This is a genomic window from Enterococcus sp. AZ177 (assembly GCF_050544585.1).
Taxonomy (GTDB): Bacteria; Bacillota; Bacilli; order Lactobacillales; family Enterococcaceae; genus Enterococcus_L; species Enterococcus_L plantarum.
This window is the reverse complement of sequence record NZ_CP172944.1, coordinates 2,132,647-2,190,317: the sequence shown is the minus strand read 5'-3', so window position 1 is coordinate 2,190,317 and position 57,671 is coordinate 2,132,647. Positions and strand designations below refer to the sequence as shown.

The window sequence follows — 57,671 nt, the reverse complement described above, 5'->3', positions numbered from 1 at the left end:
AAAACAATAAAAAGGCACCAATCAATGTTGTGACCATAGTTAATTTTGCTCGTCTTGTTTCACTACCATCCTTAATTAGTTTTTCTGTCATATTATTCACGTTACTTCCTCCTAAAATCAATTCATCAAGTGAGATATGAAAAATACTAGAAATTAGGATCAACATTTCAAGGTCTGGAAGGTTTCGATTATTCTCCCAGTTTGATACGGCTTGTCTTGTTACATTTAAACGAATCGCAAATTTTTCCTGTGTCAGTTGATTTTTTGTTCGTAGCTCTTTTATTTTTTCTCCAAATTCCATCGTATAATGTCCTTTCATTAATGTATCTCAATCATAAAGAGATATCTTAGTTTATTCAAGAAAGCAATGCTTGCAGATGTACAAAATAAAGGAAAGCACGTCTTGCTTCGTCATTTTTCCTCTATAAATATTGTTTTTTCACAGTCAGAACATTTGTATAATTAAATTATAGCATTCATTATTTATATAGCGAACGATCACTCTCAGTTTTAAATTAGTAAACAAAAAAGTGATTGTTGCTTCATCCAGATGAAAATCTACCTAGTGTTAGATTATAAATGAATACTGTTCAACGCATATGCTTTTTTTTATGAAGAGTTATTTGATATACTAAATGTATTGAAACGAAAGGAGGAAAATTTTATGAAAACAAGAGCTGAATTAAAAAGTGAAGCTAAAGGCGTTTTGCGTGGACGTTGGAAAGACAGTGTATTGATGTGCTTAGTTCCAACATTAGTCTCAATTGCAATTGTACTATTGTTATTCTTTTTACTAATCATTCCTATCATTACATTTGCGCAAAACAATCCAGATTTTATGAGTGGTAATGCAAATTATGACGGAAATTCAGGTGGAGGTGGAGGTAGCTTTTTAGGTGGTATTATTGGTGCTATCTTTAGCGCTGGTATCTCTTGGACATTCCTTGATCTTTATAGAGGGAAAAGACAAGATATTCGCCCATTTTCAGATGCTTTCCGCGGCTTTGCTGGACCTGTAGTTTTAGGAGTAATCTGTCTATACGTTATTACAACGGTGTTTATTTCTCTTTGGACATTACTATTGATCGTTCCAGGAATTATCAAAGGCTATTCTTACTCACAAACGTATTTTGTTTACTATGATGCTTTTGAAGAAACTGGGGTACGCCCAGGATTTCTAAATTCTATTACGCGCAGTAGGCAACTTATGAATGGGTACAAAGGTCAATTATTCTTATTAGACTTAAGCTTTATTGGTTGGCATATCCTAGCAATTTTAACATTAGGAATCGGCTATCTATGGCTAACACCTTATATCACTGCAACGAAAGCTGCTTTTTATGACAATTTACCGAAAACAGCAACAGTTTAAGACCATTAAAACTGAAAGTGAGGCATGACTCTTAGAGTTAGGCCTCCTTTTTTTGTATATATCGATTGTTTATAGTTTGTTTATTTTCTCGTTAGCACTTGTTTACACCTCCTCTTTATACTAAAGATAAGCAGTAACCATTTATCCAAATACAGGGGGAGAAAATTACCATGAAAAATAAAAAAATTATCGTAGGAATCTCAAGTTTGGTACTATTATTAGCAGGTTGTAGTGTCGGAACACAAGAAACCTCAGGATCAAAAGATAGTAAGCAACAACAGACAGAACAATCCAAAGAAGGACAGAATAAAAATAAAGGGGATCAGTTAAACAAAATTTTAGGTGAAACCAATTGGCAAGGAACAAAGGTTTACGATAAAGACAATAATGATTTAACGAAAGAAAATGCTAATTTCATCGGATTAGCAAAATATGATAGTGAAACTGGCCGCTATGAATTTTTCGATGCGCAAACACGTGAAAGCCGTGGAGATCGTGGCACCTTTTTCATTACAAACGATGGGACAAAACGAATCCTACTTTCAGAAACGATGAACTACCAAGCAGTTGTTGACCTTACGGAACTGACGAATAAACAATTTACCTATAAACGAAAAGGCAAAGACAAATCTGGGAATGAAGTAGATGTATTTGTAGAACATATCCCGTATAATGAAAATGAACTAGCTTTTACTGAAAAAGAAACAGCACTAAATACGACAACCGGTTCTATTAACGCAGAGAAAGACGGCGCTGAAATCTTAGGTCAAACGTTATGGAATGGGACAAAGGTTGTTGATGAATCCGGTAACGATGTAACAGAGTTCAACCAAAACTTTATTAGTTTGGCTAAATTCGCTGCAGATACAAATAAATACGAATTTTTCAACTTAGAAACAGGTGAAAGCCGTGGGGACTTCGGTTACTTTGATGTATTGAATCACAATAAAATCCGAGCGCATGTCTCGATCGGTCAAAATAAATATGGCGCAGCACTAGAATTGACGGAATTAAACAACAAAAAATTTACGTATAAACGAATGGGCAAAGATCAGACTGGCAATGACATCACCGTATTCGTTGAGCATCAACCTTATACGGGAGAATTTAAACCAGAATTTAGTTTTTAAAAGCTTCCAATAACGGTGCAGCTGGTTAAGTTGAAAACATCGATCGCTTTTTCGTAAATAACGCAAAGGAGAATAATATGACCATAAAAAAACGATTTCTCATTTCATATATTGGCGGGATCGCGATTGCTTGTTTATCGCTATTTTCAATCATCTGCATTGTTTTTTATGTTACAACTGGGAAAATACCTAGTCCTGGAACGGTGTACAAAACGTTTACACAGCAACGTTCCTTAAGTCCGGAAGAGGAACTAGCATATATCAAACTTCGTGGCATTGCCAAATCTAATCCAGAGCAGTTGCTTAAACCTAGTGGAGAATTAAAACAAACCATTCAACAATTTGAAGCTGAATCATTGGGTGTCGTTGTTCGTAAACAAGAAGCAATCGACTACTATTCAAAAGACTTAGTCGAAAAATCATTGATCGCCCATTTTCCTAAATTTGATGCCAATAACATTGAAACAAGGGGAACCATCGACAATGCAGGACGATTGTATCGCTATATGAAATTTGATTTTTATTTTAACGATCAAGTGCCTGGCAGTCTATTGGTTTTAATGAAAGAAAGTAGCTTTCTGGAATTTATGACGAAATGGGGAGTCCTGATTATTATTACGATTTTATTGGTGTCAATTGGCGGATTACTTTTTTTAAATCATTTATTGAAGAAAACGATTATTCGACCACTTGAAACACTTGGTTCTGGAATGACTGAAATCCGTAATGGACATTTAGAAACTTCCGTAACCGAACCAGTTAAACAGACAGCGTTGGAAGTCAAACAATTGACGGATGATTTTGAAAAAATGAGAGAAGCGTTGATTTCATCAACAGAAGAGCAAATAAAGCTTGAAAACAACCGCAAAGAGCTTGTTGCTAGTATCTCACACGATTTAAAAACGCCAATCACCTCGATTATTGGTTATGTAGAAGGTTTGTTAGATGGCGTGGCGGATTCTCCTGAAAAGCAAGCCAACTATTTAAAGACGATCCATACAAAAGCCCTCTCATTGAATGAACTAATCGAAGAATTATTTCTTTATTCTAAATTAGATGCTGCAGCAGTACCATTTCATTTTGAGCGGATCGATATCAATGAATTTTTAAAGCATATTATTGAAGAATTCCAGTTACAAGATAATCAAGTTTCTCTTCAATTAACAAATCAAGAAATGACAAACAGTTATGTTTTAGCAGATCGGATGCAATTAAATCGAGTTTTTATCAATTTGATTGAAAACAGTTTGAAATTTAAACATCCAAACCGTTCGCTTTCCATTGCAATCGATGTGTCTAGAAAGGCCGAAAGGATAATGATTCAGTTATCAGACAATGGTCAAGGCATTTCAAAAGAACAATTACCTTATGTTTTTGATCACTTCTATCGAGGAGAAGAAGAACGTCCAACACATACTGGTGGTAGTGGTTTAGGTCTGGCTATTGTAAAACAAATCATTGAGATGCATGAAGGGAAAGTTACGATAGAAAGTGACTTACACCAAGGAACGACCGTTACAATCTACTTAAAAAAAGCCTGAGGAGGACAGCCAAATGTCAAACGAAGTATCACGTGTTTTATTGATTGAAGATGATGCAAGTATTGCAGAATTACAAAAAGATTATTTAGAAATCAACCAGATAAAAGCTGAGATTTCAAGGGATGGATTGGTTGGTCTGAACCGGGCATTGAATGAATCGTTTGATTTGATTGTGGTCGATATTATGTTGCCTTCAATGGATGGTTTTGAAATTTGCCGAAGAATCAGAGAAAAGAAAAATATTCCATTAATGATTGTTTCAGCTAAAAAAGAAGACATCGATAAAGTCAGAGGCTTAGGTTTAGGAGCAGATGACTATATGACGAAACCTTTTAGTCCTAGTGAATTAGTGGCTCGCGTTCAAGCCCATATCAAACGGTATCAATCTTTGACAAAAGCTGAGCCTGTCAATGAAATTATCGAAAGTGGTCAGATCAGGATTGATAAAAGTGCCCGCAGAGTTTTTGTTTTAGGAGAGGAAATCATTTTTCCCACAAAAGAATTTGACCTACTATTATTCTTTATAGAACATCCGAATCGGGTTTGGATGAAAGAGCAGCTGTTCCGTCAAGTGTGGGAAATGGACGAGTTGGATAGTGACATCTATACCGTAGTTGTGCATGTAGGACGCATTAGAGAGAAATTGAAAAAAGGCAAATTATCAGAAATCCCAATAGAAACAATTTGGGGAAGTGGCTATCGCTTCAACAGCTAACGAGTAAACAAAAGGAGAAAATTTATGAAAAAAAACCATCTGTTTGCTGTGTTTATTTTATGCAGTATTGTTGGACTGTCAGGTTGTAAACCAGATCAAAGAAGAGAGACTGAACAATCTAGTGCCACGTCCAGACCCGCCATTTTTAATCCAGCTTCATCGGAGACACAAGCCAAAAGTGAAGAAGTGGAAAAAACTGACGTGAATGATGTAACGTTTGAAAATACTTCGTATAACTATGATGTTGTTACGGGGGCGACTCAGACAACCTTTGGATCGAACCCAAAACCTCTATACACATATGAAGAAAAATTAAAGAAAATGTTTTGGTCAAATCAACCTCCGTTAGGGTTGATGGAGGGAAACTATTTTACAAATGAAGGGTATTTTGATGTGGGAAATAAAGGCATTGTTGAGATTGTTACCGATGAAACGAATAAAATCATTAATGTTGAATTTAATGAATACGGAGCGGAAAATTATTATGCCTCAAAATATGCAGGAGCGAATAAACGCCTTTCTGATTATGCTTTTTTCCAAGCACAAAACCCAAGAACAGATACGACCTTAGTCACGGTGGTCAATGGCATCACGTTTGTAGAAAAACAAATGCGAGAAGAAAATCGGGTTGATGGAAACTTTGAAACAGTCAAAGGCTCTTCAACAACTGCAAGACAAGGATTAATGGCAATTGCAGCTGAACTCAAAGACGAAATCAAACAACCGTCGAAAACGAAGTATATCGGATATGCGGAGGATTTTGGTAATGGATTGATTGGCAGACTTCAATTGACCGTCACGGATGGAAAGATCGATACTGCGCGATATGATGAATATTTTGCTGATCAACCAGAGAAAATTGCGGAAGATCAGTTAAAACAATATTATCGCCAATCGAAATACTTTTCGCTAGATTATAATGAAAAGACGAACAATGATTTCATAACATTTGCTGACGAATTGACACATGCAATTGTTACACAACAGTCACTACTAGTTGAGAATAGTGAAGTGACAAAGCATCCGTCTTTTGCTTCCTATCAAAAATTGATTGAGCATGTTAAACTGTAGTCTATTTCCATTGCTGTTTCAAAGTACTTTTGTCACAAGTTCTATTCAGTAGACATCAAATATAAGCAGAAAAAAGTTGACGATTGTTTCATCGTTAACTTTTTTGTTACTTCAAATTATAGAGTTCAGATTAATTTTAATGCATTAAAATTAAAAATATTCTCATTTTATTCTTCATTTTAGGTGGAGAATAGATTATACTAAAGTAATAGTAGTAAGTATAATGAAGTAGTGGAGCAGATGAGAGTTGTCTTTGACTAGCCACAGGGTTAGTTTTACGCTACGCTTTTATATTAAGGAGGGCATATGGAAAAACGTAAAACAAAGAAAACGGGTTTATTGTTAGTAGCATTATTTTTAGGGTATACTATGGTATATATCGACAAACTTTCAGTAGGGTATTCGCTGATTCCCATCTCAGAGGAATTTGGATTAGACCCAGCAGCGAAGGGTATGATCATGAGTGCTTTTTTCCTTGGTTACGCAATTATGCAGATTCCGATGGGCTTAGTCATCAATAAAGTTGGCTCAAGAGTTGTGTTGATCGGTTCTGTTTTAGGAATGGGTTTATTTTCATTCCTATTTGGTTTTGGAACATCGTTGATCATGTTTATGTCGTTACGCTTCTTAACTGGATTTTTAGCGCATTCAGGTTATGCATCGTCAGCGAGTAAGGAAGTTACGATGAACTTTCCACCAGAGAAGCGAACCTTTGCACAAGGGATCTTATTATCATCCTCTGGTGTAGCAGGTTTTATTGGACCATTAGCGTTATCACCAATTATTACAAATGCGGGTTGGAAAAATGCCTATATGCTTTTAACTGCCTTGGCGGTAGTCATTGCTATTTTTCTAATTATCGCTATTCCTAGAAATGAAAAAGCAAAAGAAAAAGAAGAGGCCATTGTGACCAAAACGGAAAAGATTTCGATTTTAGTCATTTGGTCAGATATTCGAGTATGGATTTTATTTTTAAGCTCATTCTTCATTAACTGCTTGTTATACGGACTCTCAAGTTGGGTACCTAGCTTTTTGACGGGGGAACGTGGTTTGGCACTAAATGGTGCAGCTGTAATCAGTAGTGTGGGTGGTTTGTTCATGCTGATTGGTTCGATTGGCGGTAGTTATGTTGTCGGAAGATTTTTCCAACACAAGGAAAAGGCAGTCGTTGCAATCACGGCTATTTTAGGCACACTTTCAGCATTTGGTTCTTATTATATCGGTAATCTTGTTTTATTATCGATTGTAATGGGCTTGGCAAACTTTTTCTTGATCATCTCATTTGTTACGATGATGAGCATTCCATTAAGAATCTTTGAAGGCGCTAAGTTTGCTCCAAGCTATGGCACACTAGCAACGGGAGGAATTCTCGGTGGATTTGTTTCACCGACTCTTATCGGAAAATTAGTGGAGCTGTCAAACGGTCAGTATATTTCAACATTTATTTTCTTTTTAGTGGTGGGCTTATTAACCGCCGTAACAATTATGTTTATTAAACAAAAATAATACGATAGTTTCGTTCATTCTAATGAAAACTAAATTAAAGGGAGGAACCACCAATGACAAACATTCAAGAACAAATGCCTCAAGCAGATATGATCAAATGGAGAAGACATTTACATCGTCATCCAGAATTATCATTTCATGAAGTTGAAACGGCAAAATATATCCAAAAGGTCTTAGCCGATTTTCCTAACTTAGAAGTTACCTCTTTAACGGAAAATAGTGTGATTGCTACTTTGAAAGGAAGTAAACCTGGCAAAACGATTGCTTTGCGAGCAGATATTGATGCATTGCCGATCATGGAAGAAGCGGATGTTGATTTCCCGTCCGAAAATCCAGGTGTCATGCATGCTTGCGGACACGATACCCATACAGCAATGCTTTTGGGTGCTATTAAAGTTTTAAGCGGAATGCAAGACAAAATTGCAGGAACGGTGAAGTTTATTTTCCAACCGGCCGAAGAAGAACCACCGGGGGGAGCAAAATTACTAGTTGAAGCGGGTGTTATGGATGATGTGGATATGGTGTTCGGTCTACATATCGCGCCGAATATCCCTGTTGGTATGGTGGGGACTAGAAAAGGAGCAGCTAGCGCGGCTTCGGATGTCTTTACATTGAAAATCCAAGGAAAAGGCTCACATGGTTCAACCCCCGACTTATCTGTTGACCCTATCATGATTGGAGTCGAAATCATCAATAATTTAAATAATATCGTCTCAAGAAATATTAGTCCTTTTGACAATGCCGTTATTTCAATCGGTGAATTTAATGCTGGAAAAACAGCCAATGTTATTCCGGATACAGCACAAATCCAAGGAACGGTTCGTACGAATAATAAAGAAGTTCGTCAGTTTATCAAAACACGAATTGAAGGAATTATTGATGGAATTTGTAAGATGTATGGAGCTAGTTATGACTTAGATTATTTACTAGGCTATAGTGAGGTCAATAATGATAGTGATGCAACAGATCTTGTTTTGGCAGCAGCTGAAAAAGTGGTCGGTAAAGAGCGAATATTTGAAGCGCCAAAAATGATGGGCGGTGAAGATTTCTCAGCATACACAGATGTGAAGCCAGGATCATTCTTTATTTTAGGCGGTGGAACGGCGGCAGAAGGATGTGGCTATATGAACCATCATCCGAAATTCAAAATTATGGAGGAGTGCTTCCCAGTGGGTTCTGGGATGCATGCACAGCTTATTTTAGATATTTTGGGACAAGAATAAATTTGATAAAAAGAACTTTAACGTCAGTGTTAAGGTTCTTTTTATCTTCTAATTGTTAAAAGTAGGCATTAAATAAATACAAATAGTTGCGATTTTAATTACTTAAACGAAAAAATCGTATCTATTAAACAATGAAAGAATCATAACGGAAACGTTAAAATGTAATAAATAACAAAAGAACGATACAACAGTAGCAAATACTAAAAAAAGGGTAAAATAAAGCCGAAGTAGATGAAATCATCCGTTGGCTAACTGGCTATGACAAAATTTTATTGCAAAAGCAACTTGATGAAAAAGTCGATTTTGAAATTTTTTTTGAAACGCACCAAAAATGAACCCGAATGTTTCGTTGATCAAAGGTGTTAGTTGTGGCTATCGCGTTGAATATATCGAAGACAAGTTAATGCAGAAAATTCGTTATATGGATAAACGGATTGATGAATTAGCTAAAGGAAAAACAATACAAAATAATAAAAATACAGTCTTATTGTTATCTAGATAGTCGTTCGTATCTAGATAGATGAGGCTGTTTTTTAGCAATTTAGTAGATGAGCTAATACAAGTGTGAATTTAGTGTAATAACCTCAAAACTAAATGGGGATACGTTGGCTTTTGTTCGATTTATTCGTATGGTAATCTACTGATAACCCTTTAACTACAAAAAAGTATGAATATTCTATCAATAAAGAGCAACGTAACATCAAAATTGCTTTTTAAATCAGGCCTAGTATGTGATATTTAAGAGAACACAGACAGGAGGGACTAACATGAAGAAAAAATTTTTTTACGATGGTCGAAGAAATCGCTTCTTTGGTGAAGGAAATGTCTCGACAAACAAAGAAGTAAAGATAAAACTGAGTAGAATGGTCACATAGTTTTTTATGTGAAATCATAAGAACATTTCATACATAAAAAACGTTTTGAAGGTAGGATGACATTTTATGGAGATAGGAAAATTGTTGAAAATCCGCAGAGAGCAAAAAGAGTTAACACAGCAGCAAGTTGCTGCAAAATTTCATGTAACGAGACAAACAGTCTCACGTTGGGAAAATGAAAAATCGTATCCAAATATTGATACCTTGGTTGAACTAAGCTTGTTTTTTGATTTTTCTCTTGATGAAATTTTAAAAGGAACTGAGTAGAATGATTATAAGAAGATTATTTGATTTATAGGCGTGAAATTTATACCTGATCAAAATTCTGTTCAATCAAAAGATTAAGCCTAGATATGAGAGTAAATAACTCTTGTGTGTAGGCTTTTTTGTTTAGAGGATATTTTACTGGTTATTATCATGTTAAACTAGCTGTAAGCAAGAAATAATCGTTTATAAAATAAAATAAGTGAGGAAATAAAATGAACCAAACGTTGTTGGTATTACAAAAAGAACACTCAGAAATTAAAAGTATAGCCATCGCAATAAAATATTGCTATAAAAAAATTATGTTCAATCAAGATAATTGTTGGGTCTATACAACATATCTTGAGCAGTTTTTAGAAAATCAGTCACCAAAGGAATTTTACAATACATTTAAGCAATTACGCACTTTTTCCTATGTTCAAGATAGTTGGAACTGGTTAGACATAAACGAATCATTATTGATTAGCCTAAGCCCAATTAATCCAGTCTCTTTTTGGTCATGGTTAGTTTGCCATCCAAACGGTTACGTCAGAGAGTTTGCATTGAAAAAAATAAGTGCTACGTCGAATTCAAAATCACTGCCTTTTCTATTAGTTTCGTTAAATGATCATATCGGAAATGTAAGAAAATTAGCTGAATACGAAATAATTAGGACGTTTAGACAGGAAAATAAAGCGACGATTCTTTTTTCTTTACCTTTAATCAAACGCTTAAAAGAGTTAGAGCACAAAGAAAATTTAGATGTGTACAATCGACTAAACACCATCTTATTGAATCAGTTTGACTTATTGGAAAAAGCTCAGTAAAGCAAGGATATCTATATTTCAAGGTATGGATTTGAGTTAAGCTTTCGACTCGACGAACAACATAAAGTACAAGTAATAAAAAACGGCTTGAAAAAAACAGACAGAATGATCTTAAGATGGACATTTAATGAAATACTAAAAGAAGAACTGTGGGAAAAAGAGTATCTATCTCAGGTGTTAAGTCATCCGCAAATGATTATTCGAAAACTAGCATGCGAGTGGTGTTATAACAATCGAGTGAAAGAAGAGCAAATGATTCCAAAATTATTGGATCAAACAGCTGTAATTAAGTATTTAGCGCTTGATTATGTGAAAAAGCAATTTCTAGATATAGACTGCAGAGAATATTATCTCCAGCATTTAAAAGATAATCCGATCAATGCAATCCATGGTTTAGCAATTTTACAAGATAAGAGAGACCAAGATCGAATGGTGCCGCTGATTAATTCGAGTAAAAAGAAAATCAGAGTATCCGTGTTGAATTGGTTGAGCTGTTTACCTTTAGAAGAGCAGGTACCGATTTATATTGAATGTTTGTCAGATTCTTCTAGGGACGTGAGAAATAAAGCGATAGATCAATTGAGTACACATTATTCATTGCAGATAAAAGAGCAGTTGACTCCTCTATTTAAAGAGAGAAAAGAAACACGCTTTCAACTGAGTATTATCAAAATTCTTGGCGTGGAAAGTCGTAAGGATTACTTTTTTGATTTGGTTTTATTGTACGTGGATGCGTCAGATCAACTAGTGAAAGATAAGATTGAACATCAGCTTATTGGATGGATGCTTAGCTGGAATCGGCGGTTCTTTTTTAGGTTTAGTTTGAAGGATAAAGTGACGTTGGCTTATTTGATGAATAAGAATTATGAGGAATATTCGGTGGGGGGGTTGGATGTGTTGTGGAAAGTTTTGAGAGAAAAGTAGTGGAGGTATTGATGGACTGGTTAATTGAAGAACAAGTTCTTAAAGAAGTTGAAGGATATAAAGAAGATTCATTTATTTATCTACTTCACGAAGAAAGCTTTATTGATTTAAATGCGTTCAAACACTTGATTACCTTGTGTGATCAATTACCTGATTTCTATAAGGCGAATGGCAAAACAAAAAATTATGTAGAGATTATTCGAATAATCTTAGATCGATTTGAATACATTTTGATGTGTTGGAGTTATCATCTTAATGAGAATGATTTATTTTGTATCAAGAATTTTCAAGAGATGGAAGAAAATGAGTGGATTATGTGGATTAATGATGAGTTAAGAAGAATCACGGAGTTATTGATTTTTTAGAATGACAATGCTTTATATTACGTAAAATAAGTCCATTTCTATCTATAAATTAAAACTTTCTTGCATAAAAGATTCCCTATTTTGAAAATAATTGTTACAATGTGTTTGGGAGAGTGTCGTTTATGAATTATGAAGATGATAGTATAAAAATCCAACTAAAAGAATATGATTTTTGTGAAAAAGAGGTTGAAAACTTAAAAGATCCATTTGAGACAAATTATCCTATTTTGTATATTTTATATAATACGGACAAAAAGAAGATGCCAGAAGCATATGTGGGACAAAGTCGCCGCTTTGATAAACGAATGTCTGAACATCTAAAAAGTAATAAGAAAGCAATGATGAAGAAAATTGTCATGATTGGACATGACACATTGAACGTATCTGCGGCGTTGAATATTGAAACGAATTTAATCAGCTGTTTTATCGCTGATGAAAAATACAAAGTTGAAAATAGAAGCCAAATCAAAGGCAGCGAATCACATAACTATTATGATAAAAGATACTATGATGAAGTATTGTTTCCAAAAATTTGGACTCGTCTTAGAGATGAAAAAATTGTTGAGCACAGTGCTGATTTTTTAAGAAATAAGGACACCTTCAAATTATCACCGTTTCGCGGATTATCACCTGAACAACAAGACTTAAAAGAAAAAGTCATCGATTTTTGTAAACGAAGTTTAGCTGATACGAAAAATGAACATCATGTCTTTTTTATTGCAGGAGAAGCGGGTACAGGGAAAAGTGTTGTTTTGAGTGCTATATTTAAAACGATTCAAGACTTAGCTGAAAAGAAAGAAAATAACGAGTTTTTTGACTTTAATCAGGACAATAATTATCTTTTGGTGAACCATAATGAGATGTTGAAAACGTATAAGAGCATCGCCGAAAGTTTACCTAATTTAAAAAAGAAAAATTTTATGAAACCAACTAGTTTTATCAATGACATCGACAAGGGAAAACGAAAACAAGCAGACATCGTATTAGTAGATGAATCTCATTTACTACTTTCTACAAAAGACAAATATAATAGCTTTGAATATGAGAACCAACTGGAAGAGGTTATCAAAAGAAGTAAAGTCACGATTGTCGTATTCGATGAAAAACAAGTTCTAAAGCTAAAAAGTCATTGGAATGTTGATAGTCTTGTTGAAATAAAAGATAAGTACCCAATTCATGAAGAATATCATTTAACGACACAATTTAGAATGAAAGCTGCTCCTGAAATCGTTCATTGGGTAGATTCATTTGTAGATAGAAAAATTTTGCCATTTCCTAAAGTGACGAAACGAGAAAAAACGGAAGCAGAAAAAAGATTTGGAGATGAAGATTTTGATTTCCGCTTTTTCTCTAGTGCTGAAGCTATGCGGATGGAAATAAACGCAAGAAACCAGAAATTTGGATTAAGCAGAATCGTTTCAACCTTTGACTATACACATAAAAAAGATGGCAAAGATTATCTAGTTGAAGAAGGGAATTTTTCAGCTCCATGGAATCGTACAGATTACAAAAAAAGTTGGGCAGAAGAAGAGGCAACGATTAACGAAGTTGGTTCGATTTATACAATACAAGGATTTGATTTGAATTATGTAGGGGTGATTTTAGGACCTTCGATTGGTTACGATGCCGAAAAGAATGAGTTGAAAATCGACATTGAAAAATACAAAGATTCAGAAGCCTTCAAAAGTCGTGAAGGAATCGAAAATATCGACAAAGTGAAAGAACAAATCATTTTGAATTCGATCAATGTTTTGTTAAAACGAGGAATCAATGGTTTATATATTTACGCAAGTGATGAAAAACTGAGAGAGAAGTTAATGACAATTCAAAAGGAGAAATCAAAATGGACGAATTAATCAAGAAAATCAATCAATTTAGAGATGATCGCGATTGGCGACAATTTCATAATCCGAAAGATTTAGCAATTTCGATTTCTTTGGAAGCTTCGGAACTACTGGAGAATTTTCAGTGGAAAACAAGTGAGGAAGCGAAAGAAAAGAATCAAGAGAATATTGAGCAGGAATTGGCGGATGTGCTGATTTATAGTTTGATGTTGGCATCTGATTTGGAGTTGGATGTTGAGGGGATTATTGAGAAGAAGTTGAAGTTTAATGAGCAGAAGTATCCTATTGAGAAAAGTAAGGGGAATCGGCAAAAATACACAGAATTATAGTATCTTGAAGAAATTATATTTATTAAATAGATAGGAGTGTTTTAAAATATGGAAGAGTTGATTTTTGATCATCAAGAAGAAGAAGAGGAAGGTGAAGATGATAGAATTGAAACACTTAGTGATTTCATTCGATTTATAGAGAATCTACCTACAGGATTTGTGTTATCAAGAGGGCAAGCAGGTGATTATCCGCTATTGCCGGGGGCTCTAAGAGTTAACAAAGGTGTTAGAAAATTTTCAAAATCAGATATATTATATTTTCAAGAAGAATTTCAAACCAATTCTCACAATTATATGAGTAATTCATTAGACTCTATGAAAAAAACTGAATGGATGATTTATGCACAGCATTACGGAATTCCTACAAAATTACTTGATTTTACATACTCTCACATAATATCATTGATGTTTGCAGTTGAAAATGCATTTGAAGATAAGGAGGATTTGGATGCTCAAGTTTGGTTTTTAAATCCTGAAAAACTGAATCTGCATTCATGTAAAAGTTCCAAAATAATAAATATAAGTGAAAGTGATGACAATATTGAAGATTATGCAGGACCAGTTGTAATAAAATCAAGAAAACTTAATGAGAGAATTAATTCTCAAAATGGATTATTTGTTTATTTTCAAGAGGGGGCAGAACCACTAGAAGAGTATGCAGAGGAAAAAATGTTAAGGAAAGTAATCATAAATGGTGCGTACAAGAAGAAAATACTTTCGTCATTATATGATATAGGAATAACTTTTACTTCTCTCTATCCAGAACTACCATACTTGTGCAAAGATATAATAATGAGAAGTAATTTGAAAAATGAACCTAGGGAGGAATAGATATGTCTGAGAAGGAAGTATTTGAAAGTAAGTCAATAAAATCAAAGCAAGAAAACACTTCTATTAATGATTTTGTAAAAAAAATAGAAAATGGGTTTAAAATTCAAAGTGATCTCAATTATGATTTAAGTGATGAAGAAACACTTGAATATACAGGGGCTGTTATTATTGCTCCTGACTATCAAAGAGAGTATCGCTCAACAATTAAAGATGAGAGCTCTTTAATTGAATCAGTCTTAGTTGGTATACCAATCCCGCCAATTTTTATGGCTGCTACAAAAGTAGGAAACAAAGATGATCTACATGTTTATAATGTAGTTGATGGTCAACATCGTTTGAGAGCATTTTATCGATTTAAAAACAACAAATTCAAATTAAAAGGATTGACTTTAGTTCCTGAATATGAAGGCGATGACTTTGAATCATTACCTTTAGATATTAAGCAGAGTATTTTAAACCATAGTCTATCTGCCATAATTTTTGATGGCTTTCCTGGAGTGGATTTTGAATTAGAAATATTTAATAGATATAATAAAGGTACTAAACCACTTACCCCACAAGAGATACGACATGCCGTTTATAATTCACATATCAATAAGTATGTGAATTCATTTGTTAAGGAAATGGCAATAGAAGATCCAAGCCCTAATCCTTTACTATCTAGAGCGTATAATACTACTAGAGATCGTTATCAAAAGAAAAAAGCCCAGGAAAATATATTCGTTGTTTTAAGTATTTTAGAAGACGGAATAGATGAAAAATATGCAAAATCAATTATTTATGCCGAAGAATATATGAAACGAAAGGCAGAGTTCGAGGCAGAAAATCCAGAAGAAAGTGACTTGGACTACAATAACTCTGTAGAGTTATTTGAAGGGTTTAACGGATTTGTTGAGAAACTGGGTGAGAATATTGAATATCCTTTTTCAAAAGAAATCTATGGTTTTTCAAATCGTAATTACAAATTTCAAATTTCTATAGCAATGATTCTTTCTGGAATATATAATAAAATTATTTCTGAATTTAGAATAAATGAAGAACCGTTGAAAAATTTTAATAAAAGGATTAATATCAAGATGTTTATGGACATTTTAGTGGTAAAACTTGGATCATCTTTTCTTGAAGATCCTGATTACAATGCTTCATCAACTAATTCAAAAAAAATGAAAGAACTTGTTGATACTATTGATTTTAGCGCTGCAATTGAATAAAAAGTTATTTTTTCGTATTAATAAGTGGTCTTCTCGATGGAATCGTTTAAATAAATGAGTAAGGATACATTATTTTACACGCCAACTAACAAAAAGTTAAACTAGCTATTACAATCCTTAATGGGCTTTTCAAATTTTAAATAATTAAAAAATTAATAGATTAAACTAGGAACACTCAACGTAGTGAACCTAGTTTATTTTATTTCAACATCACTTCGTCAAAAATTCACCCGCAATTTTCCTCTCCCCATCCAACTTCCTAACCTTCTCCTCCTCAATCTCCATCAACCTTATAAACTCCTCAAAAAAAGCATGAAACAAATGCCCACAAGCATAATACTCCTTCACAACCTGTTTCTTATTAATCGGCCCTTTCCGAAACTGAAAAAAATGATCCAACACAGCAAGCGGCTCCTCCCAAGACTGCAACCTATCCAACGTATGCTGCAAATCCGTAATATCCTGATAAGGAATCACCTTTAAACTCTGACCTTCTTTTTTCATAACCCATTTCCTCCCTTTTTAAAAGTACTCTTAAAACCAGTAACATGAAGCGCTGAACAACATCATCCAACGCCCCAATACGTAACTCATCTATCTGCGCATTGACTCAGGAAACGATTAAACAAACCAGTGATAAAAACGACTTATGGATGATTTTTCTAAGCCTGTCCGTATTCCTATCACTTTCTTCTCAAAGCAAAACAAAAAACGCTATTGTAGTAATCAGTGAGAAAAAGCCAGCTTTTCGACAACTTCCCAAAAATGCCTCAATACGAAAAGCGTATTGCTTCATTTTTAGTCCAGTTGCTCAAACCTTAACGACTTTTTATCATCCTAACGTAACTACCAATACCGTCATCAATCCCCTAGATAAAGCCCAACCCCCCATAAAAATACAAAATCCCAACTAAAAGTTTCCAGACAGACTAGAAAATCCCAGTAAAATTAGGTACAATAAAGAAAGCTAGTGCTTTTGTGCTAGCAATTGGCAACTTGTATAGATAGTTTGCGCTGTCTATGCAAGGCTTCATCATGTGATTGCTGTCAGATGGTGAAGTGCCTTTTTTACTTTGAACCACTATGTTTCACTTCGATCTCATCAATTTCTAAGAGCTAAAGCTCTAAGAATTGAAGGACCACGACTGACCAAAGGGCAGAGTGGATGATGCAAAGTACAAGGTGAACGAAGTGAATGTTGTCTCCTTGTCTTATATCTATCATTGATCATTTGCTTTACTTTGAACGAAACCTCCTTTCACTAAATTTGTAGAATAGAAAAAACGATATCAGGTAACTTCACCCAATATCGTTCACAATAGTCCCAAAGAATCATCTACCACTTTTTCAGAATAACCCAAAGAGAATCCAAGAAACCTATAGAAAAATAGGTGAACTTTAGGTACAATGAAAGAAGCTAGTACATGTTGCTAGCACTATTGGCAACTTGTTTGGGCAGTTTGCGCTGTCTTTACAAGGCTTCAAATGCTTGGTTGCTGCCAGGCTTTGAAGTACCAATTTATTTTTATATTCAGATTTGAACAGTTCATTTTCAAATGAGTTGTTTTTTATTGCACATCACAGCAATTACTTGAAGAGCGGATGATGCGCAATACTTGGCGACCGAAGAGAGAGAAGTGTCCCTCGTTCTATTCTACCTCCTAAGTATATCCGAAAAGAATACGAACACGCAATATATTTTTTCTTACTAAGAGCATTAAATAACACTAAAAATCACTCTCTTATATATAAGAAAAAATAACAAAAAGTTTTTTTAAATGTTGTTTTTAATCGACTGAAATATATTTGATAATAAGAAAAATATTCATTTAAAAAGTTCTTTTGGTATGATATACTTTCCGTTGTAGAGAAGTTATGACGGTGGCGACTTCCGAGAGGTGGTGGTGCTTATGAAAGTGAGTACTGAAATCTATGGAGAGGAGAAGCCTTTTTTCAGCATTGGAAACAATTAAACTGATCCTAAGCTTTGGTATGTTTACCATCGCTTTAATTCGTTTAGTTGTAGAATTGCTTAAAAACGACAAAAAGAAATAACCAGTCATTAACTTTAGCAGGTTAACTGGTTATTTCATTACCTAAAAACTTCGCTACCGTCTTAAACGGCTCTACATAGGAGAGGTATGTTAGCGCATATCTCTCTTATCACTTGCATTATAGCATACAACACACTTTTTTTCCATATCCACTTAAAAGAGTATTTTCTAATTCTTGCTTAGAATCCGTTTATAGATGATCGGTCTATCAAATCCAAACACTCGTTTATCCCCATTAAACATTTCCTCTTTTATGACCAATGCTTCATCAGATAGTTCTTGCTTTAAAATAAACGCTGTTTTCTTCGTAAACATACTGTGTGATTCACCAGTAAACGTCCCCTCATGTTCCTTATAGTGCAATGGAACAAATTTATCAGATACTGAAAGAACCGTAAAATCAATTTCATTTAGTTCATTAAATTTAGTGTTCATTAATTCTTTTGGCACAGTGATCGATTTTAACACAACATCACCAGATTCATCTGTTGAAAATAGAAAAATATCTGATTTGAATTTCTCCTTATTTTTCAACGTATAGTAACTTTCTTCATGCAAAAATACACCATCGAATTCTTTTGGACGATTCACAATCAAGTCATCTAGAATAGTATTATTGTGTATGGCAAAGGGAAATGTCTCTTGTTCTTCTTCCGATAGAGAGTGAAACTGCTCACTATTATCGAAACGTCCACTTAACAGTTGAATAACTTTCTTCAAATTTTCCATACCGCTCACTCCGCTTTCTTTTTAATTGGCAATTAAAGTACAATGGCTTCTATTTTATTTTATCAAAAAAACGAAATAGAAAAAAGAGACTCAGAAATAATCATCAGTAAAATGATCAAGGTACAAGAGATCAATAGGGTGAACGATAATCTATTATTTCGTGATCCGAGTCGATTAAATGAAAAAAATATTTATTTTTTGTGAAAAACGAGATATAATAGATTGTATTTTAAAGAAAGAAGGATGAAAAAATGAAAAGAAAAGCACTCTCTCTATTACTTTTAAGTTTTACAGCCGTTTTAGCTGTTGGCTGTACATCGAACAAAAGTACTAGTGACGCGTCTGATAAGAAAGAGGCTAAAACAGAATCAACAACACATGCAAAAAAATCTGAACATATCGATTATGATGATCAGGAAGAGTGGGAATTCTCTGCTGGAAAGATGCAGTCACCCATTGATATTGTTACAAAAAAAGCAGAAGCGATGACGCCAGATACTGGAACAATTACAATTGATTACGGAAAAGATATTACGAAAGCTGAGAATAATGGTCATAGTATCCAAATCACAGATGGGGGTACATCCGTGATTAATGGACGAAACTTTACCTTAAGTCAGTTTCATTTCCATGCGGAGAGTGAACATACTGTTGACGGTAAACATTATCCGATCGAAGCACATTTTGTCAATACTGCCCAAGATGGACGCATTGCAGTGATTGGAGTATTTTTCAAGGAAGGTACTGAAAATAAAGGCTTCCAAGAAGTTTTAGATGACGTAAACAATGATAAAAACGATCCAATAACTGACCTAAATGATATGATCCCATCTAATAGAAGTTATTATCATTATCTAGGTTCATTGACTACACCACCACTAAATGAAAATGTGGAATGGTATGTGATGAAAGAACCTGTGGAAGTATCTTCAGCTCAAATCGAAGAATTCAAAAAATTGTATTCACATAATAATAGAGAAGTTCAACCGTTGAATGATCGATCAATTTTAGAGCATGATGAATAAGTGAAATGTTGTTTGCAGTAATTAAAAGTTGAATAACGAGCCATGATGGTGTTTATCATCATGGTTTTTTATGTTAGAGTGAATAATCTAATGGAAATTTAACAGTTGTTCTTATTTTTTACAAAGAAGGGATGGCACTAAAAATGAAAAAGAAGGGTTATCTAGTCAGTTTGTTACTACTGTTAATAATCAGTTGTGTAACAGTTACTGCCTGTAACAAAACAAAAGCTCAGACACAAAATAGCGGAGAAACGAAGCTTAAAAATCAGGCGTTAAGCAAAGAAACAATTGAATCATCCAATAAGAAATTAAGCAAAAGGAATGCAGATTCATTCTCGTTAGATCTGAAAAATGCGAGTGCAGAAAGACTTTATGAAACTTTTAATGGTCCGAATGCAGATGAGATTATCGCTCTTTTAGAAATGAATCATGATGATTCAGATAGAATTTTAGTAACGACGGATGGGACGATATTAACGGGGCAACTTGGAGATGAAAATGGTAGGAAAGTTGATTCTAATACGGATAAAAATAGTATAACGGTGAAAGAGCTTAAAGATTTAGTTTTAAAACACAAAGAAAAGATAGATGAATTAGCAGCAAAAGATAGTTCGTTAGAGTAGTTCACTAACGGGCAAATGGGCTCGTTTTTTGTTTACTAGATAAGACGGATGTTTAAGCTTATACAAAAAATGAGTTTTAGGTGTGAACACTAATACCTTGATAGGATGGTGACGAATACATATATGCAAAAGAAACGGTTAAAAAAAGAATTATTTAGTTGCTTACTCTACCTCTTGATTCCATTGATATTGGGTGCAGTAGCAAGCATCTGGATTAAAGTATCAATTCTAACTATCGTAGCGATCCTTTATGGCATCATGCTTGTTTTTATGATCCCGTCAGATGTTTTTTTTAGTAGTACATTGGATTACAACATAAAATCAGTTAATCCAAGTTACAAACATGAAAAACCAGATTATATCGGTGGTACTAAACAACAGTTACTTCATTTTACTTTAGTGGCTTTTGGATTAGTCGTTTGTTTGTTGCTTATGTTGCTCGATTGATTCTGTTCCAAAAAAGATGAGAAAGAAGAAAAATTAACGAGTGAGCTTCAAAATAAACAGTCAGAGTTTTATTTCATTTATTCAGATGATCAACTGGCTGGATATTTAAAAATCAATGTAAATGATGCACAGACTGAAACCATTGAGGAAGATGCGTTGGAGATTGAACGAATTTATATCGATTCAGATTTTAAAAGACTAGGACTTGGAAAAATGCTTTATAATAAAGCGATAGAGCGAGCAAAAGAGTTAAACAAGACCGCTATCTGGTTAGGCGTTTGGGAGCGTAATTTTTCTGCGATGAAATTTTATCGTAAGATGGGATTTACTCAGGTAGGAGCTCATTCTTTTTTCATGGGTGAGGATGAACAGACTGATTTAATCATGAAAAAGAATCTAAAATAATCTTTTCACTGTTGAGAATGATATTCTTTCAAGCAAAATCAACCTAAAAATACCCCAACAACCTGTATAATGATACCATCAGGATTGTAAGGGGGATGATCATGAAAGACGGTTTGTACTACGCAACACAATTTAGAGATAAAAAGCTAAGCGTGACGGAGTGGATCGATGAACGGGAACAGCAAGTTAAAAAGATAAATCCTGAACTCAATGCCTTTGTTGACTGGGATACGGAAGCTGCGAAACAACAATATGAAGCTAGAGGAGCAGAAACTGGTCCTTTTTTTGGCTTACCTATTCCGTTGAAAATGCTTGGACAAGATAAAGCAGGAATGAAATCAACATCTGGGTCTCGTTTATTTCAAGAAAACCGTGCAAATTCAACGGATAATTTTGTGAAAGGTTTAGAACGATTGGGCTTGATTCCATTAGGAAAAACCAATGCGCCAGAGTTCGGCTTTAAAAATATTTCTGATCCGACGATTTACGGACCAGCTAAAAATCCATGGAATCTTGCCTATTCACCTGGAGGTTCAAGTGGTGGCGCTGCGGCAGCCGTTGCTAGTGGGTTATTTCCAATTGCTGGAGCAAGTGATGGCGGTGGTTCGATTCGGATTCCAGCTTCTTTTAGTGGACTGATTGGATTGAAACCTACGCGTGGTAGTATGCCAGTTGGACCTGATGGCTGGCGTGGTTGGCAAGGAGCATCAATCAATTTTGCTTTAACGGTGTCGATGAGAGATACCGAAACGTTATTTTATCATTTACGTGGGACCGAAAAAGCAGCACCGTATCAAGCGTCGAAAGCTGAGTGGAGTCATCAAGAGGCAGCAGAGAAACAAGTTTTGAAAATTGCTTTTTTTACGGAATCACCTGTAGGAACGCCCGTTTCAGTGGAAGCGATAAAAGCAACACACAATGCAGCAACATTTTTAGAACAACAAGGGCATGAAGTCACCGAAATGTCGTATCCAATCAATGGACGTCAATTGATCGACAGCTATTATTTGATGAATGGTGCCGAAACAGCGGCTATGTTTGAAGGGATCCAAGAGGCAATTCAGCGACCGCTGACGAAAAAGGATATGGAGCTAATGACTTGGGGCATCTACCAATATGGAATACAGCTGCCAGCAAGTCAGTATACAAGATCACTTCACCTGTGGGATCAAGCGGCATATAAGATGGAGCAATTATTCGAGGAATACGATGTAGTATTAACGCCTACTACAGCGGATATCGCACCTAAAATCGATGCAGAATTACAGAGTGATCAGATTCGTAAAGACTTGGCTCAAGCGGAGTCTCTTTCCGGTATACAGTTAAAAGACTTAATCTATGATATGTTTGAAAAAAGTCTGACGATCACGCCATATACTCAACTTGCTAATTTAACGGGACAACCAGCAATCAGTTTACCTACTCATGTAGCAGAAACTGGTTTACCGCTAGGCATTCAATTTATGGCATCTAAAGGCCGCGAAGATGTATTATTCCAAGTTGGAAAGTTGTTTGAGCAAGAACAGAAATTCTTATTACCAAAATTTTATCGTGAATCATAGGAGGTTCAAATGAAGAAAGTATTCGCTAGTTTTAGTATTGTTGCATTAAGTTTAGTGTTCGTTGCGTGTGGTGGAACAAAAGAGCAGACTGCTGGAAAAGATAACAGCTGGCAAAAAGTAGAGGATGCAAAAAAGTTAACAGTTGCCACATCAGGAACGTTATTCCCATCATCTTATTATAACGATGAGAACAAATTAACGGGTTATGATGTGGATGTCATCAAAGAAGTTGCCAAACGTTTAGATGTTGAGGTTGAATTTAAAGAATACAATGTAGATGGCCAAATTACGTCAGTGGATAAAGGGGAAGCTGATTTAGCGGCGAACGATTTTGGCTTATCAGGAGATCGCGGGAAAAAATTTATTTTATCTTCTCCAATCAAGTATTCATTTGACAGTATGATCGTTCGAAAAAGTGACGATTCTGGTATTGCTTCTCTTGAAGATTTAAAAGGCAAGAAAGCAGCTGGTGAGCCCAATACCAACTACATGAAGATAGCGGAAAAATACGGAGCAAAATTAGTAACCTACGATAATGCGACAAATGATCAATATTTGACTGATGTGGCGAATGGTCGCACAGATGTTATTTTAAACGATTATTATTTACAAAAAATGTCTGTAGGGGCGTTGCCAGATATTCCAGTGAAAATCTTAGAAGACGTCTACTTTAATGCCAACTTTACTGGCTTTTTGATGAAAAAAGACAGCACCGCTTTAAGTAAAAAAATTGATGAATCACTAAACGCAATGCAAGAGGATGGAACCATGAAAAAAATCTCTGAAACGTATTTCCAAACAGATGTTTCAGTGGAGCCGAAAGAAAAAATCGAAGAAAGTGTTTCAGTAGAGTAGATGTATATACCAAAAATCGATTTTCAGTTAATGATCGACTCAATTCCCTTTTTGTTGACTGGTTTGCCTTATACACTTGGCATCAGTATCGTGACGTTTTTGATGGGAAATGTCCTTGGTATTTTGTTGACTGTCTTGGGGATGTTGCCTTCGAAAGTGATTAAAGGGCTTGTCCGATTTTATATTTCGTTTTTACGGGGAGTGCCTGGTTTGGTCTTGTTGTTTCTGTTGTATTTTGGACTACCGTATCAATTAAGTGCACTGACAGCAGCTTGTATTTGTTTTAGTTTGACGAGCAGTGCGTTTATTGCAGAAATCTATCGTGGTTCTATTGCCGGAGTGGAGGCAGGGCAGTGGGATGCGGCGTATGCGTTAGGGTTGCCGTTTGGGAAAGTGATGCGTAAAATTATCTTACCGCAAGCCTTTCGGATTTCGATTCCAGCTTTAGGGAATGTGGCGATGGATTTGTTAAAAGGCACGTCTTTAGCTGCAATGATCACGATCCCTGATATTTTCCAAAAGGCAAAAATTGTGGGTGGAAGAACATTTGATTATATGACAATGTATATTTTAGTGGCAGTAATGTATTGGCTACTTTGTGTGGCGATAGGCTGGGGGCAAAGTTGGTTGGAGAGACATTATGTCAATCGTTATAAAGGAACATCAGAAGTGAGCTCGTAAAAATAAACTGTGTAAGGGGCTGTGTGAAAGACAGCTGCTTATATAGTTTTTTTGTTAGTGGGATTTATTGTTCTATTCTTCTCAAAAAACGAGTATAATTAAGTCGGATGATAATGATGATTAGAAAGTAGGAATAACAATGGATATGAAAGAAATAAAAGAGACAAGTCAATTTTTAGTAACGGAATATCAGGACAGTCTTAAAAATGGATTTGTTGAAACACCTAGTCAGTTCATGATGCGCATGAACGTAGAGTCAAAAGTTGAAGAATATGTCCGTCCTTTGTTAAGTCAGGTAGAGCAAGAATTTAAAAATCGTGTTAAATAATCGAGTAATCCTATTTTGGGAGCAAAGAGAATGCTTGTTTTGATTGGCTATGTAAGTAAGATGACCTCTAGGATGTCTTGCCAAAAAATCGCGAAGATGATAAGAGAGAGTTTAGATTTTTAGCCAGAAGCTTAGCCTGTTAATGGTAGAATCGAAGGTGCAAATTTATTTAGCTTGCTACAGTGCAAGCTTTTTTTGCGTGATTTTCTACTCATTTTAAGTGATAATAAATGCGAGGTGATCAAAATGACAATTGGTGAAATTTTAAAGGAAAAAAGAGAACAACTTGGCTATACTCAAAAAGAAGTCGCTCAAAAATTATATGTATCTAGACAAACAGTTTCTAATTGGGAAATCGGAAAAACATATCCTGATATAGAAAAATTACTAAATTTAAGTGATTTTTATGGTCTTTCCTTGGACGAGCTGATTAAAGAGGATTACAGAATGGCCGATAAGCTAAAAAGAGACAGCTATGAGCAAAAAATTCGAGTATATGGTTTTTTATCAGAACAATTATCGGCTATGATTTTAGGATCGATCCTAACTTGTGTCTTTTTCGGCGTTCATTTTTCAATGTTGGTTCAAATAATACTTATTGTAGTGACGTTTAGCTGCCTTATTTTTCTTTTATGGCGGAATGGTCTAGTTGAAAAAATAATAAGGTAAGAAGTTGGCTTTTCTAAAATAGTAAAATTTCATGTTTAACATTGACAAAAATAAAAAGATACTCTATATTTATGGTATCGATATCACAAGAGGAGAAAAAGATGGCTACAATCAAAGATGTTGCAAAAAAAGCTGGTTTATCGGTTTCAACCGTTTCACGTTTTTTGAATAATCATCCGTATATTTCAGATGATAAAAAAGAACGAATCCAAAAAGCAATGGATGAACTAAACTACGCACCAAGTGCGATTGCAACGCAACTTCGTTCCAAAAAATGTACGACGATCGGTGTGTTGATTTCAAGAATCACCAATCCATTTTTTTCTTATTTAGTAGATGCGATCGAAAAACAAGCAAAAGAACATGGCTATCAACTGTTGATCATGCAAACCTATGACGATCCAAAAGCAGAGTTGAAAATGCTAGAATATTTAAAACAACAAGTTGTTGCAGGTGTCATCATGACTTCTATTGAAAGCGATTCACACGTAATTGAAAGTTATTCAAAATATGGTCCCATTGTTTTATGTAATGAGAAGCTAGAAGGAACAGGGATTCCAACTATTTCCACTAATCAAGAAGAAATCAGCTACGAGGCAACCAACTATCTTATTCAAAAAGGATATCGTAAAATCGCCTATTGTACTGGTGGGAATCTAACCATTGGTGGACATGGACACCGACGAACCAAAGGGGTTGAACGGGCGCTTGCTGAACATGACTTGTCGATCAAAAGGAATTGGATTTTTAAACAGGTCCATAACATGGAAGATGGTCAAAAAGTAGCGCGAGAAATTTTGGCTTTGCCTGAAAATGATCGTCCAGATGCTGTCTTTAGTGGAAGTGATGAGGTCGCTATTGGGATTATCCAAGAAGTACTTCAGCAAGGATTACGTGTACCAGAAAATTTGGCAGTATTGGGTTTTGATAATCAGCCAAGCACAGGTATTATTGCCGTTCCACTCACAACGATCGATCAGCCAACAACAGCATTGGGAATGGAAGCCACGAAATTAATGGTTGCATTGATTGAAGGGGCAACGTACGAAGTAAATAAAAAAGAACTTATTTTATCACTAATTGAGCGTAAATCCACGTAGGTGGATTTATTCTTGTGAAAATATGATATCGATACCACATGTAATGGAAGGATGAATGACTCGTGAACATAGAAATGAAAGACAAAAAATGGTGGGAAAAAGAAGTGATTTACCAGATTTATCCGAAAAGCTTTAAGGATTCGAATAATGATGGCATAGGAGATCTTCAAGGGATTCGAGAAAAGTTACCGTATTTAAAAGAGTTAGGAATCACTACGATTTGGATCTGTCCAATTTTTACGTCACCGATGGTAGATAATGGCTATGATATTTCTGATTTTGAAGGAATCAATCCTGAATTTGGGACTATGGCTGACTTTGATCAATTGTTAGAAGATGCGAATAAGTTGGGAATCAAAGTGATTTTGGATTTAGTCATCAATCATACTTCTGATGAACATCCGTGGTTCCAGGCAGCATTGAAAGACAAAGAAAGTCCATATCGAGACTATTACATTTTTAAAGAAGGGAAAACAGAACCAAATAACTGGCGCTCGATTTTTGGCGGTTCAGTGTGGGAAAAGTTACCGGATGAAGAGGCCTATTATTTCCATGCCTTCGATAAAAAACAGCCTGATTTAAATTGGGAGAATCCAGTGTTGCGTCAAGAATTATATGCAATGATCAATAGATGGTTAGAAAAAGGAATTGCTGGTTTTCGAATCGACTCGATTACCTTTATCAAGAAGGATCAAGATTTTGCTAGCTTACCTACGGATGGCGTGGATGGTTTAGCGTCATGTAAAAGTAAAACACGAAACCGTCCAGGAATTGAAGTATTTTTAAACGAATTAAAAAAAGAAACATTTGAAAAATATAATTGTGTTACCGTTGGGGAAGCACCTGGTGTTCCTTACGAAGACTATGGTGATTTTATTGGGGATGATGGGTACTTTTCTATGATTTTTGATTTTAATTATTCTGATATCGATGTTGAATCTGGTTCTGATTGGTTTAAACGGACGAATTGGACTACGAAGGAATTCAAAGAAAAATTAAAACGCTCACAAAAAGTTTTACAGAAAAATGGTTGGGGGGCGAATTTCGTTGAAAACCATGATCAGCCTCGTGCTGTTTCTAAATTTATCAAACCTGAGTACCAAACGGATGAAGCAGCGAAAGCCTTAGGTATGCTCTATTTCTTTTTACGAGGAACACCATTCATCTATCAAGCGCAAGAGTTAGGGATGCAAAATGCCAAACGGAACACCATTGATCAATTTAATGACATTTCAAGTATCGATAATTATCACCGTTCAATTCAAGAAGGCTATACGCTAGAAGCAGCGTTGGATTTCGTCAATAAACGAAGTCGAGATAATACACGTACACCTTTTCCTTGGGATGATCGTCAATATGGAGGATTTTCAGCTACTACGCCATGGCTTGCGATGACAGAAGAATACCCCAATCGTAATGCACAGCAGAATCCAGTATTCGCTCACTATAAAAAAATGATTGAGCTCAGACAACAAGGACAAGTAAGTGAAGTCTTGACGCATGGCACAATTGTTTTCTTAGAAAATGTACCAGATAATGTGATTGCCTATAAGCGTGTATTAAATGAGAACGAAGTTTATTCCTATACTAATTTAAGCGATACGGAGGAACTAATTTCCATAAAAGGGGAACCTTTGGATTTACTCTTAAATTCTCATGGGGATCTAGTAAACGAAGAAAATGAATTAAAGCTTTATCCTTATCAAAGTGTTTTGTTTAAAAAATAAATGAGGTGAGTGAAAATGGCAATTAACTACAAACAAATTGGCGAAAAGATCCTAAACGTCGTTGGGGAAGAAAATATTACAGGAATCACCCATTGTGCGACACGATTACGTTTAGAAGTAAAAGACCGCGAAGCAATCGACGATAAAAAGGTCGAAAAAATTGATCAAGTAAAAGGGGTTTTCTTTAATGCCGGTCAATACCAAATTATTTTAGGAACCGGCATCGTGAATAAAGTCTATGACTCTCTAGTTCAAAATAACCATGAACTATTAGAAAAAGAAACGACTCTTGAAGAAATGAAAAAGCCAAGCAATCCGATCAAACACGCAATTCGTACACTTTCTGATATTTTTGTTCCGATCATTCCAGGAATCGTGGCAACGGGATTATTTCTAGGATTAAAAGGAGTCTTTTTAAATGAGAGTGTTTTAGCTTTTTTTGGAACATCAACTGATAACATTCCTGAGTTTGTACTAGTTCTTTTGGGTGTACTGACGGATACTGTTTTTGCTTTTTTACCTGCTCTAATTTGTTGGTCAGCGTTTAAAAAATTTGGCGGTACACCGATTATCGGTTTTGTGATCGGCTTAATGTTGGTATCCCCCATGTTGCCGAATGCTTATTCAGTGGCAGATATCAATAGTGGTGTTGAACCGTTGATGGCCTTTGGCTTTATTCCAATCGTAGGCTATCAAGGAAGTGTCTTAACGGCGTTAGTGATTGGTCTTTTAGGAGCGAAACTTGAAAAAATCCTTCGTAGAAAAATGCCGAACTCTTTAGATTTGATGTTTACTCCTTTTGTCGTTATTTTGGTGATGATGTTAACAGGCTTGTTAGTGTTAGGACCAGTCTTGCACTTCGTAGAAAATGGCTTGGTCTACTTCATTACAGGGTTAATCAAATTGCCATTTGGAATCGGTGGTTTGTTGATAGGGTTCTTATATCCGTTGGCTGTTATGACGGGGATGCATCATCTGTTTATTATGATCGAAACAAGTTTGTTGGCGACAACTGGCTTTAATCCACTGATTACGCTTTGTGCAATGTACGGCTTTGCGAATGCGGCAGTCAGTTTTGCAGTGAGTGTCAAGGCCAAAGATAAGAATGTAAAAGTAATTGGAACCAGTGCGGGTGTGACGCAACTTTTAGGCGTAAGTGAGCCAGCATTGTTTGGGGTCACGATTCGTTACGGGATGAAACCACTAGGTATTATGTTAGCATGTTCTGCTCTAGGGGGAGCTGTTTTGTCATTGTTAAACGTGCAAGCGAATTCATACGGGTTAGCTGTTATTTTATCGCCGTTGATGTACATTTATAGCTCGTATCAATTAGTAACCTATATCGTAGTTGGAATTTGTATCTTTATCTTGTCGTTTGTGTTGACGTATCTGTTTGGGGTACCAAAAGAAGTGATGATGTCAGAAGATGAGTATCTAGGAGAGGAACAATGAACTAGACAAATGAACAACGCTATCGAGCTATCAAATTCAAAAGAAAAAAGGTCAAAAGGTATTTGACGGTAAAGCTATCCTATTCAACCTAATTATGATTTATTAAATGACCCCAACGGTTTTTGTTAGTACAATAAAAAGTATCAATCTAGTGTTTTTATTGGTGAAGTTGACGAGCATGTGGTTACTTTGATAGGCACTCATTTCAAGAGTTAGATCAAAGAGTTGATTTTTTTTTGAAACGCAAACAACTTCGTGAACTAGGGAAGAATCACATGTTGGAAAGGGAAATTATGAAATAGGGATAAAGAACAGCTACATTTAAAGTACATCGTTAAGTTCTAAAAGAATTAAGATTTTGGAAGAAGTTAGAGTACATTTAAGTTCGATCACCTATTTACCTTTTTAAAATATAATGAGATAATAATGTTGAAAAAGTGTTATTTCGGAGGGGAAAAATGGGAGATTCATTCGTTCAAAATCAGTGTTCATCGTGTGGTGGTGCAATCACTGATCCAAACGTAAAAAAATGTCCACATTGTGGAACATCACAAGATCATGTTCAAACAATACTGGATGAAAAAAACAAAAATATTGAACTTTGTCCTAATTGTGGTTCGCCAGTTATATTTAATATTGAAAAGCAGCAGTTTGTTTGTGATTTCTGTCATTCTACGTTTACAACAAAAATTGAAAAAGATTTTGATAACTTGATATATGAGGCAGATAATTTGATTCCATTTCAAATACCAGAAGGGCTGGCAAAAAAGCAGTTTTTCGAATGGTTGATTAAAGGGGAGAACCTTCCCTTAGACATCTTAGGAAGAATCAATAATATCCAGCTAGAACAAGTTTTTATCCCATATATGTGTGCAAATGTTGTTTATGATGGCGCGTGGGGAGCTGATATTGGGTACAATCGTTCTGAGAGCTATACAGAATATGTGACGAAAGAAGATAAGAATGGAAATAAATATTCTGAACCAATCGCGAAGACTCGAACTGTTGTTGATTGGAATCATTCAAGTGATATTTTTTCAGGTACAACATTTAAAAGTTATCTAGTCAATGATGAACTAACGGGTTTGATTGCATCATTTGCTCAACGTTTTAGTCATTTGGCTTTTTTAGAGAATACGAAGCCGTTTGACGAACATTACACAGCTGGGACTCGACAATTGAAAATTTCATCTTATAAAGTTTCTTCAGTTTTACGTTCTATTCGTGTTTTTGCTCAAGAAGAAGCAGAAAAAAAAATGAATAGCATCTTACCAGGAGATGAAAATAAAAATGCGAAAATAACGAAATTCACCTATAATCTAACTTCAAAATATACGTATGTTCCGTTTTGGAAAGTAACATACAAATATGAAGACATGAATTATAGTGCAATTATGACTGCTGCAACTAAAAATAAAATAGAAATAGACGGAAACCGTCCAATCTGTCAAGAAGATTCAACAGTTGAAAAAAAAATGAGGACAAACGGTCGGTTTGGTCTTTTAGGAAGTTTACTCTTTTTCTTGATCAATATATTTAGTAATTTCCCTAGTGAAGTAGGATCAATCCTATCTATACTTTTTTTAGGTGGAATTGGTATCTGGATTTATTTTGCAATCAAGCGACATCTTTTCTTGGATCAAAATAAAAAATATCTTGAAGATAATTTAAATGAGTATCCAGAATATATAAAACTATTAAAACAATATCCAAAATAGTTTTTGAACCCTACTGTATTAATGAATAGAATAAAAAAATGGCTGAAATGTATGTTTCAGTCATTTTTAATGTATCAGTCGAAAATATGTCTACAATAATCAATTTGAAAAAACATAGACTTCAATACGGTTGTTCGATAGTATAACTATATATGCTATTTTATGTATAAAAAACATAATCTATATATGAAGAATTAAATGAAGGAGGCGTTAAAAAATGAAAAAGTCAGTAAAGTCATCAGTGATTGTGTTGGCGTTAGGATTAGGGTTGTCAATCGGAACATCTGAAGAAGCTGAAGCGATGTATGAATCGCCTTATTCATATTTCAATGATTATGGAATAAGAGAAAAGAGCTTTGCTAGTGTAGATAAACTATACACCGATCGTTATCAAATGGAGGTAGAAAAGCTTCATAAAAAGTATAACTTGGGTGTGATCACGGATGAGGAATTTGATATATTCCTTCGGCAATTGGATAAGCGCGATGAGAAGAGTTTACTTGAACGAGAAACACTTTTTAATACGTATGGATTAGTAAAAAAAGACGATTTAAAGCAGATCACCCATTTTGATACAGCGTTTGACGATTATTCTTCTTTGGCGGGAGTTGAGCAAATGCCAGTATTAGAAACAATCCAAGGAGAAGGTGGAAGCTTCAACAGTTTTAGAGAGTTGGGAAAATTAAATAAATTGAAAACAGTGAATTTGGAAGCGAATAATCAACTAACATTAAACAGTTTTAAAAAGCTAACCGACTTGGAAACGCTCGTTTTGTCGTTTAATGGGTTCGAAAATAAGGACGAAAGTACCGCTAGTGAATACACACAAGCGTTAACAACAGATATTTCAGCATTATCTCATCTGGATAAATTAAAGGAATTAAGAATCAATGCAAGAGGAAGAATGGCGACGATTACCTTAAAGAAAGGGACAACCTCTTATCAACTATTTGACCCAATCGTGCCATCAATACAATTCGATGGTGCTGAAATGAACTACGTTTCAACTATTGAAAGCAGTGAAGTGTTGGAATGGAACAATTTATCGGGAAAGGAAAGATATTTAGCATTTAGTTGGAGGATAGAAAAGGGAACAGAACTTTCTTATACAGGAGAGGGGCAAATCCCAATTCGTTGGAAAGAATAAAAGGCAAGAGTGAAGTTTTTCATTCCGAGGTCTAAAAGGATACTTCTCTTCACGAATAGTGTCGATTGGATTCACTAATTTTGGCAATGACCAAAGGAAGTGAGTACTTTTGATAGTAAATTAAGAGGCATATAAAAAAGTGATAAAATACAAAGTGACGACGATAGGAAATTTTCTAAAGGCGTTAAAAGGAGCGGAAAAATGATTCGAAGTGAAGTAAAAAAGAAAGCCCAAGCACATCTACATGGGCGATATGGAAACTGGAGTTTGATTGCAATTCTCCCTTGTGCGGCATTGTTTCTTTATTTTTTTTCTGTGATGTTCCTGTTTCAAGCAGCGACAAGTGTTGGAAATCAATCAAATCATTATCACTCTTGGCAAGAAGATTACGCTGAAAAAGCGAATCGTTCTATGGACGACTATGAAAGAGGCTACGAGGATGGCTATTCAGATGGGTATGACGACGGATTTTATCAAGATGATTCTGATGATGACAGCCAGAATGAAAAAAATCTTCATTCCTTAGCAACTATTCCAGGAACCTCGTTGACACATCAAGGGCGATCCGTTACTTATTCAGAAACAACGACTTTAGAAACAGGAATCGGTGGTCTAGTTGGCTTTTTGGTTTGGCTTGCGTTTTTACTTGTTATGATTTTGTATCGTGGCATGATTCAGTGGGCAGCCGTGGATAATGTAGAAAGGCGTAATTTTAGTCTTAAAACAGTCTTTATCTCTTTTATTAAAGAAAATGGTAAACGAACGGTGAGTGCTAACAGTTTAATGGCCTTGTACACTTTTTTATGGTCTTTGTTGTTTGTTATTCCTGGTGTTATCAAACAATTATCGTATGGTATGACAAATTATTTATTGAAAACTAACGGCAAAAGAAGCAATTGATCTTAGCCGAGTATTGATGAAAGGATATAAGTTAGAATATTTGATATTCTCTTATTCCTTTATTTTATGGCAGTTTGCTGCATTCTTTAGTTTTGGCTTAGTCAGCGTTTATGTTATTCCATATTATAGTGTATCGGAAGTGTTGTTCTTTGATCGAATCGTTGCGGATAAACATCATTTGTTTACTCAAGAAAAAGAAGCAGGATTTGCTGATTTTTAAATCAATCAACTAAAAAAGAAGTGTGAGAACCTTGTTACGGGGTTTCACGCTTCTTTGATTTTTATGAACCTGAACTAACAAAAGGGCTAATTAAACCAGCTAATCCTTCGATGTTTCTCGTTTGGATCATGATTGTACCTGTGCCATGAAATTCATTGACCACACCTTCACCGGTTGTGAAACCAAAGAGGCCAGAAGCTACCTTGATAGTGTAATCCAATGATTCAGACCAAGCGACAACATGCTGATTGTCTACGACAAATGGTTTTGTTCCATCCAAATGAATCTCGACAATGTCTCCGTAGCTGTTGATCAACAAGGAACCTGAACCAGCTGTTTCCATTACGAACAATCCACCTGTACCACCAAAAATAGCGCCACTAAGCTTTTGACGTTTCATATTATACGAGACAGTCTCATCACAAGCTAAAAATGCACCTGTATTTAAACGCCAATGTTCTGAGCCCACTTGAAGTTCTTTGATCGTACCCGGTGTTGCAGGCGCTAAAGCGACTGTTGCTGTATCGGTAAGTCCTGAAGCTTTGGTAATAAAAAAGCCCTCACCACTTGACATTGAACGACCCAAGGCACGGATTGCTCCGCCAAATCCTGCTTTCCCGTTGCTGTTCATTTTTCCTTCAAGATTGATCTCACCATTGTGATAAACCATTGCACCACTTTCTAACTGGATGCTTTCACCTGTTCGTAACGCGACTTCAACTAATGGGAAGACGGTATTCTCTGTCATTGTATACTCCATTAATGTGACCTCCTCTATGATTTTATTTACTAGTATACCTTATAATTGAAAGACTTTCTTGTGAAGGGGTCGATTTTTTGTTTAAGATAGGCGAAAAACTTATTTTATGACAAAATATGTTGCAAATAAACCAAATTTTGATTAAGTAGAGAATAACAGAAACAGTCGGAGGCAGACAATGAGTGTACTTAAAACGACCAGAATCTGAAGAAACGAATCTTTTTAGAGCTTTTATCAATGATGGCATGACGATCGTTTATTCTCATTGGCACAAAGAAACCATATGCTCAATAAGAGGAACAGTCAATATTGGCGTAGGGGATGAAATCGTTTCTGTCTCTGAAGGAGAAATTTACTTTTTTTGCTAGTGGTGAACCGCACTATTTTCTAGCGTTACCGGACAGCGAAAGAATTGTCTATCAAGTTGATTTAAATGTGTTTGACGAGTTCAATTTAAAATCTGTTGATGATGGTTCATTGATTGAATTAGTTGAAAACCGGGGAAAAGCACAGTTTAAAATAGTCGAAATCTCTTGCTTTGGATACAAAAGTGATTTTTACTTTTGTCCCACACCCAGCTTATTATTTCAGCTCGTTGCAACATTTTACAGAAAATTACCTCAAACCAAAACAGACGTCAAAAAAGGTGCTAAACCTTCTATACTAAAGTACAAAGAAAACTTAGAACACTTGGATAAAATCTTCACTTATGGAGAAAATCATTATGAAGAACCGATTGTATTGGAAGAAATTGCAGAATACAGTGGCTTTAGCTCGTATTATTTTACACGTTTTTTAAGGCCAATACGGGTACCACCATTATGCGTTTTCTTATGGAAGATCGACTCAATCAAGCAAAATTTATTTTAGCGAATGAAAAAGTACCTAAGACCGAAGTAGCTGAAAAATCTGGTTTTGCTAATGGTAAGACATGCCATGATGTATTCAAAGAACAAGTAGGAATATCCCTTTTGAACTATCAAAAAACCTTTATAGGAGAGTCCTAACAACATAAGCCTTTAATAAGTTTTTTTTTATAAATAAAACTTGCATTTCTTTATCGATGATGGTATTCTTATCTCTGTTAAATAGTAATGATTACGATTTGCAAAGAGGGTGACAGAATAGATGGCTAAAAAATCAAAAATTGCTAAGGCAAAACGTCAACAAGCATTGATTGAAAAATACGCTGAACAACGCTTGGTCTTAAAAGCAAATAAAGACTACCAAGCTCTAGCAAAACTTCCTAAAGATTCAAACCCAAATCGCTTGAAAAACCGCGATTTGATTGATGGACGACCAAGAGCCTATATGCGCAAATTTGGCATGTCTCGAATTAATTTTAGAACTTTGGCACATCAAGGGAAAATTCCTGGTGTCCGCAAAGCAAGTTGGTAACCGACTAGTAGACGCAAAGAGGTGAGTAGATGGAGAAACAAGATCTTTCAAGTGCACGTAGACGATTGAAGTGTACAAACCGAAAAACAAGAAAGCGAGCATTAAAAATCATACAGCAACATAAAAGGGAGCAAAGACATCGCGTGATGGCTTCTGGGAATGTTGGGTGAGTGGATTATTAGTAAGAACCAAAAATAAAGTTCTTCCTTAAAGAACTAGCAATCAGCGCTTTGAAACCTGGAAAACACATAGTTTGTGAAAAAGCAGTCACGATGAATGTAGAAGAATTAGATGCCATCCTAAAACTGGCCAAAGAAACTGGCAAGACCTTTAGGGTTCAACAAAATCGTCGCTGGACCCCAGATTTTCTAATCACGCGAGAACTTACAAAAATCAATAAATCGGAGAAATATTCCAAATCGAAACGCGCGTGCAAGGGACTAATGGAATTCATGGTGATTGGTGCCATGAATTAAAACATGGTGGTGCATGCTGTTAGACTGGGGTGTTCATTTACTCAATCAGTGATTATTTCTAGTTGATAGTCGCATCGAAACCGTGTCAGCTGACGCAAGCTATATTCTCGGCGATGAAGTGGATAATAGATTTATCACCTATATCATTTTTGAAAATGGTATCCGAGCAATCATAGAAGTTGGAACGACGAATTACACGAAACTGCCACGTTGGTATTTAAAAGAAACACAAGGAACCGCTGTGAGTCATGACTGAGATCTATCTGGGGAGATGGTCATCGAATCTGGAAAGCAAAATATTCAAGCGCCAAAACCAATTCAAGCAGGTGTTGGTTTAACTAAAAAAATGGCGCTACCATCAGAAGAAGCAACTGAGACCTTACCATTACCAAACGCTTCTACTGAATACGATACATTCTATAAGAATTTCTACAAAGTTGTGCGAGAACAAGCAGAATCTGTGGTCCAAAATGAAGAAGTGCGGAAAGTGATGGTTCTGATCGAAGAAATTTTTAAAGCAGCTAAAAGATAATTAAAAAGATTTAATTCTAATGCGATGTAAGGCTTCTCGATGTAGGAGCTTTACTTTTTTTTCGTCTAAGCATAGAATATTAGGGGACGTATTAAGAAAGAGAAAAGGGAGAATGTTGTGAAGAAAAAATTACAGATATTCAAGAAAAAACCAGTCAATTATATACTGATCATGATTGGATTACTGTTGTTCGTTTTGATCAGCAATCTATATTTACAATGGTGCCAAAATGAATTATCGCTAGATCTAGTCTTTAAGTTTGCTTTTTCATGGCATACAGAAAAATTTATTTTAGGCAGTTTCGTCTTACTATTATTCTTACTATTTTTATGCAGTTTAGCAGGATCGTTCGCGTTAGGAAGCTTCCTTTATGCCATTACGATCGGCATCTTAGGATTTGCTAATTATCAAAAAATGTTTTACCGTTCGGAGCCCATTTATCCGGATGATTTAAAAATGATTACTGAATTTGGGTTACTAAGAGAAATGATTGGAACGGTTCCCTTCCTATTTATAATACTGGTTGCAGCAGTTGGGTTGTTTTTCTTTGGAAGAGCAATTTACAAAAGTCGATTGTTATCGAAGAAAATGCAAATTATCCGGATCACAGGTTTTGTTGTGACATTGCTTCTATTGGTATATGTTAGTAATTTTAATAGTCAAAATAATCTTTTAAGAAAAGCCTATGATCGAACGGCATTATGGATTCCCTATAGTCAAAAAATGAATTACTACAACACAGGATTTATGGGTGGATTTTTATATAATTTAAAGGTTGAAGCGATGGACAAGCCAGACAATTATTCTAAAAAAACAATCGAAGAAATCACCACCAAATACACCGATACTATACAAGAGTCAAACGCAGACACACAAGAAGAACAACCGAACATTATTTTTGTGATGAGTGAAAGTTTTTCTGATCCGCAGAACTTAACGGGTGTAACCGTGAATAAAGATCCTTTAAAAGACTATTATGACATTGCGAAAACGACCTATAGCGGTAAAATGTTATCACAAAATTATGGTGGTGGGACAGCCAATATTGAGTTTGAAGCACTAACGAGTTTTTCGATGGAGTTGTTCAATCCTCAAATGACAACACCCTATACCATGTTGATTCCAAAAATGACAGAAATTCCATCGATTGTGTCGCTTTTAAAAGAGCAAGACTATCAAGCAACGGCTATTCATCCATACAATACGACGATGTATAAGCGCAAAGATGTCTATAAAACATTTGGCTTTGATCGATTTATTAGTGAAGATACCATGACCTACAAAGAAAAGAAACAAAAAAATCCTTATATTTCAGATGAATCTGCCTATAAAGAAGTGCTGGATCTGTTAAAAGATGAAAATGAACCACAGTTTGTTCATTTAGTGACCATGCAGACTCATATGCCTTATAGTGATAAGTACCCAACGACTGAGTATTCTTCCCAAAGTCTAGGCAATAAAACGGCAATCGATCGTTATATGCAGGATGTTGCCTATAGTAGTGAAGCCTTGAAACAGTTTACGACTGACTTAAAAGACGTAAAACGCAGGACGCTTGTTGTTTTCTGGGGGGATCATTTACCAAGTATTTATTCAGATAAAATCAAAGCAGACAACGATGAAGTGCGCATGCATGAAACGGAATTTTTGATGTATGACAACCAAGAAAAACTAAGTGGAAGAAATACACATGATGTACTTATTAGCCCATTTTACTTTGCCCCAACATTATTCGAACAAAGTAATATCCAAATGACTGGATTCTACCAATTGTTGAGTGAACTAGAAAAACAAATTCCTGCATTTGAAAAAGGGTTTTATTATAAAGACAAACTATGGAGTAAAACACTATCACTGAATAAAACGCAACAAGATTTATATAACGACTATCGTTTGATCCAATATGACATTGTTTCTGGCGAGAACTATAGTTTGAACACCGATTTCTTTAAAGGAATCCAGTGACTAAAAGAGGAGTGCAGAATGAGTTTTAAAAAGAAAGATAATCAAACCTACTATAATCCGATTCGTCGCGCGATTTTGACTCATCAAATGATTCAGCCAGGTGATAAAGTAGCGATTGGGATGAGTGGTGGGAAAGATAGTACCAGTTTGTTGTATTTTCTAGATAAGATCAGTAAACAAAAGCGTTTAGGCTTTGAATTTGAAATCGTACCAATCACTCTAGCAATGGGCTTTGATATGACTATTACGCCGATGCAGAACTTTGTGGAAGAGTTAGGGTATGAATTAGATATTGTTCCGACAAATATTGCGCAAGTTGTATTTGATATTCGGGAAGAACGCTCTCCATGCTCATTATGTGCTAAGCTTCGTCGAGGAATTTTATACAAACGAGCAAAAGAAGTCGGTTGCACTAAAGTTGCCTTAGGTCATCATCTTGATGATGCAATCGAAACCTATTTTATGAATTTTTTATTTCATGGAAAAATGGCTAGTTTTGACCCAATCAGCTATTTATCAAAAACGGATATTTCATTGATTCGTCCATTACTTTATGTGGAAGAGAAACAAATTATTCAGTTTGTTCAAAGAGAAACATTGCCAGTCATTTTTAATCCATGTCCTGTAGATAAGAAAACAAAACGAGAAGAAATCAAGCATCTTGTAGATGGATTAGCCCAAAGCTACCCCGACATGAGAGAGAAATTTATTATGGGCATGGAACAAGGAGTAGCGGACAATTTTTGGGCGAAATCAATAAAATCAATAGACAAGGAACAGAAGAAGTCAAATTGAAACGAAATAGAATGAACTAGTAGACTGCTGCTTAGGCTCCAACTATTTATTCAGATTCTGCGGAGGCGGAAAATAACTTGTAGAGGGATGTCCCGCCCCTTTTTTAGCTAAAGAAAACAAGAAACGCCCCAAAGTACTGGTAAAAGAAAAGGGTAGAAAATCGCAGAAAGTGTCCTTCATAGTCACAACCAAGTAGACAGCGAGTGTTTTTTCATAGCAAACAGAAATTTTTCTGAAAATCAATACGATTTCATTTGAAAAACACTAAAAGAACAGGTATAATTAATACAGCAATAATTATTGGTGAAGGGCTTGCCCACCACCATTTTATTATTTCATGAGGGAGTAACTGGCGGCGCTAGCTGCGACAACATCACCAACTCCGAAAGAAATTTCTGGTGTTGTCTTAAACGGTGAGACTTATGTATGTTCTATTTAGCATACAGAGGTCTATTTTTTTTCGTTTTTGCTGCGAACGTTAAGTTCAAAAAGGTGTTCGTTTCGCTATAATGAAGTAAAATAGATTTAAGTAGCTGTAAATTATAAGGAGGAAGAACATGTCAGAAGAGAAAAAGGTTCAACTATCTGAAGCATTTTACACGCAGTCAGATGAAGAGGTCTTACAAAAGTTTGATACGACAATCGAAGGACTATCAGATCAAGAAGCAAAAAAAAGGCTAGAAAGTTACGGTGCCAATGCGCTAGATGAAGGGAAGAAGAAATCGATCGTTGTTAAATTCTTTGAACAATTCAAAGATTTTATGATCATCGTCTTGCTCTTTGCTGCAGTGATTTCCGCAGTCTTCTCAGGTGATTTTGTTGATTCCATTATCATTTTGCTGGTTGTGATCTTAAATGCAATCTTTGGTGTCATTCAAGAAGCCAAAGCAGAGCAAGCAATTGAAGCGCTAAAAGAGATGTCTTCACCAAATGCGAATATCCGTCGTGACGGTCATGTGATTACAGTCAAAAGTGATGAATTAGTACCTGGCGATATCGTTTTATTAGAAGCAGGAGACGTTGTGCCAGCTGATTTACGTTTAATAGAAGCAGCGAGTCTTAAAATCGAAGAAGCCGCTTTGACAGGTGAATCTGTACCAGTTGAAAAAGAAGCTATTGTTTTAGAAGGTAAATCTGATGACATCGGTATCGGTGATCGGATCAATATGGCGTATTCTAACAGTAACGTTACTTACGGCCGCGGAATCGGTGTGGTTGTGGGGACAGGAATGAACACCGAAGTCGGTAAGATTGCAGGGATGTTAGCCAATGAAAAAGAAACTGAAACACCATTGAAACAAAACTTAAACCAATTAGGTAAAATGTTGACGATCGCTATTTTAGTGATTGCAGCAGTGATGTTTGTTATTGGTATGATGAACGGCCGTACATGGATCGATATGTTATTAACATCAATTTCATTAGCCGTTGCAGCGATTCCAGAAGGATTGCCAGCTATCGTTACAATTATTTTAGCTTTAGGTACACAAAAAATGGCGAAGAAAAATGCCATCGTCCGCAAATTACCAGCGGTTGAAACATTAGGAAGCACAGATATTATCTGTTCAGATAAAACTGGGACGTTAACATTAAACCAAATGACGGTTGAAGCTCTTTACACAGATAATGAAGTAAAACCTGCAACAGATGCTGTTGCTATGGACAATATGGCCTTAAAAATCATGAACTACACAAACGATACAAAAATTGCACAAGACGGTTCATTGATTGGTGATCCAACTGAAACAGCACTTGTTCAATACGGTTTAGATCACGATTTTAACGTAACGGAAAAAGTTGCTGCTGAACCTCGTGTTGCTGAAATTCCATTTGATTCAGATCGTAAATTGATGACAACTGTTCACCAATTAGCAGATGGTAAATTCTTAGTTGCTGTCAAAGGTGCACCAGACGAATTACTAAAACGTTGTAATCAAGCATTATTAAAGGGTCAAACACCAGCAATGGATGACAAACAACGTCAAGAAATTTTAGCGACTAATACAAAATTAGCCAAACAAGCCTTACGTGTTTTAGGAATGGCCTACAAAATCGTCGATGCAGTTCCAGCGGAAATGGATTCTGATTTAGTTGAAAAAGACTTAGTATTTGCAGGTCTTGTTGGCATGATCGATCCAGAACGTAAAGAAGCGGCAGAAGCCGTGAAAGTGGCAAAAGAAGCGGGTATTCGTCCAATCATGATAACAGGTGACCACAGAGATACAGCTGAAGCAATCGCTGCTCGTCTTGGTATCATTAAAGAAGGCGACGATGATGCAGTGATCACAGGTGCTGAATTAAATGAATTATCGGATGAAGCCTTTGCTAAAGTAGTCGAACATTATTCTGTTTATGCTCGTGTTTCTCCAGAACATAAAGTTCGTATCGTGAAAGCGTGGCAACAAGAAGGTAAAGTCGTTGCTATGACAGGTGACGGTGTGAATGATGCACCAGCCTTGAAAGCAGCTGACATCGGTATTGGGATGGGGATCACTGGTACAGAAGTATCAAAAGGGGCCTCTGATATGGTCTTAGCGGATGATAACTTCTCTACTATTATCGTAGCCGTTGAAGAAGGACGTAAAGTCTTCTCAAATATCCAAAAAACGATTCAATATCTCCTTTCTGCTAACTTAGGGGAAGTATTGACACTCTTTATTGCAACAATGTTAGCGTGGGATACCTTACTACCAGTTCACTTATTGTGGATCAACTTAGTAACCGACACATTCCCAGCAATTGCTTTGGGCGTAGAACCTGCTGAACGTGACGTGATGAGCCATGCGCCTCGTGGGAAGAAATCAAACTTCTTCTCTGGCGGTGTCTTGAGTAGTGTAATTTATCAAGGGATCACACAAGGTGCGTTGACGCTGATCGTGTATAAAATGGCGATCGAATTCCCAGCGCACACAGCAGCGAATATGCCAAACTTATCAGCAGCAGCCTTATATGATTTACAACATGGTGATGCGTTGACAATGGCGTTTGCAACATTAGGATTGATTCAATTGTTCCACGCATTCAACGTGAAATCTATTTACCAATCTGTCTTTAAAGTTGGGTTGTTCAGAAACAAATCATTTAACTGGGCTATTTTAATATCGTTCTTGTTACTAGCAGCAACGATTCTAATTCCAGGTTTCAATGACTTGTTCAGCGTAACGTCATTAGATGCTTACCAATGGGCAATCGTTGCCGGAACGTCATTTGCGATTATCCCAATCGTTGAAATTGTAAAATTTGTTCAACGTAGAATGGGAAAAAGTTAACAAAAAATCGAAAAAAATGAATAGACTTATAAATAAGTTTAAAGTCAACTAAATACGAAGACCAAAAATCATGAAAAAGATTTTTGGTCTTTTTATTTTTTTTAATTAAATCAATGTAAAAAGACTCTCAAACTATTTCGATTTAGTTTTACTGAAAAGAGAAAAAGGGATTAAACTTATTTTAGAGACTTTTATTTTTTTTTCAAAAAAAAACAGCTCTTATTTTTGAATAATAAAAAAAAAGTGACTGCTTTTTTGCTGTATATTATCTACTATCAAAGAGTAAACAGGAAACTTTGATGAACAGTTGTCACTCGCTGAGGTAGGAAAGGAAGAAAAGAATTATGAGCATAAACGTATAAAGAAACGGTGAATTATCTTTAGAGGGACGAAAATCGATAGAGTTCCAAACTTTTACAAAAAAGCAATCATAAGTATATGATTGTCTAAAAATCGATTTTCATGAGACAATCAATACATATTAAATTTAAGGAGTGATTGGATATGTCAGAAGAAAAAAAACTTGAACCTTACAGACACACCGATGGGAAAGGGTGGATTGATCATGGACCTAGAAATACTAGTCGTGATGAAGAAAATCCAGATATTCTAGTGCCACCTGCTACTGACCACGGAACGATGGCGAATTTAAGATTTAGTTATTCTGATTCACATCAACGCTTAGAAGAAGGCGGATGGACAAGAGAAATCACAAACCGTGATTTTCCCATTTCACAAGATGTTGCTGGCGTAGACATGAGCTTAGAACCCGGTGCTTATCGAGAAATGCATTGGCATAAGGAAGCTGAATGGGGCTTGATGCTCTATGGAAATGCTCGTGTGACAGGTATTGATGAATACGGACGCTCCTTCATTGATGACATTAAAGCCGGAGATTTATGGAACTTTGAAGCGGGAGTTCCTCACTCTATTCAAGCGTTAGACGAAGGCTGTGAATTTTTATTAGTTTTCAGTGAAGCTGATTTTTCTGAAAACAATACATTCTTATTATCGGATTGGTTGGCACATACGCCACCTGAAGTGGTTGCGGCAAACTTTAAAAAATCAACAGAGGAAATTGAAAGTTTCCCTGCTAAAGAAAAATATATTTTTAAAGCAAATATTCCTGGTTCTATTGAAGAAGTCGAACGTCCAAATGTGAATGGGAAAGTTCCATCGCCATTTACATTTCATATGGATACAATTAAACCGATTGAATCAGAAGCTGGTCGTGTACGAATCGTCGATCAAAACGTTTTTCCTGTAGCGAAAACTATTTCGGCTGCTTTTGTGGAAGTAGAGCCAGGTGGAATGCGCGAACTTCACTGGCATCCTAAAGCTGCAGAATGGCAATACTACATTCAAGGGAAAGCTCGCATGACAGTTTTTAACTCTGCTGGTGTTTCTAGAACGTTTGATTTCCAAGCAGGTGACGTAGGTGTCGTTCCAATCGTAGCTGGACACTACGTACAAAATATTGGTGATGAACCCTTGATTTTTGTAGAAGTCTTCAAGCATGGTGAGTATTCTGATATTTCATTAAATAAATGGTTAGGCTCTTCCCCATCGCAAATGGTAGCGGATCATTTAAACGTTACGAAACAATTTGCGGAGTCACTACCAAATCCAGAAAAACCACAACCTGTTGTTTGGTTTAAAAAACCAGAATAGTTTTTGTTTCAATGCCTAGAAAATAAATAGGAAAATTTTCTAGGCTTTTTACTATCAAAAATTGGAGGAATACAGAGTGAATAATCGTAAAGTACCGACTTATCCTGTAATGGAACTACCTTGGATTGCTTTTTTTCTAGCGATTGCGGCTGGCTCAATGGACGGGTATACCTACTTTGTAGGAAAAGCATTTAGCACAGTACAATCAGGAAATATCATTTTATTAGGACAAACAATTGCAACAAAAGACTGGCAGCATTTAGCTACAGTGGCACTCACCATCTTATGTTTTGGATTAGGTGCGATGACCACAGGAATTATTGAAGTATTGGGTATTAAAATGAAGAAAATCTGGGCATTTGAAATTTTACTTATAGAAGCAGTCGTTTTAGTTGGCTTAGGTTTTTCATCAATTAATAGTGTTTTTACCATCCTACAGATATGTATGCTTGTTTCTTTTCTAGCTGGAATGCAAGGGAATGCTTTTCATAAAATAGATGGCATGCTTTATGGAAATGTTGCCGTGACATTAGTGGTGCAATTAGCTTTCAATTATATTATTCAAGCTTTTACCGGAGCAAAAGATGCATGGAAAAATAGTTGGTTATATTTTTCTGTATTAATTGGTTTTGCAGGTGGCGGACTAATTGGGACTATTTTGACAAAAGCTTATGGTGAAAAATCTTTATGGTTTACAGCAATTGTTTTAGTGGGAATTGCCTTCTACTCAAAAATGATCAAAGTAGAGGAAAAAGCGATTAAAGTTGATCCTGTTTAGTAGTAAATAAATAGTGAAGTTGAATAAGTTTTCAAAGACTCGACAGTAACGAACTATAGAGAAAGATTCAGTCGCGCAGAAAGCGAAATAGTTCAATGAGTGTTTCTTTTCTGCGTTATTCGAGGATTGGTAAATTGGAAAATCGGTGTAATTATTTAAGGACGTGAATGGATGAATAAAAACAAAGAAACCTATGATGGGATAAGCTATAATCGAAGCGCTCTTATGATTGTTATTCTACTGGGCGCATTTTGTATTATTATGAATCAAACGCTATTGATCACAGCCTACCCAACGATTATGAAAGACCTGAATATAAGTCTAAGCACCGTTCAATGGTTAACAACATTGTTTCTCTTAGTTTCAGGTATTACTATTCCTTTGTCTGCTTATTTAATGAAGCAAATCCAGTCTAAATATTTATTTTTAACTGCCTTGAATTTATTTTTAATGGGCGTGCTTATTTGTTATTTCGGCCCAACATTCAAGTATTTGCTTTTTGGACGATTATTACAGGGAATTGCTTCTGGAATTATGCTTCCTTTGATTCAGACGATTGTATTAACGCTGTTCCAAAAAAACGAACGTGGAACTGCTATGGGGTTTGTTGGTTTAGTAGTTGCGTTAGCTCCCGCGATAGGGCCAACGCTATCTGGATATATTATTACCTATTTCAACTGGAAAACATTATTTCTTATTACAATACCGTTGATCCTTCTATCAGAAATAGGGGCTTTACTGTTTTTTAAAGTCAGCATACCCTTAAAACAGAGTAAGTTAGACATTCCTTCTGTATTTTTATCGATCATTGGATTTGGTAGTTTGTTATACAGTATTAGTTTAGCCAGTACTAAAGGCTGGTTGTCTAAGGAAGTAATTGTTCTTTTGTTTATAGGATGTACTGTGATTGTTTCTTTCATTGTACGAGAGTTGAAAATTTCAAATCCTCTATTGAACTTAAAAGTGTTTAGCTACTCAACTTTTTCAGTTTCTGTGTTTCTAAGTGCCATTTCTTATATAGCCTTGCTTGGGTTTGAATCTATTTTACCAGACTATATTCAAAAGGTTCATCTAGAAAGTCCAATTGATTCGGGGTTGATTTTATTACCTGGAAGCATCGTGATGGGATTAATGAATCCAGTTACAGGAAAATTATTTGATCGATTTGGTGGACGTTTTTTAATCCCGATTGGTTTGACGTTATTGTCTTTAGGGACATTTCCATTTCTATTTATCACTGAGACAACGCCAATTCTTTTCATAGCTATTTTTTATGCTATCCGTTTATTGGGGATATCTATGGTCTTGATGCCAGTGACAACAACAGGAATGAATGCTTTACCCAATGATATGATCAGTAACGGGACCGCAACGAATAATACATTAAGGCAAATTGCTAGCTCCTTTGGGACTGCTGTATTAGTTACGTTTCTATCTAGTCATGCCCAAGCTACTCCTACACAATCATTGGCAATTGGAAGTTCAGCACTTGCTATGAAAGAATCATTGGAGGTTGCCGATTATCGTCATGCGTTTGCGATGGCTTTTGTTTTTTGTATCGTTGCTTTAATTAGTTCCTTAATTATTTTTCGTAAAAAAGGATCGAATACTAAAAAGAGAGAAAAGAAAGAGTAATCATTTGAATTATTTATAGACGTTTATAAGGAAGTGATAATCCCCACTCTTTCAAAAATACATTACCGGTTAAACAGATATCTAGTGAAAAAATTAAATTTTTTTATAGAAATACGTATTACTTTTCTATCTACTCATTTGCGTGTATATTAAAAATTGAAATGAAGTATATTTATTGATAGTGCGATGACTTCTACTAGGCAATAATTAAGTTAGCTATGTTTATGAAATACCTATAACGATAGGCTACTTAATAAAGAAAGTTTAGTAGAGTAAGTCATCGTTTCTATTTTTTAAACTCGATTACTGATAAAACAATTGAGAAATCAACTATGCAAAGAGTGGGAATAGATGTTAGAAAAGTATTTAGAAAAAAATATTTATAGAAAAATTGTTCTTCTTGAAGCACTATACAAATATGAAAAAATTGACATTACGCATTACATAGAAATATTCGAAGCATTTCCAACAACAGTACAAAATGATTTGGAAGATTTGGTTCAGACCTTAGATATATACATATTAAGTTATGAGAAACAAAAAAAATACTTTTATGTAGAATTTAATAAAGATATTCCATTATTTGAAATTCGCAAAATCATCTATCAGCAATCATTATTTCTAAAGACGTGTACAAAATTTTTGGAGCAACAGTTTAATTACTTAGATTTAGTAGAAGAAGAATTTATTTCAGTTAGTAAAGCTTATAATTTGAAGAAAAAAGCAGAAGCTTTTTTTTCTGCTTGTCATCTGGATTTTGAAAATGAACGGTTGAATAGTTCAGAATTTGAAACGAGGTTCTTATACTTATACTATCTAACAAAAATTGACATCAATTATGAAACAAATCAGACGATTGAATTTGAAGAAGCGTGCGAGGACATGCTCGATTTGATTGAACACGAGTTTTCAACCAGAGTTTATACGGAAGAAAGTCGTTATTTTATTTTACAAGGAATGAATATTGCCTATTCACGTCAAGACAAAGAAAAGCTTGAATTAGAAGAAAAGGTCATCGTCGATTTAAAAAAACGGCCCATTTTCAAGTTAGTCGAGCAAGCATGGAAAAGTTTGAATATGGAGCGGTTTTTACCAGAACATGAAATTGTTTATGTGGTGTCTCTTTTTAATTCTTGTGAGTATTCTTTTAGTCAATTAGAGAATTTATTTGAAGATCATGAGAAATTACGCAGTACGTTTTTAGTTGGTCGTCCAGATATTATTCGGTTAATTCAATATTTTGAAGAAGAATTTGATCAAATTTTATTAGGGGATTTTAGTTTTGAAGAAGGGATTATCCGTTTAACAAGGAATGCTTGGTATAATCATCAAGTTTTAGTCCACGGTTCTTTTTATACGCTGCATCCTAAAAATGAAGAGCTGTTTCAACGAATCGTTAAAGTTTTATTTAAATGGGGACAAGGAATTAAAAATCTTCTTGTAATTGATACAAATTTAATCTATCGTTTTATTGACGAAGCGGGCCCTATTTTAATGCAAGAAAAACTGCTCTTCCGTTTGAAAATCGTGACCGATTCTGATTCAAAATTTTTACTGTATCAAAGTAAATTCTCTGAATTCAATGTTTTTGATATAGTGGTAGAGAATAAATTTTACCGTTCCATATACGAAGTTGAAGGATATGACCAATCGATTCGTAATGAATATATCTTTTGTGAAGAGGCCCTGATTCCATCGGTGTTAGAAGATCATCCTCATATCATTCCAATCTCTGTAGATATGTTATTAGATCATTCTTTCTTGTTAGTGTGTATGAAGCCGTATCAACACTTTATGGAAGTTCATAATACTTCCTATATTAATGGGGTAAAGTGATAATACATTTTTACGTGTTAGTTGGTAAAAGGACGAAGAATGTTAAGGCAAAGAATGCAGCATAAGTTTTGTATGGTTTATGACAGATGAGAATCAAATAGATCCCGTGTGACGTCACCCTGTACCTGACTGGGTTTCTCAGCCATTCTAGCGAAGTTACTTCTGATTTTACTAGTAATTCGAATCCCTAGAGTAGGGGATGTGACTCGTAGTGTTATGTCTCAGATAAAAATAAACAATAGATTACTTTTAAGTATCGATGGATCCTTGATGTTTGAAAAATAGTTTTTAAGGTCAAAACAAGTCAAAAAAGTGGACAAATTTTCATATTGCGGTATTATTAATATAGAGATTTAGCTTTAAAATATGGAGGTTAGTCGTGATGAACTATTTAGATGAAAATGAAGAAACAGAAGAAAAACAACAACCGAATGCGTTTATGAAAAAATTGTTTGAAGAGCGAACAATTTTGATTTACGGAGAAATCAATCAAGATTTAGCACGAGAAGTAACATCTCAATTATTGTTGCTAGCTGCAATGGGTGATGAGCCTATCAAAATCTTTATCAATAGCCAAGGCGGACATGTTGAAGCGGGAGATACGATTCATGACATGATCAAATTTGTAAAACCAGAAGTGATCGTGATCGGAACTGGTTGGGTTGCAAGTGCTGGTATTACGATTTACTTAGCCGCTGAAGCGAAGAATCGTTATAGCTTACCAAATACTCGCTATATGATCCATCAGCCTGCTGGTGGCGTTCAAGGACAAAGCACAGAAATTCAAATCGAAGCGAAAGAAATCATTCGTATGCGCGAACGTGTGAACCGTTTGATAGCTGAAGCAACGGGACAAACATACGAAAAAATCGCAAAAGATACAGATCGTAATTTCTGGATGTCAGCTGATGAAGCAAAAGACTATGGAATGATTTCTAAAATCATCCAAACAAGTGATGAAATCAACTAAACTGAAAAAGAGATTGGACAAACACTCATGATGGCTAGTGCTCTCATGGGTGTTTGTTTTAGACTCTTTTTTAAAAGCTTGAGAAAAATAGACTTTTTCAGATTCCTCTTGTCATCTACCTATGTTAAAGTGTAAAATTAAGTAATTACCAAAAGAAAGTAGGAAAGATTGTGAAACCAAATTTAGGCTATTATGTTCAAAACATCAATGATATTGTAAAAGAAACAGAAGAAGTCGGCGAAAAAATGAATGAATACTACGAAGAAGTACGCAAAGCGATCGACGAGGAAAAAACAACGGAGTTAGCGCCAGAAAGAATTGCCGAAATTCAATGTATTTTCCAAGATGGAACAAAAGAATATACACTTATGTTAGAAAAAGTTAGTCAATTACGTCCGCCAGCACGTGTAATGGGAATCCACAAAAAATTTGAACGCTCTTACATTGAATACTTAGCTGGATGTAACGAAATGATTTTGTCTTTAGATCCTGAAAAAGGGATCGATATTGATTTATTTAATACCTCTGAAGAAAAGCAAGACAAAGCAACGGATGATATTTCATTCGCAATTACTCGAATGAGCAATCTTTTGTTAAAAAAATAAAAATAAAAACTAGAAAAATGACCAAAAAAAGATGGAATTCATTTCTTTTTAATGTTATTTTTAGTAGACAATGAAAAAGATGTATTGTATTATATATTCATACCAACAACAACCTTTTTATTTTTCATTTTACTCTTATTGAGTAATACTCCTTTTCCATCGGCCTTTTCAGCCGATGGTTTTTTTATTATTTGTTTGAAAAAAACATCTTTTTGAGTGTAAATATTTATCATTTGTATTTTTAGTTATTTTATTTATTTGGTGGAATACGGATTAATCTGTTATTTTTAAACGATAAATAGTCAAAAGAATGGCACACATAGAAAAAGGACTAAAGCAAAACGTTTAAGTTCTGCTTTAGTCCTTTCTAATCTCACGACAATTATTTTATTAATTTTCTACATTACGAACATAATCATCAAAATACTGAACAAGATCGGATTTGATCTTTTGGTATTCTGCTTCAGTGTATTCACGTTCTTCGATATTCCCATTAAAAAATGGGATTTCCAACTCTTCGCGCAAGCGATCCAATACTTCGCTTTGATCCATCTGGGCACCTTCTTTACCTGTTGTCTACTCTATTATAAAACATTAAAATCATTCGTCAACTGCTCAAAAGAATCTTTCATAGCTGTCAACTTATTATAAAGTAGGATGCTGTCATCATCTTCAAGTAAAAAGACCTGTTTTAACTCAAAATAAAAATCTTCAAAGGCCTTAAAAAAAGGTTGAACTTCAGATGCAGTTAACTCATCATTACTGAAATAAAAGACACGTACACTATGGTAGTATGTGAAGACTTCATTGATATTCAAAAGAATACGTGTGTCTTCTGGACGTGGACGGCTTGTGACTAAATCGTATAAAGATGAGCTTTTTGTATGGATCTCAGATAAATAAGATAAGAGTAATTCCACTTTTTCATTACTTGCTGACATTAAATCGACCTCCAATTTCCTTAATTATAATAAAAAATAGTGAGAAAGAGAAATAGGACACTCAGTTGACAAGGGATAATTAGAAAAAAAGAAGAAAAAAGAAAAAATATTGACAATGAAATGAGAATACTCTAATATTAACATCATAAATAAAACTCATTGAAAAGAAGAGTACACAAGCAGACATTGAAATTTAGCTGATTATGATGATTTTAGCTAGAATTAGAGAGCTTTCGTTTGGTGAAAGAAAGTAATGGACACTTGTCGAAAATGATCTTGGAGAGGAAAAGTCAGATTGATTTTTACGGCAGCTACCGTTAACAAGGCACCAAATCAAGAAGAAATTTGGCGTTTGGATCGAGATGGAGAATTTTTCCAATAAAGGTGGTACCGCGACAGTCGCCCTTTACTAGGTTACAACTAGTAGGGGCGACTTTTTTGGTTTCTTTTTAATGAGAATAAAAGAAAGAGGTGGTCATTATGCAAGAAGGTGACATGAGTATCAACGATGTAAAAAAACAAATCCAATACAAATTGAAAAGGGATGAAGCATAATGACAAACACTAACTATCAATTCGAAACGATCCAAATCCATGGCGGCCACACGCCAGACAAAGAGACAAATGCTAGAGCGGTTCCTATTTACCAAACAACCTCTTATACGTTTGATGATACACAAGATGCAGCAGAAAAATTTGCGCTAGCTAAAGTTGGAAATATCTACACTCGTATTACGAATCCCACAACAGCAGTGTTGGAAGATCGTTTGAACGAATTAGAAGGAGGTGTCGGTGCAGTAGCAGTAGCTTCAGGGACTGCCGCTGTCACGTATGCGATTCAAAATCTTGCAAGTAGTGGTGATCATATTGTTTCAGCCTCCACATTGTATGGCGGAACGTTTAACTTATTTGCACATACATTACCAGAATTTGGCATCTCAACAACTTTTGTTGATCCAGACCAATTAACGAATTTTGAAGAAGCAATTCAAGAAAATACCAAAGCGATTTTTATCGAGACAATTGGGAATCCAAGGACGAATGTAGCAGATTTAGAAGCGATTGCAGAAATCGCACATAAACATAAGTTGCCATTAATCGTTGATAATACTTTTGCTACAGCGTATTTAAATCGTCCATTTGATTTCGGTGCTGACATAGTGGTTTATTCCGCCACAAAATTCATTGGCGGACATGGTGTTGCTTTAGGTGGAGTCATTATTGATTCAGGCAAGTTTAACTGGGCCAATGGAAAATTTCCCAAATTAGTTGACCCAGATCCGAGTTATCATGGACTATCCTATACAAAAGATATAGGAGCAGCTGCATATATCACTCGTCTGAGAGTTTCATTATTAAGAGATACAGGTGCAGCGATCTCCCCATTCAATAGTTTTTTATTGATTCTTGGGTTGGAAACTCTATCATTGCGATTAGACCGTCATGTTGAAAATGCGTTAGCGATTGCTGAATTTCTAGCTAAACATCCCAAAGTGGAATGGGTCAATTATCCAGGATTACCAAACAATAGCTATCATGAACTAGCAAAAAAATATTTACCTAAAGGCGCAGGATCAGTTTTTACTTTTGGCGTCAAAGGTGGCGCTGAGGAAGGGAAAAAGTTGATCAATCACGTACAATTATTTTCACTTTTAGCCAATGTCGGAGACGCAAAGTCATTGATCATTCATCCTGCTTCAACAACGCATTCGCAATTAAGTGAAGAAGAATTAAAAGCTTCTGGGACCTCTCCAGAATTGATTCGCTTATCGATTGGAATCGAAAATATTGACGATATTCTCACCGATTTAGAACAAGCGTTAAACCAATTATGATGGAGTGAATCAACGCTGAGAATCTGCTTTTTCTTAGGTTTGTTAAAAAAATTCTCATAAAACCATTGACTTTGTTTTAAAAGTTCGGTATCTTTAACACTATAGTTTGAATTATTCAAAAATTCTGACAATAAAGGATGTTGAAGAAGATGAACAAGCAGACAACGACAATTACATTCTTATTATTACTGAAGGACTCATCACACTGATTTCTAGAAACCAGCTGCAGCACAGCTTTTTCTTATCAGACGTTGAGAGTCCTGTTTTCGCATTGCATGAACGGGATGACAAGCATCCCATATCGTGGGGTGCTTTTTTGTTGCAAAACACAGCGACTGCTTGCAGAGCTGATGTTGCGCAATACTTGGCGAGCGAAACGAGAGAAGTTTCATTCGTCTAAAACACAGCGACTGCTTGCAGAGCTGATGTTGCGCAATACTTGGCGAGCGAAACGAGAGAAGTTTCATTCGTCTAAAACACAGCGACTGCTTGCAGAGCTGATGTTGCGCAATACTTGGCGAGCGAAACGAGAGAAGTTTCATTCGTCTAAAACACAGCGACTGCTTGCAGAGCTGATGTTGCGCAATACTTGGCGAGCGAAACGAGAGAAGTTTCATTCGTCTAAAACACAGCGACTGCTTGCAGAGCTGATGTTGCGCAATACTTGGCGAGCGAAACGAGAGAAGTTTCATTCGTCTAAAACACAGCGACTGCTTGCAGAGCTGATGTTGCGCAATACTTGGCGAGCGAAGCGAGAGAAGTTTCATTCGTTTCACCTAACCTAAAAAATGAAAAAAACCATTTACTCAATTCAGAAGGGATGTATGAAAAATGAAGACTATCCAATTTTTTGACACGACTCTAAGAGATGGCGAACAAACACCAGGTGTAAATTTCAACACCAAAGAAAAAGTTCAAATCGCCAAACAACTAGAAAAATGGGGTATCGATACGATCGAAGCGGGATTTCCGATCGCATCGATTGGTGATTTTGAAGCAGTTAAAGCCATCGCAGAAAATGCTGAAAAAATGACCGTCGCAGGTTTGGCACGGTGCCAAAAAGCCGACATCGATCGTGCTCATGAAGCGTTGCAAAATGCCAAGCACCCACAAATCCATGTGTTTCTAGCAACAAGTCCCGTTCATATGGAATTTAAACTAAAAATGTCACCAGACGAAGTAATTTCTTCTATTAAAGAACATGTTAGCTACGCAAAAACAAAATTCGAAAAAGTCCAATTTTCACCAGAAGATGCAACCAGAACAGATAAACAATTTCTACTAAAAGCGGTTCAAACGGCTATCGATGCGGGGGCAACGATCATCAACGTTCCAGATACAGTCGGTTATTCTAACCCAACAGAATACGGGGCACTATTTAAATTTTTGATCGAAAATATCCAAAGCGATGAAGAAATTATTTTCTCTTCTCATTGCCACGATGACCTAGGAATGGCGACGGCCAATGCCTTAGCAGCGATCGAAAATGGCGCTCGTCGAGTAGAAGGAACGATCAATGGCATCGGCGAACGAGCTGGCAATACTGCACTTGAAGAAGTAGCATTGGCGCTATACATCAGAAAAGATTTCTACGAATCTCAAAGCAATATCACATTGAACGAAACCAAAAGAACGAGCGATCTCGTCAGCCGTCTATCAGGTGTAGCAGTGCCAAGAAATAAAGCAATCATCGGAGCGAACGCTTACGCTCACGAATCAGGGATCCATCAAGATGGCGTGTTGAAAAATCCAGATACCTACGAAATCATTACACCATCACTTGTTGGGGTAAACGAAAACTCATTACCACTAGGAAAACTTTCAGGTCGCCATGCATTTGCGACTAAAATGGAAGCACTAGGATACCAACTAACAGAGGATGAATTAAAAGACGCCTTCAAACGCTTCAAATCATTGGCAGACAAAAAGAAACAAGTCACAGAAGATGATTTGATCGCGCTAATGGTTGGACAATCACAAGAATGTAGCGAAGATTATCGCTTGGAGCGTGTTCAACTACAATACGTTTCTGACGGCAGTCAAGGAGCAATCGTGTCCATCAATACAGGTGAAGACGAAAGTAAAACAGAATCGGCGATCGGCTCTGGTAGTATCCAAGCGATCTATAATTCGATCGATAAAATATTCGACCAAAACCCAGAACTACAAGAGTATTACATTAAAGCCATTACAGGCGGGGAAGATGCCCAAGCAGAAGTACATGTAACCTTAGCAGATACTGAAAACAACAAACAATTCAACGGCATCGGCATCGATTTTGATGTTTTACAAGCATCAGCAAAAGCTTATGTCAAAGCCAGTGAACAATTTCAAAAAGAAGTGGGGAAAGCCTAATGAACAAGCGAATCGTAGCATTGCCGGGTGACGGTATCGGAGCAGAAATCATGGATAGCGCACTAAACATTTTAGCAGAAATCATGGTACAAGATAATCTAGATTTTGATATTGAACGTTTTGCCTTTGGCGGTGCGGGTATTGATGAACAAGGTGATCCCTTACCAGATTCAACCTTAAAAGCCTGCGAAAAAGCCGATGCGATCTTACTAGGTGCCATCGGCGGACCAAAATGGGACAATGCGCCAAAACGTCCAGAACAAGGCTTGCTGGGGTTAAGAAAAGCCTTAGGACTTTTTGCCAATATCCGTCCAATATCCGTGCCAGATGCAGTCGTTCATTTATCGCCATTAAAAGAAGAAAACGTTCGAGGCGTTGATTTTGTAGTCGTTCGTGAACTGACAGGCGGCATCTACTTTGGTGAAAAACAGCTAGGGGAAACAGAAGCCTCAGACCTATGTACCTATTCAAAAGCTGAGATCCAACGTATTATCAGAAAAGCCTTTGAAATCGCTCGTACTAGAGACAAAAAAGTCACCTCTGTCGATAAAGCCAATGTACTAGCAACCAGTAAATTATGGCGTCAAACAGCCGAAGAAGTGGCACAAGAATTTCCAGATTGTACTTTAGAGCATCAACTAGTTGATTCAGCGGCAATGGTCATGATTCAAAAACCAAAAGCCTTTGACGTAATCGTTACAGAAAATCTATTTGGCGATATCCTAAGTGACGAAGCATCAGTGATTCCAGGCTCACTAGGGATGATGCCAAGTGCCAGTCACAGCGAATCTGGTCCCTCATTATACGAGCCAATCCATGGTTCAGCACCAGACATCGCCAATCAAAATATTGCCAATCCAATGTCGATGATTTTGTCAGTAGCGATGATGTTACGCCAATCATTTGGCTTAGAAAGCTCAGCAAAGAAAATCGAAGAGGCTTGCGATCGTGTCATGAATCAAGGAATCCTAACCACAGACCTAGGTGGTAAAGCGACAACAACAGACTTTACAGAAGCTATAATAACAGAATTGAGAGGTGCTTAATATGGGAAAAACACTATTTGATAAACTTTGGGAACAACATGTGGTATCAGGCGTTGCAGGAGAACCGCAGCTACTTTACGTCAATCTTCATCTAATCCATGAAGTCACCTCGCCACAAGCCTTTGAAGGACTAAGAGAAGCAGGTCGAAAAGTCCGTCGACCAGATAGAACCTTTGGGACGATGGATCATAACGTACCAACACAAGATATTTTTAACATCACGGACTTGGTGGCAAAAAAACAAATCGAAGCCTTGCAGAAAAACTGTGAAGAATTCGGTGTAACGCTGTGTGATAACGGCAGTGACCGTCAAGGAATCGTGCATATGGTGGGCCCCGAAACAGGGTTGACACAACCAGGAAAAATCATCGTTTGTGGGGATTCACATACAGCAACTCACGGCGCATTTGGAGCCTTGGCATTCGGTATTGGAACCAGTGAAGTAGAACATGTTTTTGCCACACAATGCATTTGGCAAAATAAGCCAAAATCAATGGGTGTTAAAATTACTGGAAAACTAGCCAAAGGCGTGTATGCCAAAGATATTATTCTTGCCTTGATCGCAAAATATGGGGTTGATTTTGGTGTTGGACATGCGGTTGAATTTTACGGTGAAACGATTGAAAATCTAACGATGGAAGAACGCATGACCATCTGTAACATGGCCATCGAAGGCGGCGCAAAAATGGGGATGATGGCACCAGATGAAAAAACCTTTGAATACGTGCGTGGCAGAGAATATGCACCAGAAGATATGGAAGCGGCAATTGCTGATTGGAAAAAACTGCCAAGTGATCCAGACGCAACTTATGATGTGGATCTAGAATTGAACGCAGATGAACTGGTTCCCTTCATCACATGGGGCACGAATCCAGAAATGGGCATCCCAATCACCGGAACATTCCCAGAAATCAAAGATATGAACGACGAACGTGCCTATAACTATATGGATCTAAAACCAGGACAACGCCCATCAGATATCGAAATCGGCTACGTTTTTATTGGCTCATGTACCAACGGTCGACTATCTGATTTGGAAGAAGCGGCTCGTATCGTAAAAGGCAAAAAAGTCAAAGAAGGTATTACGGCAATCGTAGTCCCAGGCTCAAGGCCCGTTCGTAAAGCAGCCGAGAAAATCGGTTTGGATAAACTCTT

56 protein-coding genes, 3 pseudogenes and 1 other annotated feature (2 of these 60 only partly in view) are annotated in these 57,671 nt (G+C 36.0%); of the genes and pseudogenes, 53 read left to right on the top strand and 6 right to left on the bottom strand.

Annotated elements, in window-relative coordinates:
- Positions 1 to 301, bottom strand: the 5' portion of a protein-coding gene (locus IGJ34_RS10705; protein WP_111247736.1) for a DUF3955 domain-containing protein. The gene continues 179 nt to the left of window position 1, outside the view; 301 of the gene's 480 nt are visible here — the first part of the coding sequence; the start codon lies at positions 299 to 301; its stop codon lies off the left edge, out of view.
- A gap of 363 nt (positions 302 to 664) precedes the next feature.
- Here IGJ34_RS10705 and IGJ34_RS10700 point away from each other — a divergent pair, with 363 nt between their 5' ends.
- From IGJ34_RS10700 to IGJ34_RS10625, 16 genes and pseudogenes are all read left to right on the top strand, one after another.
- Entirely contained in the window at positions 665 to 1,372 is a 708-nt protein-coding gene (locus IGJ34_RS10700; protein WP_069655205.1) for a DUF975 family protein, read from the top strand.
- 170 nt (positions 1,373 to 1,542) lie between these two features.
- Complete coding sequence (locus IGJ34_RS10695; RefSeq protein ID WP_111247704.1) at positions 1,543 to 2,502, top strand: DUF4822 domain-containing protein; 960 nt, start codon at positions 1,543 to 1,545, stop codon at positions 2,500 to 2,502.
- A 77-nt stretch (positions 2,503 to 2,579) separates the two neighbouring features.
- The gene (locus IGJ34_RS10690) at positions 2,580 to 4,043 is read left to right on the top strand and encodes a sensor histidine kinase (RefSeq protein WP_430597435.1); all 1,464 of its coding nucleotides are present in this window, start codon (positions 2,580 to 2,582) and stop codon (positions 4,041 to 4,043) included.
- Positions 4,044 to 4,056: 13 nt separating this feature from the next.
- Positions 4,057 to 4,758: a response regulator transcription factor gene (locus tag IGJ34_RS10685; protein ID WP_111247702.1), complete on the top strand. Its 702-nt coding sequence runs from the start codon at positions 4,057 to 4,059 to the stop codon at positions 4,756 to 4,758.
- 24 nt (positions 4,759 to 4,782) lie between these two features.
- Positions 4,783 to 5,829, top strand: coding sequence for a hypothetical protein (locus IGJ34_RS10680; RefSeq protein ID WP_111247701.1), 1,047 nt, complete (start codon positions 4,783 to 4,785; stop codon positions 5,827 to 5,829).
- Positions 5,830 to 6,135: 306 nt separating this feature from the next.
- A complete protein-coding gene (locus IGJ34_RS10675; protein WP_206837467.1) occupies positions 6,136 to 7,335 on the top strand; it encodes an MFS transporter in 1,200 nt (399 codons plus the stop codon).
- A gap of 53 nt (positions 7,336 to 7,388) precedes the next feature.
- Positions 7,389 to 8,558: a M20 metallopeptidase family protein gene (locus IGJ34_RS10670; RefSeq protein WP_069655211.1), complete on the top strand. Its 1,170-nt coding sequence runs from the start codon at positions 7,389 to 7,391 to the stop codon at positions 8,556 to 8,558.
- 218 nt (positions 8,559 to 8,776) lie between these two features.
- Positions 8,777 to 9,060: pseudogene (locus IGJ34_RS10665) on the top strand (DUF2200 family protein); the annotation flags it as partial.
- 439 nt (positions 9,061 to 9,499) lie between these two features.
- Positions 9,500 to 9,700, top strand: a complete 201-nt coding sequence (locus tag IGJ34_RS10660) for a helix-turn-helix transcriptional regulator (protein ID WP_069655212.1) — start codon at positions 9,500 to 9,502, stop codon at positions 9,698 to 9,700.
- Between the two features lie 212 nt (positions 9,701 to 9,912).
- A complete protein-coding gene (locus IGJ34_RS10655; RefSeq protein ID WP_430597434.1) occupies positions 9,913 to 10,503 on the top strand; it encodes a hypothetical protein in 591 nt (196 codons plus the stop codon).
- Between the two features lie 105 nt (positions 10,504 to 10,608).
- Entirely contained in the window at positions 10,609 to 11,427 is an 819-nt protein-coding gene (locus IGJ34_RS10650; RefSeq protein ID WP_430597433.1) for a HEAT repeat domain-containing protein, read from the top strand.
- Positions 11,428 to 11,438: 11 nt separating this feature from the next.
- Entirely contained in the window at positions 11,439 to 11,792 is a 354-nt protein-coding gene (locus tag IGJ34_RS10645) for a hypothetical protein (RefSeq protein WP_430597432.1), read from the top strand.
- Between the two features lie 122 nt (positions 11,793 to 11,914).
- Positions 11,915 to 13,648, top strand: coding sequence for a DNA/RNA helicase domain-containing protein (locus tag IGJ34_RS10640; protein WP_430597431.1), 1,734 nt, complete (start codon positions 11,915 to 11,917; stop codon positions 13,646 to 13,648).
- Positions 13,636 to 13,965: a nucleotide pyrophosphohydrolase gene (locus IGJ34_RS10635; protein ID WP_430597430.1), complete on the top strand. Its 330-nt coding sequence runs from the start codon at positions 13,636 to 13,638 to the stop codon at positions 13,963 to 13,965. Before IGJ34_RS10640 ends, IGJ34_RS10635 begins: the two co-directional genes overlap by 13 nt.
- Positions 13,966 to 14,013: 48 nt before the next feature.
- Positions 14,014 to 14,796 carry an FRG domain-containing protein gene (locus IGJ34_RS10630; protein WP_430597429.1) on the top strand — a complete coding sequence of 261 codons (783 nt, stop codon included), beginning with the start codon at positions 14,014 to 14,016 and terminating at the stop codon, positions 14,794 to 14,796.
- Positions 14,797 to 14,798: 2 nt separating this feature from the next.
- Complete coding sequence (locus tag IGJ34_RS10625; protein WP_430597428.1) at positions 14,799 to 16,007, top strand: DUF262 domain-containing protein; 1,209 nt, start codon at positions 14,799 to 14,801, stop codon at positions 16,005 to 16,007.
- 210 nt (positions 16,008 to 16,217) lie between these two features.
- On the opposite strand, the gene IGJ34_RS10620 is transcribed toward IGJ34_RS10625, so the two are convergent.
- Positions 16,218 to 16,511: a hypothetical protein gene (locus IGJ34_RS10620; protein WP_430597427.1), complete on the bottom strand. Its 294-nt coding sequence runs from the start codon at positions 16,509 to 16,511 to the stop codon at positions 16,218 to 16,220.
- 1,428 nt (positions 16,512 to 17,939) lie between these two features.
- Here IGJ34_RS10620 and IGJ34_RS10615 point away from each other — a divergent pair.
- Positions 17,940 to 18,062 (top strand): putative holin-like toxin, encoded by a 123-nt coding sequence (locus IGJ34_RS10615; RefSeq protein WP_430597426.1) that lies wholly within the window; start codon positions 17,940 to 17,942, stop codon positions 18,060 to 18,062.
- 167 nt (positions 18,063 to 18,229) lie between these two features.
- Here the strand turns inward: IGJ34_RS10615 and IGJ34_RS10610 are convergent, their stop codons facing one another.
- Positions 18,230 to 18,790: a hypothetical protein gene (locus IGJ34_RS10610; RefSeq protein ID WP_069655215.1), complete on the bottom strand. Its 561-nt coding sequence runs from the start codon at positions 18,788 to 18,790 to the stop codon at positions 18,230 to 18,232.
- Between the two features lie 251 nt (positions 18,791 to 19,041).
- Here IGJ34_RS10610 and IGJ34_RS10605 point away from each other — a divergent pair, with 251 nt between their 5' ends.
- The 16 genes and pseudogenes from IGJ34_RS10605 to IGJ34_RS10530 all read left to right on the top strand — a co-directional run bounded on the left by IGJ34_RS10605 (position 19,042) and on the right by IGJ34_RS10530 (position 33,649).
- A complete protein-coding gene (locus IGJ34_RS10605; RefSeq protein ID WP_206834096.1) occupies positions 19,042 to 19,815 on the top strand; it encodes a carbonic anhydrase in 774 nt (257 codons plus the stop codon).
- 143 nt (positions 19,816 to 19,958) lie between these two features.
- Complete coding sequence (locus IGJ34_RS10600; RefSeq protein ID WP_069655217.1) at positions 19,959 to 20,438, top strand: hypothetical protein; 480 nt, start codon at positions 19,959 to 19,961, stop codon at positions 20,436 to 20,438.
- 123 nt (positions 20,439 to 20,561) lie between these two features.
- On the top strand, positions 20,562 to 20,885 hold the full coding sequence (locus tag IGJ34_RS10595) for a hypothetical protein (protein ID WP_069655218.1): 324 nt from the start codon (positions 20,562 to 20,564) through the stop codon (positions 20,883 to 20,885).
- Between the two features lie 33 nt (positions 20,886 to 20,918).
- Positions 20,919 to 21,290: pseudogene (locus IGJ34_RS10590) on the top strand (GNAT family N-acetyltransferase); the annotation flags it as partial.
- Positions 21,291 to 21,391: 101 nt separating this feature from the next.
- The gene (locus tag IGJ34_RS10585) at positions 21,392 to 22,852 is read left to right on the top strand and encodes an amidase (RefSeq protein WP_430597425.1); all 1,461 of its coding nucleotides are present in this window, start codon (positions 21,392 to 21,394) and stop codon (positions 22,850 to 22,852) included.
- A gap of 9 nt (positions 22,853 to 22,861) precedes the next feature.
- Positions 22,862 to 23,707 (top strand): transporter substrate-binding domain-containing protein, encoded by an 846-nt coding sequence (locus tag IGJ34_RS10580; protein WP_430597424.1) that lies wholly within the window; start codon positions 22,862 to 22,864, stop codon positions 23,705 to 23,707.
- Positions 23,708 to 24,388, top strand: coding sequence for an amino acid ABC transporter permease (locus tag IGJ34_RS10575; protein WP_069655221.1), 681 nt, complete (start codon positions 23,708 to 23,710; stop codon positions 24,386 to 24,388). It begins immediately after the preceding gene.
- A 139-nt stretch (positions 24,389 to 24,527) separates the two neighbouring features.
- Positions 24,528 to 24,716: a hypothetical protein gene (locus IGJ34_RS10570; protein ID WP_069655222.1), complete on the top strand. Its 189-nt coding sequence runs from the start codon at positions 24,528 to 24,530 to the stop codon at positions 24,714 to 24,716.
- Positions 24,717 to 24,962: 246 nt separating this feature from the next.
- Positions 24,963 to 25,385, top strand: coding sequence for a helix-turn-helix domain-containing protein (locus IGJ34_RS10565; RefSeq protein WP_206834092.1), 423 nt, complete (start codon positions 24,963 to 24,965; stop codon positions 25,383 to 25,385).
- 101 nt (positions 25,386 to 25,486) lie between these two features.
- Entirely contained in the window at positions 25,487 to 26,485 is a 999-nt protein-coding gene (locus IGJ34_RS10560; RefSeq protein WP_069655224.1) for a LacI family DNA-binding transcriptional regulator, read from the top strand.
- 74 nt (positions 26,486 to 26,559) lie between these two features.
- On the top strand, positions 26,560 to 28,212 hold the full coding sequence (locus tag IGJ34_RS10555) for an alpha-glucosidase (protein ID WP_430598533.1): 1,653 nt from the start codon (positions 26,560 to 26,562) through the stop codon (positions 28,210 to 28,212).
- A gap of 15 nt (positions 28,213 to 28,227) precedes the next feature.
- A complete protein-coding gene (locus IGJ34_RS10550; protein WP_430597423.1) occupies positions 28,228 to 29,664 on the top strand; it encodes a PTS transporter subunit EIIC in 1,437 nt (478 codons plus the stop codon).
- A gap of 458 nt (positions 29,665 to 30,122) precedes the next feature.
- Positions 30,123 to 31,382 carry a zinc ribbon domain-containing protein gene (locus tag IGJ34_RS10545; RefSeq protein WP_430597422.1) on the top strand — a complete coding sequence of 420 codons (1,260 nt, stop codon included), beginning with the start codon at positions 30,123 to 30,125 and terminating at the stop codon, positions 31,380 to 31,382.
- A gap of 217 nt (positions 31,383 to 31,599) precedes the next feature.
- Positions 31,600 to 32,529, top strand: coding sequence for a hypothetical protein (locus IGJ34_RS10540; RefSeq protein ID WP_430597421.1), 930 nt, complete (start codon positions 31,600 to 31,602; stop codon positions 32,527 to 32,529).
- A 201-nt stretch (positions 32,530 to 32,730) separates the two neighbouring features.
- Complete coding sequence (locus IGJ34_RS10535; protein WP_430597420.1) at positions 32,731 to 33,429, top strand: DUF975 family protein; 699 nt, start codon at positions 32,731 to 32,733, stop codon at positions 33,427 to 33,429.
- A 16-nt stretch (positions 33,430 to 33,445) separates the two neighbouring features.
- Positions 33,446 to 33,649 carry a DUF975 family protein gene (locus IGJ34_RS10530; RefSeq protein ID WP_430597419.1) on the top strand — a complete coding sequence of 68 codons (204 nt, stop codon included), beginning with the start codon at positions 33,446 to 33,448 and terminating at the stop codon, positions 33,647 to 33,649.
- A gap of 61 nt (positions 33,650 to 33,710) precedes the next feature.
- On the opposite strand, the gene IGJ34_RS10525 is transcribed toward IGJ34_RS10530, so the two are convergent.
- Positions 33,711 to 34,409, bottom strand: coding sequence for a TIGR00266 family protein (locus IGJ34_RS10525; RefSeq protein WP_206834086.1), 699 nt, complete (start codon positions 34,407 to 34,409; stop codon positions 33,711 to 33,713).
- A gap of 182 nt (positions 34,410 to 34,591) precedes the next feature.
- On the opposite strand from IGJ34_RS10525, the gene IGJ34_RS10520 reads away from it, so the two are divergent.
- From IGJ34_RS10520 to IGJ34_RS10450, 15 genes and pseudogenes are all read left to right on the top strand, one after another.
- A complete protein-coding gene (locus IGJ34_RS10520) occupies positions 34,592 to 34,777 on the top strand; it encodes a hypothetical protein (protein ID WP_242596606.1) in 186 nt (61 codons plus the stop codon).
- Positions 34,731 to 35,279, top strand: a complete 549-nt coding sequence (locus tag IGJ34_RS10515; RefSeq protein WP_430598542.1) for a hypothetical protein — start codon at positions 34,731 to 34,733, stop codon at positions 35,277 to 35,279. Before IGJ34_RS10520 ends, IGJ34_RS10515 begins: the two co-directional genes overlap by 47 nt.
- A complete protein-coding gene (locus tag IGJ34_RS10510; RefSeq protein WP_340689648.1) occupies positions 35,231 to 35,416 on the top strand; it encodes a hypothetical protein in 186 nt (61 codons plus the stop codon). Before IGJ34_RS10515 ends, IGJ34_RS10510 begins: the two co-directional genes overlap by 49 nt.
- A 121-nt stretch (positions 35,417 to 35,537) precedes the next feature.
- On the top strand, positions 35,538 to 35,807 hold the full coding sequence (gene rpsN, locus IGJ34_RS10505) for a 30S ribosomal protein S14 (RefSeq protein ID WP_206834085.1): 270 nt from the start codon (positions 35,538 to 35,540) through the stop codon (positions 35,805 to 35,807).
- A gap of 29 nt (positions 35,808 to 35,836) precedes the next feature.
- Positions 35,837 to 35,977, top strand: coding sequence for a putative metal homeostasis protein (locus tag IGJ34_RS10500; protein WP_167351532.1), 141 nt, complete (start codon positions 35,837 to 35,839; stop codon positions 35,975 to 35,977).
- Between the two features lie 39 nt (positions 35,978 to 36,016).
- Positions 36,017 to 36,815: pseudogene (locus tag IGJ34_RS10495) on the top strand (Gfo/Idh/MocA family protein); the annotation flags it as partial.
- 117 nt (positions 36,816 to 36,932) lie between these two features.
- Positions 36,933 to 38,780 carry an LTA synthase family protein gene (locus IGJ34_RS10490; RefSeq protein WP_430597418.1) on the top strand — a complete coding sequence of 616 codons (1,848 nt, stop codon included), beginning with the start codon at positions 36,933 to 36,935 and terminating at the stop codon, positions 38,778 to 38,780.
- 18 nt (positions 38,781 to 38,798) lie between these two features.
- Positions 38,799 to 39,575 carry a tRNA 2-thiocytidine biosynthesis TtcA family protein gene (locus tag IGJ34_RS10485; protein ID WP_206849969.1) on the top strand — a complete coding sequence of 259 codons (777 nt, stop codon included), beginning with the start codon at positions 38,799 to 38,801 and terminating at the stop codon, positions 39,573 to 39,575.
- Between the two features lie 557 nt (positions 39,576 to 40,132).
- Positions 40,133 to 42,844 (top strand): cation-translocating P-type ATPase, encoded by a 2,712-nt coding sequence (locus IGJ34_RS10480; protein ID WP_430597417.1) that lies wholly within the window; start codon positions 40,133 to 40,135, stop codon positions 42,842 to 42,844.
- Positions 42,845 to 43,348: 504 nt separating this feature from the next.
- On the top strand, positions 43,349 to 44,515 hold the full coding sequence (locus tag IGJ34_RS10475) for an oxalate decarboxylase family bicupin (protein ID WP_069639532.1): 1,167 nt from the start codon (positions 43,349 to 43,351) through the stop codon (positions 44,513 to 44,515).
- 76 nt (positions 44,516 to 44,591) lie between these two features.
- A complete protein-coding gene (locus IGJ34_RS10470) occupies positions 44,592 to 45,293 on the top strand; it encodes a YoaK family protein (protein ID WP_069655236.1) in 702 nt (233 codons plus the stop codon).
- A 171-nt stretch (positions 45,294 to 45,464) separates the two neighbouring features.
- On the top strand, positions 45,465 to 46,928 hold the full coding sequence (locus IGJ34_RS10465; RefSeq protein ID WP_111247674.1) for an MDR family MFS transporter: 1,464 nt from the start codon (positions 45,465 to 45,467) through the stop codon (positions 46,926 to 46,928).
- A gap of 351 nt (positions 46,929 to 47,279) precedes the next feature.
- A complete protein-coding gene (locus tag IGJ34_RS10460) occupies positions 47,280 to 48,764 on the top strand; it encodes a hypothetical protein (protein ID WP_069655238.1) in 1,485 nt (494 codons plus the stop codon).
- 382 nt (positions 48,765 to 49,146) lie between these two features.
- Positions 49,147 to 49,734 (top strand): ATP-dependent Clp protease proteolytic subunit, encoded by a 588-nt coding sequence (locus IGJ34_RS10455; RefSeq protein WP_069655239.1) that lies wholly within the window; start codon positions 49,147 to 49,149, stop codon positions 49,732 to 49,734.
- A gap of 170 nt (positions 49,735 to 49,904) precedes the next feature.
- Entirely contained in the window at positions 49,905 to 50,339 is a 435-nt protein-coding gene (locus tag IGJ34_RS10450; protein WP_430597416.1) for a hypothetical protein, read from the top strand.
- Between the two features lie 390 nt (positions 50,340 to 50,729).
- Here IGJ34_RS10450 and IGJ34_RS10445 read toward each other — a convergent pair whose 3' ends face one another.
- Both IGJ34_RS10445 and IGJ34_RS10440 read right to left on the bottom strand, forming a co-directional pair.
- Positions 50,730 to 50,891: a hypothetical protein gene (locus tag IGJ34_RS10445; protein ID WP_167351533.1), complete on the bottom strand. Its 162-nt coding sequence runs from the start codon at positions 50,889 to 50,891 to the stop codon at positions 50,730 to 50,732.
- 32 nt (positions 50,892 to 50,923) lie between these two features.
- Entirely contained in the window at positions 50,924 to 51,280 is a 357-nt protein-coding gene (locus tag IGJ34_RS10440; RefSeq protein ID WP_069655241.1) for a hypothetical protein, read from the bottom strand.
- Between the two features lie 150 nt (positions 51,281 to 51,430).
- Positions 51,431 to 51,690 (top strand) — a binding site (T-box leader).
- A 144-nt stretch (positions 51,691 to 51,834) separates the two neighbouring features.
- On the opposite strand from IGJ34_RS10440, the gene IGJ34_RS10435 reads away from it, so the two are divergent.
- From IGJ34_RS10435 to leuC, 5 genes are all read left to right on the top strand, one after another.
- Positions 51,835 to 53,115, top strand: coding sequence for an O-acetylhomoserine aminocarboxypropyltransferase/cysteine synthase family protein (locus tag IGJ34_RS10435; RefSeq protein ID WP_430597415.1), 1,281 nt, complete (start codon positions 51,835 to 51,837; stop codon positions 53,113 to 53,115).
- A 284-nt stretch (positions 53,116 to 53,399) separates the two neighbouring features.
- Positions 53,400 to 53,900, top strand: coding sequence for a hypothetical protein (locus IGJ34_RS10430; RefSeq protein ID WP_430597414.1), 501 nt, complete (start codon positions 53,400 to 53,402; stop codon positions 53,898 to 53,900).
- A gap of 46 nt (positions 53,901 to 53,946) precedes the next feature.
- Positions 53,947 to 55,470 carry a 2-isopropylmalate synthase gene (locus IGJ34_RS10425; protein ID WP_430597413.1) on the top strand — a complete coding sequence of 508 codons (1,524 nt, stop codon included), beginning with the start codon at positions 53,947 to 53,949 and terminating at the stop codon, positions 55,468 to 55,470.
- On the top strand, positions 55,470 to 56,516 hold the full coding sequence (gene leuB, locus IGJ34_RS10420; RefSeq protein ID WP_206849979.1) for a 3-isopropylmalate dehydrogenase: 1,047 nt from the start codon (positions 55,470 to 55,472) through the stop codon (positions 56,514 to 56,516). Before IGJ34_RS10425 ends, leuB begins: the two co-directional genes overlap by 1 nt.
- Position 56,517: 1 nt before the next feature.
- On the top strand, positions 56,518 to 57,671 hold the 5' portion of the coding sequence (gene leuC, locus IGJ34_RS10415) for a 3-isopropylmalate dehydratase large subunit (RefSeq protein WP_206849980.1). Its footprint extends 223 nt past the window's final position; 1,154 of the gene's 1,377 nt are visible here — the first part of the coding sequence; the start codon lies at positions 56,518 to 56,520; the stop codon falls past the right edge of the window.

Excerpts from the sequence above, each read along its gene's own strand:
- IGJ34_RS10565 (WP_206834092.1), top strand. The coding sequence starts at position 24,963 with ATGACAATTGGTGAAATTTTAAAGGAAAAAAGAGAACAACTTGGCTAT.
- IGJ34_RS10620 (WP_430597427.1), bottom strand. The coding sequence starts at position 16,511 with ATGAAAAAAGAAGGTCAGAGTTTAAAGGTGATTCCTTATCAGGATATT.
- IGJ34_RS10460 (WP_069655238.1), top strand. The coding sequence starts at position 47,280 with ATGTTAGAAAAGTATTTAGAAAAAAATATTTATAGAAAAATTGTTCTT.
- IGJ34_RS10465 (WP_111247674.1), top strand. The coding sequence starts at position 45,465 with ATGAATAAAAACAAAGAAACCTATGATGGGATAAGCTATAATCGAAGC.
- IGJ34_RS10535 (WP_430597420.1), top strand. The coding sequence starts at position 32,731 with ATGATTCGAAGTGAAGTAAAAAAGAAAGCCCAAGCACATCTACATGGG.
- IGJ34_RS10550 (WP_430597423.1), top strand. The coding sequence starts at position 28,228 with ATGGCAATTAACTACAAACAAATTGGCGAAAAGATCCTAAACGTCGTT.
- IGJ34_RS10485 (WP_206849969.1), top strand. The coding sequence starts at position 38,799 with ATGAGTTTTAAAAAGAAAGATAATCAAACCTACTATAATCCGATTCGT.
- IGJ34_RS10615 (WP_430597426.1), top strand. The coding sequence starts at position 17,940 with ATGGAGAGGAGAAGCCTTTTTTCAGCATTGGAAACAATTAAACTGATC.
- IGJ34_RS10575 (WP_069655221.1), top strand. The coding sequence starts at position 23,708 with ATGTATATACCAAAAATCGATTTTCAGTTAATGATCGACTCAATTCCC.
- IGJ34_RS10570 (WP_069655222.1), top strand. The coding sequence starts at position 24,528 with ATGGATATGAAAGAAATAAAAGAGACAAGTCAATTTTTAGTAACGGAA.
- IGJ34_RS10650 (WP_430597433.1), top strand. The coding sequence starts at position 10,609 with ATGATCTTAAGATGGACATTTAATGAAATACTAAAAGAAGAACTGTGG.
- IGJ34_RS10435 (WP_430597415.1), top strand. The coding sequence starts at position 51,835 with ATGACAAACACTAACTATCAATTCGAAACGATCCAAATCCATGGCGGC.
- IGJ34_RS10630 (WP_430597429.1), top strand. The coding sequence starts at position 14,014 with ATGGAAGAGTTGATTTTTGATCATCAAGAAGAAGAAGAGGAAGGTGAA.
- IGJ34_RS10595 (WP_069655218.1), top strand. The coding sequence starts at position 20,562 with ATGCAAAAGAAACGGTTAAAAAAAGAATTATTTAGTTGCTTACTCTAC.
- IGJ34_RS10475 (WP_069639532.1), top strand. The coding sequence starts at position 43,349 with ATGTCAGAAGAAAAAAAACTTGAACCTTACAGACACACCGATGGGAAA.
- IGJ34_RS10480 (WP_430597417.1), top strand. The coding sequence starts at position 40,133 with ATGTCAGAAGAGAAAAAGGTTCAACTATCTGAAGCATTTTACACGCAG.
- IGJ34_RS10640 (WP_430597431.1), top strand. The coding sequence starts at position 11,915 with ATGAATTATGAAGATGATAGTATAAAAATCCAACTAAAAGAATATGAT.
- IGJ34_RS10690 (WP_430597435.1), top strand. The coding sequence starts at position 2,580 with ATGACCATAAAAAAACGATTTCTCATTTCATATATTGGCGGGATCGCG.
- IGJ34_RS10455 (WP_069655239.1), top strand. The coding sequence starts at position 49,147 with ATGAACTATTTAGATGAAAATGAAGAAACAGAAGAAAAACAACAACCG.
- rpsN (WP_206834085.1), top strand. The coding sequence starts at position 35,538 with ATGGCTAAAAAATCAAAAATTGCTAAGGCAAAACGTCAACAAGCATTG.
- IGJ34_RS10605 (WP_206834096.1), top strand. The coding sequence starts at position 19,042 with ATGAAAAGAAAAGCACTCTCTCTATTACTTTTAAGTTTTACAGCCGTT.
- IGJ34_RS10625 (WP_430597428.1), top strand. The coding sequence starts at position 14,799 with ATGTCTGAGAAGGAAGTATTTGAAAGTAAGTCAATAAAATCAAAGCAA.
- IGJ34_RS10545 (WP_430597422.1), top strand. The coding sequence starts at position 30,123 with ATGGGAGATTCATTCGTTCAAAATCAGTGTTCATCGTGTGGTGGTGCA.
- IGJ34_RS10500 (WP_167351532.1), top strand. The coding sequence starts at position 35,837 with ATGGAGAAACAAGATCTTTCAAGTGCACGTAGACGATTGAAGTGTACA.
- IGJ34_RS10600 (WP_069655217.1), top strand. The coding sequence starts at position 19,959 with ATGAAAAAGAAGGGTTATCTAGTCAGTTTGTTACTACTGTTAATAATC.
- IGJ34_RS10685 (WP_111247702.1), top strand. The coding sequence starts at position 4,057 with ATGTCAAACGAAGTATCACGTGTTTTATTGATTGAAGATGATGCAAGT.
- IGJ34_RS10700 (WP_069655205.1), top strand. The coding sequence starts at position 665 with ATGAAAACAAGAGCTGAATTAAAAAGTGAAGCTAAAGGCGTTTTGCGT.
- IGJ34_RS10515 (WP_430598542.1), top strand. The coding sequence starts at position 34,731 with ATGAAATCGTTTCTGTCTCTGAAGGAGAAATTTACTTTTTTTGCTAGT.
- IGJ34_RS10510 (WP_340689648.1), top strand. The coding sequence starts at position 35,231 with ATGCGTTTTCTTATGGAAGATCGACTCAATCAAGCAAAATTTATTTTA.
- IGJ34_RS10610 (WP_069655215.1), bottom strand. The coding sequence starts at position 18,790 with ATGGAAAATTTGAAGAAAGTTATTCAACTGTTAAGTGGACGTTTCGAT.
- IGJ34_RS10445 (WP_167351533.1), bottom strand. The coding sequence starts at position 50,891 with ATGGATCAAAGCGAAGTATTGGATCGCTTGCGCGAAGAGTTGGAAATC.
- IGJ34_RS10670 (WP_069655211.1), top strand. The coding sequence starts at position 7,389 with ATGACAAACATTCAAGAACAAATGCCTCAAGCAGATATGATCAAATGG.
- IGJ34_RS10440 (WP_069655241.1), bottom strand. The coding sequence starts at position 51,280 with ATGTCAGCAAGTAATGAAAAAGTGGAATTACTCTTATCTTATTTATCT.
- IGJ34_RS10430 (WP_430597414.1), top strand. The coding sequence starts at position 53,400 with ATGACAAGCATCCCATATCGTGGGGTGCTTTTTTGTTGCAAAACACAG.
- IGJ34_RS10530 (WP_430597419.1), top strand. The coding sequence starts at position 33,446 with ATGAAAGGATATAAGTTAGAATATTTGATATTCTCTTATTCCTTTATT.
- IGJ34_RS10540 (WP_430597421.1), top strand. The coding sequence starts at position 31,600 with ATGAAAAAGTCAGTAAAGTCATCAGTGATTGTGTTGGCGTTAGGATTA.
- IGJ34_RS10635 (WP_430597430.1), top strand. The coding sequence starts at position 13,636 with ATGGACGAATTAATCAAGAAAATCAATCAATTTAGAGATGATCGCGAT.
- IGJ34_RS10660 (WP_069655212.1), top strand. The coding sequence starts at position 9,500 with ATGGAGATAGGAAAATTGTTGAAAATCCGCAGAGAGCAAAAAGAGTTA.
- leuB (WP_206849979.1), top strand. The coding sequence starts at position 55,470 with ATGAACAAGCGAATCGTAGCATTGCCGGGTGACGGTATCGGAGCAGAA.
- IGJ34_RS10695 (WP_111247704.1), top strand. The coding sequence starts at position 1,543 with ATGAAAAATAAAAAAATTATCGTAGGAATCTCAAGTTTGGTACTATTA.
- IGJ34_RS10580 (WP_430597424.1), top strand. The coding sequence starts at position 22,862 with ATGAAGAAAGTATTCGCTAGTTTTAGTATTGTTGCATTAAGTTTAGTG.
- IGJ34_RS10655 (WP_430597434.1), top strand. The coding sequence starts at position 9,913 with ATGAACCAAACGTTGTTGGTATTACAAAAAGAACACTCAGAAATTAAA.
- IGJ34_RS10585 (WP_430597425.1), top strand. The coding sequence starts at position 21,392 with ATGAAAGACGGTTTGTACTACGCAACACAATTTAGAGATAAAAAGCTA.
- IGJ34_RS10525 (WP_206834086.1), bottom strand. The coding sequence starts at position 34,409 with ATGGAGTATACAATGACAGAGAATACCGTCTTCCCATTAGTTGAAGTC.
- IGJ34_RS10675 (WP_206837467.1), top strand. The coding sequence starts at position 6,136 with ATGGAAAAACGTAAAACAAAGAAAACGGGTTTATTGTTAGTAGCATTA.
- IGJ34_RS10555 (WP_430598533.1), top strand. The coding sequence starts at position 26,560 with ATGAAAGACAAAAAATGGTGGGAAAAAGAAGTGATTTACCAGATTTAT.
- IGJ34_RS10560 (WP_069655224.1), top strand. The coding sequence starts at position 25,487 with ATGGCTACAATCAAAGATGTTGCAAAAAAAGCTGGTTTATCGGTTTCA.
- IGJ34_RS10680 (WP_111247701.1), top strand. The coding sequence starts at position 4,783 with ATGAAAAAAAACCATCTGTTTGCTGTGTTTATTTTATGCAGTATTGTT.
- IGJ34_RS10645 (WP_430597432.1), top strand. The coding sequence starts at position 11,439 with ATGGACTGGTTAATTGAAGAACAAGTTCTTAAAGAAGTTGAAGGATAT.
- IGJ34_RS10425 (WP_430597413.1), top strand. The coding sequence starts at position 53,947 with ATGAAGACTATCCAATTTTTTGACACGACTCTAAGAGATGGCGAACAA.